Annotated in this window: 58 protein-coding genes and 2 other annotated features (1 of these 60 running past the window's edge); of the genes, 9 read left to right on the top strand and 49 right to left on the bottom strand. The window is 37.5% G+C overall.

Annotated elements, in window-relative coordinates; genetic code table 11:
- The 8 genes from ACKTSC_RS06915 to rpmG form a co-directional block, all read right to left on the bottom strand.
- Positions 1-190, bottom strand: a 190-nt coding sequence (locus ACKTSC_RS06915) for a helix-turn-helix domain-containing protein (protein WP_407857206.1), incomplete at its 3' end; no start/stop codon positions are given.
- Between the two features lie 96 nt (positions 191-286).
- Positions 287-1,213, bottom strand: a complete 927-nt coding sequence (efaA, locus tag ACKTSC_RS06920; protein ID WP_407857207.1) for an Mn/Fe ABC transporter substrate-binding lipoprotein EfaA — start codon at positions 1,211-1,213, stop codon at positions 287-289.
- A complete protein-coding gene (locus ACKTSC_RS06925; protein WP_407857208.1) occupies positions 1,203-2,057 on the bottom strand; it encodes a metal ABC transporter permease in 855 nt (284 codons plus the stop codon). Before ACKTSC_RS06925 ends, efaA begins: the two co-directional genes overlap by 11 nt.
- Entirely contained in the window at positions 2,047-2,796 is a 750-nt protein-coding gene (locus tag ACKTSC_RS06930; RefSeq protein WP_407857209.1) for a metal ABC transporter ATP-binding protein, read from the bottom strand. Before ACKTSC_RS06930 ends, ACKTSC_RS06925 begins: the two co-directional genes overlap by 11 nt.
- Before the next feature lie 157 nt (positions 2,797-2,953).
- Positions 2,954-3,817, bottom strand: a complete 864-nt coding sequence (locus tag ACKTSC_RS06935) for an alpha/beta fold hydrolase (RefSeq protein ID WP_407857210.1) — start codon at positions 3,815-3,817, stop codon at positions 2,954-2,956.
- Positions 3,818-3,906: 89 nt separating this feature from the next.
- Complete coding sequence (gene nusG, locus ACKTSC_RS06940) at positions 3,907-4,449, bottom strand: transcription termination/antitermination protein NusG (RefSeq protein ID WP_071857663.1); 543 nt, start codon at positions 4,447-4,449, stop codon at positions 3,907-3,909.
- Between the two features lie 96 nt (positions 4,450-4,545).
- A complete protein-coding gene (gene secE, locus ACKTSC_RS06945) occupies positions 4,546-4,716 on the bottom strand; it encodes a preprotein translocase subunit SecE (RefSeq protein ID WP_071857662.1) in 171 nt (56 codons plus the stop codon).
- A 73-nt stretch (positions 4,717-4,789) separates the two neighbouring features.
- Positions 4,790-4,942 (bottom strand): 50S ribosomal protein L33, encoded by a 153-nt coding sequence (rpmG, locus tag ACKTSC_RS06950; RefSeq protein WP_332654334.1) that lies wholly within the window; start codon positions 4,940-4,942, stop codon positions 4,790-4,792.
- Between the two features lie 192 nt (positions 4,943-5,134).
- On the opposite strand from rpmG, the gene cbpA reads away from it, so the two are divergent.
- Entirely contained in the window at positions 5,135-5,776 is a 642-nt protein-coding gene (cbpA, locus tag ACKTSC_RS06955) for a cyclic di-AMP binding protein CbpA (RefSeq protein WP_332654336.1), read from the top strand.
- Positions 5,777-5,818: 42 nt separating this feature from the next.
- On the opposite strand, the gene ACKTSC_RS06960 is transcribed toward cbpA, so the two are convergent.
- Entirely contained in the window at positions 5,819-6,319 is a 501-nt protein-coding gene (locus ACKTSC_RS06960; protein WP_407855404.1) for a QueT transporter family protein, read from the bottom strand.
- A 203-nt stretch (positions 6,320-6,522) separates the two neighbouring features.
- Here ACKTSC_RS06960 and ACKTSC_RS06965 point away from each other — a divergent pair, with 203 nt between their 5' ends.
- Together ACKTSC_RS06965 and ACKTSC_RS06970 are read left to right on the top strand one after the other, a co-directional pair.
- Entirely contained in the window at positions 6,523-6,828 is a 306-nt protein-coding gene (locus ACKTSC_RS06965; protein ID WP_332654340.1) for a hypothetical protein, read from the top strand.
- Between the two features lie 145 nt (positions 6,829-6,973).
- The gene (locus ACKTSC_RS06970; RefSeq protein ID WP_407855405.1) at positions 6,974-7,969 is read left to right on the top strand and encodes a diacylglycerol/lipid kinase family protein; all 996 of its coding nucleotides are present in this window, start codon (positions 6,974-6,976) and stop codon (positions 7,967-7,969) included.
- Between the two features lie 23 nt (positions 7,970-7,992).
- On the opposite strand, the gene recD2 is transcribed toward ACKTSC_RS06970, so the two are convergent.
- From recD2 to ACKTSC_RS06990, 4 genes are all read right to left on the bottom strand, one after another.
- Positions 7,993-10,410, bottom strand: coding sequence for an SF1B family DNA helicase RecD2 (gene recD2, locus ACKTSC_RS06975; protein WP_407857211.1), 2,418 nt, complete (start codon positions 10,408-10,410; stop codon positions 7,993-7,995).
- 27 nt (positions 10,411-10,437) lie between these two features.
- Positions 10,438-11,094 carry a histidine phosphatase family protein gene (locus ACKTSC_RS06980; RefSeq protein ID WP_332581621.1) on the bottom strand — a complete coding sequence of 219 codons (657 nt, stop codon included), beginning with the start codon at positions 11,092-11,094 and terminating at the stop codon, positions 10,438-10,440.
- 27 nt (positions 11,095-11,121) lie between these two features.
- Positions 11,122-11,628 carry a tRNA (uridine(34)/cytosine(34)/5-carboxymethylaminomethyluridine(34)-2'-O)-methyltransferase TrmL gene (gene trmL, locus ACKTSC_RS06985; protein ID WP_407857212.1) on the bottom strand — a complete coding sequence of 169 codons (507 nt, stop codon included), beginning with the start codon at positions 11,626-11,628 and terminating at the stop codon, positions 11,122-11,124.
- Between the two features lie 322 nt (positions 11,629-11,950).
- A complete protein-coding gene (locus tag ACKTSC_RS06990; protein ID WP_407855408.1) occupies positions 11,951-12,778 on the bottom strand; it encodes a methyltransferase domain-containing protein in 828 nt (275 codons plus the stop codon).
- Positions 12,779-12,941: 163 nt separating this feature from the next.
- Between ACKTSC_RS06990 and ACKTSC_RS06995 the strand changes: the two genes are divergently transcribed.
- A complete protein-coding gene (locus tag ACKTSC_RS06995) occupies positions 12,942-13,577 on the top strand; it encodes a copper homeostasis protein CutC (RefSeq protein ID WP_332581618.1) in 636 nt (211 codons plus the stop codon).
- A 23-nt stretch (positions 13,578-13,600) separates the two neighbouring features.
- Here the strand turns inward: ACKTSC_RS06995 and ACKTSC_RS07000 are convergent, their stop codons facing one another.
- From ACKTSC_RS07000 to yjbM, 5 genes are read right to left on the bottom strand one after another with little or no spacing between them, the layout of a single operon-like run.
- Positions 13,601-14,053 carry an NUDIX domain-containing protein gene (locus ACKTSC_RS07000; RefSeq protein WP_407857213.1) on the bottom strand — a complete coding sequence of 151 codons (453 nt, stop codon included), beginning with the start codon at positions 14,051-14,053 and terminating at the stop codon, positions 13,601-13,603.
- Positions 14,054-14,094: 41 nt separating this feature from the next.
- Positions 14,095-15,465 carry a magnesium transporter gene (mgtE, locus tag ACKTSC_RS07005; protein WP_332581616.1) on the bottom strand — a complete coding sequence of 457 codons (1,371 nt, stop codon included), beginning with the start codon at positions 15,463-15,465 and terminating at the stop codon, positions 14,095-14,097.
- 37 nt (positions 15,466-15,502) lie between these two features.
- Positions 15,503-16,396: an RluA family pseudouridine synthase gene (locus ACKTSC_RS07010; RefSeq protein ID WP_407855410.1), complete on the bottom strand. Its 894-nt coding sequence runs from the start codon at positions 16,394-16,396 to the stop codon at positions 15,503-15,505.
- A gap of 4 nt (positions 16,397-16,400) precedes the next feature.
- Complete coding sequence (locus ACKTSC_RS07015; RefSeq protein WP_332581402.1) at positions 16,401-17,204, bottom strand: NAD kinase; 804 nt, start codon at positions 17,202-17,204, stop codon at positions 16,401-16,403.
- On the bottom strand, positions 17,176-17,841 hold the full coding sequence (yjbM, locus tag ACKTSC_RS07020; RefSeq protein ID WP_332581401.1) for a GTP diphosphokinase: 666 nt from the start codon (positions 17,839-17,841) through the stop codon (positions 17,176-17,178). The genes ACKTSC_RS07015 and yjbM overlap by 29 nt, the downstream gene beginning before the upstream one ends.
- 203 nt (positions 17,842-18,044) lie before the next feature.
- Between yjbM and ACKTSC_RS07025 the strand changes: the two genes are divergently transcribed.
- Together ACKTSC_RS07025 and ACKTSC_RS07030 are read left to right on the top strand one after the other, a co-directional pair.
- Positions 18,045-18,653, top strand: coding sequence for a CYTH domain-containing protein (locus tag ACKTSC_RS07025; RefSeq protein ID WP_407857214.1), 609 nt, complete (start codon positions 18,045-18,047; stop codon positions 18,651-18,653).
- Positions 18,650-19,297, top strand: coding sequence for a DsbA family protein (locus ACKTSC_RS07030; protein WP_332581399.1), 648 nt, complete (start codon positions 18,650-18,652; stop codon positions 19,295-19,297). Before ACKTSC_RS07025 ends, ACKTSC_RS07030 begins: the two co-directional genes overlap by 4 nt.
- A 95-nt stretch (positions 19,298-19,392) precedes the next feature.
- On the opposite strand, the gene ACKTSC_RS07035 is transcribed toward ACKTSC_RS07030, so the two are convergent.
- The 6 genes from ACKTSC_RS07035 to spxA all read right to left on the bottom strand — a co-directional run bounded on the left by ACKTSC_RS07035 (position 19,393) and on the right by spxA (position 26,085).
- Positions 19,393-20,565: a class C sortase gene (locus tag ACKTSC_RS07035; RefSeq protein ID WP_407857215.1), complete on the bottom strand. Its 1,173-nt coding sequence runs from the start codon at positions 20,563-20,565 to the stop codon at positions 19,393-19,395.
- A 1-nt stretch (position 20,566) separates the two neighbouring features.
- Positions 20,567-21,751 (bottom strand): class C sortase, encoded by a 1,185-nt coding sequence (locus tag ACKTSC_RS07040; RefSeq protein ID WP_407857216.1) that lies wholly within the window; start codon positions 21,749-21,751, stop codon positions 20,567-20,569.
- A 164-nt stretch (positions 21,752-21,915) separates the two neighbouring features.
- Positions 21,916-23,730, bottom strand: coding sequence for an oligoendopeptidase F (pepF, locus tag ACKTSC_RS07045; RefSeq protein WP_407857217.1), 1,815 nt, complete (start codon positions 23,728-23,730; stop codon positions 21,916-21,918).
- 70 nt (positions 23,731-23,800) lie between these two features.
- Positions 23,801-24,802: a competence protein CoiA gene (locus ACKTSC_RS07050; RefSeq protein ID WP_407857218.1), complete on the bottom strand. Its 1,002-nt coding sequence runs from the start codon at positions 24,800-24,802 to the stop codon at positions 23,801-23,803.
- 69 nt (positions 24,803-24,871) lie between these two features.
- Positions 24,872-25,516, bottom strand: coding sequence for an adaptor protein MecA (locus ACKTSC_RS07055; RefSeq protein ID WP_407857219.1), 645 nt, complete (start codon positions 25,514-25,516; stop codon positions 24,872-24,874).
- A gap of 170 nt (positions 25,517-25,686) precedes the next feature.
- Positions 25,687-26,085 carry a transcriptional regulator SpxA gene (gene spxA, locus ACKTSC_RS07060; protein WP_010739854.1) on the bottom strand — a complete coding sequence of 133 codons (399 nt, stop codon included), beginning with the start codon at positions 26,083-26,085 and terminating at the stop codon, positions 25,687-25,689.
- 780 nt (positions 26,086-26,865) lie between these two features.
- On the opposite strand from spxA, the gene ACKTSC_RS07065 reads away from it, so the two are divergent.
- A complete protein-coding gene (locus ACKTSC_RS07065; RefSeq protein ID WP_407857220.1) occupies positions 26,866-27,585 on the top strand; it encodes an HAD family hydrolase in 720 nt (239 codons plus the stop codon).
- A gap of 16 nt (positions 27,586-27,601) precedes the next feature.
- Here ACKTSC_RS07065 and ACKTSC_RS07070 read toward each other — a convergent pair whose 3' ends face one another.
- The 4 genes from ACKTSC_RS07070 to ACKTSC_RS07085 form a co-directional block, all read right to left on the bottom strand.
- Positions 27,602-30,781, bottom strand: coding sequence for an SNF2 helicase associated domain-containing protein (locus tag ACKTSC_RS07070; RefSeq protein WP_332581392.1), 3,180 nt, complete (start codon positions 30,779-30,781; stop codon positions 27,602-27,604).
- The gene (locus ACKTSC_RS07075) at positions 30,782-33,904 is read right to left on the bottom strand and encodes an AAA family ATPase (protein ID WP_407857221.1); all 3,123 of its coding nucleotides are present in this window, start codon (positions 33,902-33,904) and stop codon (positions 30,782-30,784) included.
- Entirely contained in the window at positions 33,904-35,037 is a 1,134-nt protein-coding gene (locus ACKTSC_RS07080) for an exonuclease SbcCD subunit D (protein ID WP_407855417.1), read from the bottom strand. The genes ACKTSC_RS07075 and ACKTSC_RS07080 overlap by 1 nt, the downstream gene beginning before the upstream one ends.
- Positions 35,038-35,182: 145 nt before the next feature.
- Positions 35,183-35,812, bottom strand: a complete 630-nt coding sequence (locus tag ACKTSC_RS07085; protein ID WP_407857222.1) for a lysophospholipid acyltransferase family protein — start codon at positions 35,810-35,812, stop codon at positions 35,183-35,185.
- A 75-nt stretch (positions 35,813-35,887) separates the two neighbouring features.
- Between ACKTSC_RS07085 and ACKTSC_RS07090 the strand changes: the two genes are divergently transcribed.
- The gene (locus tag ACKTSC_RS07090; RefSeq protein WP_332581388.1) at positions 35,888-36,622 is read left to right on the top strand and encodes a tRNA1(Val) (adenine(37)-N6)-methyltransferase; all 735 of its coding nucleotides are present in this window, start codon (positions 35,888-35,890) and stop codon (positions 36,620-36,622) included.
- Complete coding sequence (locus ACKTSC_RS07095; protein WP_407855418.1) at positions 36,612-36,887, top strand: GIY-YIG nuclease family protein; 276 nt, start codon at positions 36,612-36,614, stop codon at positions 36,885-36,887. Before ACKTSC_RS07090 ends, ACKTSC_RS07095 begins: the two co-directional genes overlap by 11 nt.
- A gap of 22 nt (positions 36,888-36,909) precedes the next feature.
- Here ACKTSC_RS07095 and ACKTSC_RS07100 read toward each other — a convergent pair whose 3' ends face one another.
- The 21 genes from ACKTSC_RS07100 to ACKTSC_RS07200 all read right to left on the bottom strand — a co-directional run.
- Positions 36,910-38,787, bottom strand: coding sequence for an acyltransferase family protein (locus ACKTSC_RS07100; protein ID WP_407857223.1), 1,878 nt, complete (start codon positions 38,785-38,787; stop codon positions 36,910-36,912).
- 184 nt (positions 38,788-38,971) lie between these two features.
- On the bottom strand, positions 38,972-39,850 hold the full coding sequence (locus tag ACKTSC_RS07105) for a YitT family protein (RefSeq protein WP_407857259.1): 879 nt from the start codon (positions 39,848-39,850) through the stop codon (positions 38,972-38,974).
- Positions 39,851-39,954: 104 nt separating this feature from the next.
- A complete protein-coding gene (gene aspS, locus ACKTSC_RS07110) occupies positions 39,955-41,727 on the bottom strand; it encodes an aspartate--tRNA ligase (protein WP_332580850.1) in 1,773 nt (590 codons plus the stop codon).
- A gap of 79 nt (positions 41,728-41,806) precedes the next feature.
- On the bottom strand, positions 41,807-43,105 hold the full coding sequence (hisS, locus tag ACKTSC_RS07115) for a histidine--tRNA ligase (RefSeq protein ID WP_407857224.1): 1,299 nt from the start codon (positions 43,103-43,105) through the stop codon (positions 41,807-41,809).
- A 56-nt stretch (positions 43,106-43,161) separates the two neighbouring features.
- Positions 43,162-43,369 (bottom strand) — a binding site (T-box leader).
- 263 nt (positions 43,370-43,632) lie between these two features.
- Complete coding sequence (locus ACKTSC_RS07120; RefSeq protein ID WP_407857225.1) at positions 43,633-44,592, bottom strand: D-2-hydroxyacid dehydrogenase; 960 nt, start codon at positions 44,590-44,592, stop codon at positions 43,633-43,635.
- A gap of 241 nt (positions 44,593-44,833) precedes the next feature.
- On the bottom strand, positions 44,834-46,273 hold the full coding sequence (gene proS / locus ACKTSC_RS07125) for a proline--tRNA ligase (protein WP_332580853.1): 1,440 nt from the start codon (positions 46,271-46,273) through the stop codon (positions 44,834-44,836).
- A 49-nt stretch (positions 46,274-46,322) separates the two neighbouring features.
- Positions 46,323-46,540 (bottom strand) — a binding site (T-box leader).
- Between the two features lie 47 nt (positions 46,541-46,587).
- Complete coding sequence (locus ACKTSC_RS07130) at positions 46,588-47,439, bottom strand: DUF368 domain-containing protein (RefSeq protein WP_407857226.1); 852 nt, start codon at positions 47,437-47,439, stop codon at positions 46,588-46,590.
- Between the two features lie 160 nt (positions 47,440-47,599).
- Positions 47,600-48,166 (bottom strand): NAD(P)H-dependent oxidoreductase, encoded by a 567-nt coding sequence (locus ACKTSC_RS07135; RefSeq protein WP_407857227.1) that lies wholly within the window; start codon positions 48,164-48,166, stop codon positions 47,600-47,602.
- Between the two features lie 153 nt (positions 48,167-48,319).
- Positions 48,320-49,516: an acetate kinase gene (locus tag ACKTSC_RS07140; RefSeq protein WP_407857228.1), complete on the bottom strand. Its 1,197-nt coding sequence runs from the start codon at positions 49,514-49,516 to the stop codon at positions 48,320-48,322.
- Between the two features lie 45 nt (positions 49,517-49,561).
- A complete protein-coding gene (locus ACKTSC_RS07145; RefSeq protein ID WP_407857229.1) occupies positions 49,562-50,569 on the bottom strand; it encodes a class I SAM-dependent methyltransferase in 1,008 nt (335 codons plus the stop codon).
- 162 nt (positions 50,570-50,731) lie between these two features.
- Positions 50,732-51,052 (bottom strand): competence type IV pilus minor pilin ComGG, encoded by a 321-nt coding sequence (comGG, locus tag ACKTSC_RS07150; protein ID WP_332580858.1) that lies wholly within the window; start codon positions 51,050-51,052, stop codon positions 50,732-50,734.
- The gene (gene comGF / locus ACKTSC_RS07155) at positions 51,045-51,467 is read right to left on the bottom strand and encodes a competence type IV pilus minor pilin ComGF (protein ID WP_332580859.1); all 423 of its coding nucleotides are present in this window, start codon (positions 51,465-51,467) and stop codon (positions 51,045-51,047) included. Before comGF ends, comGG begins: the two co-directional genes overlap by 8 nt.
- Positions 51,454-51,735, bottom strand: coding sequence for a competence type IV pilus minor pilin ComGE (gene comGE / locus ACKTSC_RS07160; protein WP_407857230.1), 282 nt, complete (start codon positions 51,733-51,735; stop codon positions 51,454-51,456). Before comGE ends, comGF begins: the two co-directional genes overlap by 14 nt.
- Entirely contained in the window at positions 51,713-52,204 is a 492-nt protein-coding gene (gene comGD, locus ACKTSC_RS07165) for a competence type IV pilus minor pilin ComGD (RefSeq protein WP_332580860.1), read from the bottom strand. The genes comGE and comGD overlap by 23 nt, the downstream gene beginning before the upstream one ends.
- Positions 52,161-52,436: a competence type IV pilus major pilin ComGC gene (gene comGC, locus ACKTSC_RS07170; RefSeq protein WP_332580861.1), complete on the bottom strand. Its 276-nt coding sequence runs from the start codon at positions 52,434-52,436 to the stop codon at positions 52,161-52,163. Before comGC ends, comGD begins: the two co-directional genes overlap by 44 nt.
- Positions 52,433-53,446, bottom strand: coding sequence for a competence type IV pilus assembly protein ComGB (comGB, locus tag ACKTSC_RS07175; RefSeq protein ID WP_332580862.1), 1,014 nt, complete (start codon positions 53,444-53,446; stop codon positions 52,433-52,435). The genes comGC and comGB overlap by 4 nt, the downstream gene beginning before the upstream one ends.
- Positions 53,430-54,359: a competence type IV pilus ATPase ComGA gene (gene comGA / locus ACKTSC_RS07180; protein ID WP_332580863.1), complete on the bottom strand. Its 930-nt coding sequence runs from the start codon at positions 54,357-54,359 to the stop codon at positions 53,430-53,432. Before comGA ends, comGB begins: the two co-directional genes overlap by 17 nt.
- Positions 54,360-54,466: 107 nt before the next feature.
- A complete protein-coding gene (gene trmB / locus ACKTSC_RS07185) occupies positions 54,467-55,120 on the bottom strand; it encodes a tRNA (guanosine(46)-N7)-methyltransferase TrmB (RefSeq protein ID WP_332580864.1) in 654 nt (217 codons plus the stop codon).
- Between the two features lie 94 nt (positions 55,121-55,214).
- A complete protein-coding gene (locus tag ACKTSC_RS07190) occupies positions 55,215-55,997 on the bottom strand; it encodes a phosphotransferase family protein (protein ID WP_332580865.1) in 783 nt (260 codons plus the stop codon).
- Between the two features lie 89 nt (positions 55,998-56,086).
- A complete protein-coding gene (gene dat / locus ACKTSC_RS07195) occupies positions 56,087-56,956 on the bottom strand; it encodes a D-amino-acid transaminase (RefSeq protein ID WP_407857231.1) in 870 nt (289 codons plus the stop codon).
- A 3-nt stretch (positions 56,957-56,959) separates the two neighbouring features.
- Positions 56,960-57,671, bottom strand: partial view of an ABC transporter permease gene (locus tag ACKTSC_RS07200; RefSeq protein WP_407857232.1) — the 3' portion only. It continues 497 nt past the right edge of the window; 712 of the gene's 1,209 nt are visible here — the last part of the coding sequence; its start codon lies beyond the right edge, outside the window; its stop codon occupies positions 56,960-56,962.

Below are 57,671 nucleotides of genomic sequence, written 5' to 3' on the forward strand. Positions count from 1 at the left end.
CTAAAGGACGACCTGAAGAAGTTTTTAAACGGTGAATTTCTCCTTTCATGTACCACTGTTTCCACCTATATATTGTTCCTCTACTTGGGATATTAAATTCTTCCCGAAGGGAGGAACCTGATTCTCCTGCTAATAATCTCTCAACGATTTGAATTTTTAATTTCTCCGGATAATAATTATGTTTTGCCATTAGAAAAACACCTCCAAATTTATTTTACTAAATTTGAGGTGCTCTTTTTTAATTGTATCTAATTATAGTGTCAGTTCCAAGTTCAGCGTTCTTTTTTTATTTTGTTAAACCTGCATGGATTTTTTCTAGATTCCATTTCATCATTTTATAGTAGCTGTCACCGGAATCACCTTTTTTAGCAAGTGAATCCGTATAAAGCTCACTATCAATCGGAATGTTGACTTCTTTGGATAGACGTTCCATACTACGTTTATCAACACTCGTTTCAACAAATAATGATGGTACTTTTGAAGCGCGAACAGTTTCAACAATTTGTTTCATTTGCTCGGGTGTGCCCTGACTTTCTGTATTAATTTCCCAAATATAAGCCGCCGTTAAATCATAGGCCTTTGAAAAATACTTAAAGGCGCCTTCGCTCGTCACTAATAATTTTTTCTCCGCTGGAATATCTTTAAATTCTGCTTTAGCTGTTTGATCCAATTCCGTTAATTTTTCAATATATGCATCGGCATTTTTTTGATAGCTTGTTTGATTATCAGGGTCTTTTTCACTTAAAACAGCTTGAATCTGTTTAACATATAAAATGCCGTTTGCAATATCCAACCAAGCATGTGGATCTTCTTGATCACTATTGGTCAAGTGGATTGCTTCTACATCTTTACTTACTGCAAAATAATCTTGATCCTCTTTTTTCTTGGCAGTTGTCATTAATTTTTCAAACCAACCATTTCCTGTTTCTAGATTTAATCCGTTGTAAAAAATGATTTGAGCCTTGCTAGCTTGTTTGATATCTTCTGGTAACGGCTCATATTCATGAGGATCTGTTCCTTCAGGGACAATGCTATGTACACTGACCTGATCTTTCCCAACTTCTTTTACCATATCTGCAATAATTGAATTGGTCGCTACTACTGCTACCTTCTCTTGATCATCTGCCGTGGCCTTTTCAGAACTTTTAGTTCCGCATCCGGCTAAAAATAAGACTGCTAAAATACTAGCTATAACGAATCCTTTATACTTCATCTACTCGCTCCTTTTTGATTTGTTGAAACAATCCCTTCGTTGGTGAAAATAAAAACACTAGTACAAAAAATACTGCTGCTGTCATTACGATCGTTGCACCTGAAGGCAAATTGTAACTATAGCTAAAATACAAGCCGATCACTGCGCTCAGTACTCCAAAAAGTGTCGATAGGCCAATCATTATCGACAATCGATTGGTCAATAGATACGCTGTAGCCGCCGGTGTGATCAGCATCGCAATCACGAGGATCGTACCGACAGTCTGAAGAGAGGTCACTGCTACTAAAGTCAGTAAAAACATCAAACCATAATTGATTAATCCTGTATTCCAACCATAAGATTGTGCCATCGTCGGAGCAAATGAACTTAATTTTAATTGCTTATAAAACAGTCCCACAACAATGATCACGATGACCATTACGATTGCAGTCAGATACATGTCTGAGTCCCGCACTGCTAGGACATTTCCGAATAGAATATGGTATAAATCAGTCGCACTGCGAGCAAAGGAAATCAAAATGATCCCTAAAGCGAAAAAGGAACTAAAAACGATTCCGATCGCCGTATCATTCTTTAAGCGACTATGTTTTCCAATAAAACCGATCAATGCAGCCGAAAAAACACCAAAGAATGTTGCTCCAATAATATAGCTACTGCCTAACATATATGATAGTGCTACTCCAGGCAGCACCGCATGAGAAATCGCGTCCCCCATCAATGACATTCCGCGTAAAATAATAAATGAGCCGATGACCCCGGCAGATATTCCAACCATCACAGAAGTGATCAATGCATTTTGTAAAAACTGATAGTCAGCCAAGCCTTGAAAAAAATCATAAAGCAAATCCAGCACCTCCATTGTTCAACATTTGAGTGATTTCATTTCCGTAGGTCTTTTCCATATTTTTTATTGTATAGGTTTGCTCCACAGGTCCAGCCGCGATCAACTCTTTATTTAATAAAATGATCTCATCAAAATATTCATTCACTTTATGTAAATCATGATGGACGATTACGATCGATTTTCCTTCATTCCGTAAATTTTTCAATAACTGAATAATAATTTTTTCACTTGTTGCATCAATACCAGCAAACGGCTCGTCCAATAAAATCCACTCGGCTTTTTGCGCTAATGCTCGTGCAATAAAGACTCGCTGTAATTGACCACCGGATAATTCACTGATTTGCCGATCCGCAAATTCACTTAAACCAACTTTTTCTAAACATTCCGCGGCAAATTGCTTCTCTTTTTTTCCTGGTCGTTGAAATATTTTTAAATGTGGATAAGTGCCAAATAATACCACACCGAAAACATCGATTGGAAAACTTAGATCAATATCTTGTCGTTGTTCGACATAAGCAATTTTTTTTCGCTCTTTTATTAAAGGTCTTTTACCATAAATTATTTCACCAGATTGAAGTTTGACTAATTCTAATATGCCTTTCATCAAAGTTGATTTTCCTGCGCCATTAGGCCCAATGATCCCGGTCAGTTTTCCAGGTGATAAAGTCAAATTTATTTTTTTTAACGCTAACTTTCCTCGGTAAGCAACGGATAAATCTTCAACAAAAATATTTTCCATAGTTTCCCTCTTCCCAAAAGTTAGGTTAACCTAACTTTATTATTAATAATAAGCTAAAAAGAAAACGTACGCAATAAATTAACGCAAAAAACACCGAAAAAAATAAATTTTTCAGTGTTTTTTGCTTTTTATGGATTGGGAACTATTATAGGGATTTCTATTGCCACAGAAATTTGGCAACTGCTTTATCAACAGCAGAATTTTCGTGTAACTGACTATGCTGTGCGTTTTGACCTGTAAATATTTGTTCAGCTACTTGATTTCCATGAGCTTTCAATAAAGCATATGTTGCTAAAGCGCTGGTCAATGGAACCGTACCATCTGATGTCGCCTGCTCTTCAGATTTTCCGGCAAGCAATAAAAAGTTGGTCATTTTAGGAACATTGGCAATGCCTGAACTATAATCCGTGTAACGGCTAGATTGTTGGCTTGGCCCATTTTGTAATAGCTCATCTATCGTTTGGTCATCTGCTGTATCTGTAAAATCATTAAATGGAGCACCAATCGCAATCAATTTTTGAATTTTTGGTGCATCTTCAGGCTGACCATACGTCGTTAAGTAGCGTAAAGAACTCACACCACCCATTGAATGCCCTACTATATTGACTTGATCCACTCCTGACTGTTTTAAATATTTTAAGACAGCGTAGATCCATTCTGTTTGGTTCCACTCGTTGTCTTTATTCGCTGCAAATAAAACTTGAATACTTGGATTTACTTTTTTTTGACTCAATTGGCCGTCTACCTGTAGGCTACTATCTGCTTCAACTGTGATCACTAATTCTTTTTTTGTCTCTCCCTTTTTTTCCAACCGCTGGATCATACCGCCGAAAGAATTAACTGTTCCACCATATCCATGGATAAAAACCGTTGGTATGGCTGTTTTGGAAGAAGCGTCTTTTTTTAATTGGGTACTAGACGTCTTATCAACAGGATTTTTTGTTTTTGTTTGGCTTGTTCCACATCCGGCTAATATTAAAATGGCCAGCATTGCGATGAACCTAGCAATCCATTTCTTCATTTTCCACCCTCTCTTCTATCTGAATAAAGTTTATCCCTATTATAACTCAGCAATAAAAAAAGCCGAGACACTTGTCTCAGCTTTAATTCTTAAATTTTATCGATTTGATCAAAATCTAATTCAGTACTTGTTTCACGACCGAACATATCAATATTGGCTTTGATTTTATCACGTTCGTCATCGATTTCAGTAATTACACCTTCCAGACCTGCGAAAGCACCTTCGATAATTTTAACAGTTTCGCCAACTTCAACATCGATATCATGTTGACGAGTACTCATACCTAATGAACGTAAGATATGATTGATTTCTTCTGGCATCAATGGTGCTGGTTTACTTCCGGCTCCATGTGATCCAACAAATCCAGTTACACCTGGAGTATTACGAACTACGTACCAAGAATCATCTGTCATAACCATTTCAACTAAAACGTATCCAGGGAAAGTTTTATGGACGATTTCTTTTTCTTTACCGCCTTTGACTTCTGTCTCGGTCTCTTCAGGAACAACCACACGGAAAATATAATCTTCCATGCGCATGCTTTGGGCACGTGACTCAATATTTGCTTTTACTTTGTTTTCATAGCCGGAATAAGTATGCAAGACATACCATTGTTTTTCAAAAGTTTCCATTCTCGTAATCGGCTCCTCGTTCTAAAATAAAAAAACCTCAGCATCCCCAAGGTTTTTTCTCACAAGTAGTATAACATGCTTTTTTTGAATTGGCTACTAGCGAATCACTAAATTAATCAGTGCTTGGATCGCCGTATCCATGATGAAAAACATCAATGCAAAGATGATCGCTGTTTCGATAACAACCAATGAATCATGGCGCAATTGTTTTTTTGAAGGCCATGAAACTAATTTCATTTCTTCTTTTACGCTGCGTAAAAAATTCAATCGAATATCCTCCTACTATTATATTTAGTAATAAATCGCTTCTAGATGACTTAGACAACTCTTAGTCTGATATTTACTTCGTTTCTTTATGTATCGTATATTGATTACAATGTTTACAAAATTTATTAATCTCTAAACGCTCACCGCGTTTGCCTTCACTAATTGATTTTGTGTAATTTCTTGAACCACACACAGTGCAGGCTAGAGCCGCTTTCTTTGATGCCATAGCGATCCCTCCTCACAAAGTTACAAGATAACAGTATCATCAATTATTTTTTCTGTCAATCCACCATTAAAAGAATATGTGCTTATTTATGATGAAATAGCACTTAATAAATCTTTTCAAAATAAATTTCTTTCTTTAAGATAATATGATAATATGATGAAAGAATGAATTGTTTTATTGGAGGGCTATTGGATGTTATTAAAAAGTCTCGTTTATCCTAAAGAGAATTTGACTACTATCAATGAATCAACCACATTGCAAGAAGCGCTAGATATCTTAGAAGGTACGGGTTTTCGCTGTGTGCCGATCCTTGATGAGAGCGATCAAATTTTCCGAGGCAATATTTATAAAATGCACATTTATCGTCACAAAGCTAACGGTGGTGACATGACTTTGCCAGTCACACATTTGCTTAAAAATGCGACAAAATTTATTTCATTAGATACATCTTTCTTCAAAATCTTCTTTACGATCAAAGAATTACCTTACATAACTGTTTTAGATGAAAACCATCATTTTTACGGTATCCTTACGCACAGCACATTGTTAAACATGCTTTCTCAATCTTGGAATATCCAAACAGGTAGCTATGTTCTGACTGTTGTTTCTGAAGGCAAACGTGGTGATCTAGCAATGATGGCGAAATGTATTTCAAAATTCACCCCAGTTGCCAGTTGTATCACTTTAGATGTCGGAAAAGATTTCAAAGGCCGCCGGACATTATTTACCTTACCTGCGGGTGTCGATGAAAATAAATTGAATCAGATCATTGATTATCTTGAACGAAAACATTTTGAGATTCAAGATGTTGAAGCTCTTTCAATGCATGATTAATCAATGAAAAAAGACAGTCCCTATAATTAGGGCTGTCTTTTCTTATACTCGTTTTGCAAAATCCAAACGTTTATCGATATAATACATGATCGGTGCTGAAACAGTCATAATGATCGCTTCGCTTAATGCCGTCCAACCATACGTTGGCCAAAATGGCAATCGTAAGGTCAAGTTCAACATCAACGCAATCAAGAACATACTAGCACTAAAGAAAATCACATTCAGCGCTAAACGTACTTTTGTATTTTTTACGATATTTTGTAAAGCTGCGGTTAAGGCCAAAGCTAATAATGTTTGTCCTCCACCGAAGACCACATCCAACCAGCCCATACCAAAAAATGCATTATAGATAACGACACCACCAAATATTCCCCATAAGTACTTCCGATTGAATACAACTAAATGATTCAAACTTTCCGAAATACGGAATTGGATAGCACCTGAGGCAACCGGTGATACCAAAATTGTTAGTGCCAAATAAAGTGCCATAATAATTCCATTAACGACAACCACATTCACACGTCTTTTTTCTACCACATTCATGAATAATCCTTCTTTCTCCGAGTTTTTTTAAAGCGGGATGGTTGATGAACCGCTTCGGGTATTATAACACATTCTTATAGCAGTGCAATTCACTCTTATTTATTTGTTTGTTTATTATAAGTTAGAAAAATTGGGCTTAACTCTTAGTCGGTGATACAATCGATATAATAATATACGTCTTAACTGAAGGCTGGTGAAAAAAGATGTTAGGAATCGATCCTGAATTAGAAGAATTATATCAGCAAGCTAAGTCTAATAGTCAAGCAGTAATCAAAGGACGTTGGACAACTACCAATTATAATTGCTGTAGTACAAGAGCCCCCTTAATCGATAAATATAAAATTGAAAATACTGATTTAGAAACTTCACTATTCATTTGGCATATACTTGCCGTAAAAATCCAATATTCACCAAAAAAAATCGACGTTTATGAAGATGATATCTTTACGAATTACGATAAAAGAGTCATTGACTGGTTTATTCAAAAAAATCAAACCCTTGTCGATTGATTTGACTTTAGTCATAAAAAAGTGACTATTTCATATCTTTCTATTTATTTTGGTTATTCTAACAATCTACAGATAAAAAATAATCCAATTTTATACAGTTCCTCTCACTACTCTGTTATAATCAGTTTTTGAAAGGATCGAGGTCATGAATTTTCATTATCATATATTAATCAATCCCGCTGCTGGTAGTGGCAATGGGGCAAAAAAAGCTGAAAAAATCATCCAATTAATGGATGCTGGAAACTATACTTATACACCTTACTATACTGAAAAGCCTGGGGATGAACGGGAAATTGTTGCACGTTTGTCAGAATTATTAAGCGTTTGGTCACCGACGTGTGAACAAGATCATGTGGATACTTCTTTTCATCTGCTAGTCGTAATCGGTGGTGACGGCACGCTTCACGAAGTCGTTAATCAATTCTATCTTTTAGGAATCGAACGGCCAGTGAGCTATGTCCCTGCTGGTTCTGGAAATGATTTTGCCAGAGGAATCGGACTATCTCGTGATCCTCAAAAAACGTTTGAACAAATTGTTTCAGCCACTCAGCCGCAGCCAATCAATGTTTTTCACTACGATGAAAAAATCCGAGATGAACAAGGAATTGTCTTAAATAATATCGGTATTGGTTTAGATGCATTGATCGTCGCAACAACAAATGCGTCTACTTCCAAAAAATTATTGAACAAATATCATTTGGGTTCAGCTTCTTATGCGCTGTACCTTTTAAAAGCAATTTTTACGCAAAAGACATTTCCGATTTTAGTTGAGTTAAATGGGCAAAGTTTAGATTTCGAACGGACATTTTTATGTACAACGACTAATATTCCTTATTTCGGCGGCGGTATCGCTATTGCGCCAATGGCCGATCCTAGGAAAGATCTAATTGATTTAGTTGTTGTCGAAAAACCGAATTTGCCAGCCATTTTACGCTTTTTGATTCAGTTGGTTCGAAAGAAACATACGAGTAATAAACATTATCAACATTTCACCAGCAGCCGTTTGCGCATCGTCTCAGTAAGCCCTGAACACGGACAGGCCGATGGTGAAACAATGGGTGAACGCTCATTTGATCTAAACTTCTCAACCGCTACTCAATACATTTGGTATACAGAAAAAAGGACAGAAAATAAATCGTGAGATTTATTTTCTGTCCTTTTAAACTACATAAATAAGGCTGGAGTGACGCCTTCCATTCCAATCATTGGATCAATTGTTTGAGCAGCTACTAAACTTGATGTCAGCACAGTAGTCCCTTTGATCGGATCAGAAGATTCTGCTAAATCTTTTCCCCGTTCTTCAGCTTTGAAAGGTTCTGTTTTTGGTTTTTCAGGGGCCGCTTCTGTCCCGCTTAGAATTCGTTCGATCAACGTTGTCTTTCGAACGGCAGATTCTCTTGTTACACATGATTGAAAGGCTTCTTCTTCACCTAATAAAATCAATAAATCTTTACTTCGAGTCACAGCTGTATACAATAAATTACGTTGCAGCATCCGCGAATATTGTTTGACCATCGGCAAAAGTACCATTTTGAATTCGCTACCTTGCGACTTATGGATCGAACAACAATAAGACAATTTGATTTTATTCCACTCTGAGCGTTTATAGCTGACTTCGTTGCTATCAAATTGAATCACTAGTTCATCTACCTTGTCGTCTGATTCTTTGGCAGGAATGATCCCCACGATCATTCCCATATCACCATTGAAAACATTCAACTCAGGATTATTAACTAATTGTAAGACTTTATCGCCGATTCGATAAACGACATCGTTCCACTGAACTTCTTTTTTGCGGCCATCATTGGGATTAAAAATTTCTTGCATCATTTTATTGATTGCATCAATTCCAGCCGGTCCACGATACATGGGTGCAAGAACTTGAACATCTTGAGCAGTGTAACCTTTTTTCTTGGCCCGTTCAACAATTTGACGGATAGCAGCCTCCATTTGAAATGCGTGACACGCAATAAACGAGCGATCAGTTTGATTTTTCCTAAAGTCACTTGGTAACTTTCCATCCTTGATCTCATGTGCCAAAGGAATGATCGAAGAACCATCTCCTTGCCGATAAATATCGGTCAATTCCATTTTAGGGATTGCTTCAATTTGCAACAAATCATGAAAAACTTGTCCTGGTCCAACCGATGGCAGCTGATCTTTATCCCCAACAAAAATAACTTGCATATTATCAGGAATCGATTTTAATAAGGTGTTCGCCAGCCAAGTATCGACCATTGACATTTCATCTACAATCAGTAGACCGCCATCTAATTCTTTAGCTTCGATATCGGGCGTATCATCATGACCATTTAATCCCAATAATCGATGGATCGTGCTTGCCGGCAGTCCGGTCGTCTCATTCATCCGTTTGGCTGCTCGACCAGTCGGCGCAGCTAAAAGAATCGGAAAGATCGCATTAGTATAATCTTTAGGGTCCAAAGATAAACCATTTAATTCAGCAAACAATTTAACGATTCCATTGATTACAGTTGTTTTTCCTGTTCCTGGTCCGCCAGTCAAAATAAATAATGGAGAGCGAATCGCTTCCTTGATCGCTTCATCTTGGGAGTCACCATAAGTGATTTTTAATTGCTTCTCAATGATCCGTAATTTTTTTTCAATCGTTGTTTTAGGATAGTTAATTTCTTTTTTACGTGCCAATAGACGCTCGATTGAAGCCGCGATGCCCCACTCGCTATAATATAGCGTATTCTCATAAATTTTGGTTGCTTCTTGTTGGATCTTTTCTTCTTCAACTAATTGGATGATCGTTGTTGCGATCCGGTCTGGAGCTATTTCTACCGGACGGGCTGTTTCTAAAAGCTGCAAAACTTCCGAAAGTAATTGCTGCGCTTCGACATACGTATCACCGCTTTGATTTGCATTTTCAGCGACCTGATGTAAAATCGCCGCACGAATCCGTTGTGTACTATCCGCAGCAATGCCAAGCTGCTCTGCGATAGCATCAGCTTTTTTAAACCCTACGCCTTCGATGTCCTCGACTAATTGGTAAGGATTTTCAGTAATTACTTCTAAGGCTTCATTTCGATATTTTTGAAAAATCGCAAAAGAAAGCTGACTCCCAAAACCGTAACGGCTCAACCCTACAATGATTTTTTCCATTCCATGATTCTGTTTGATCGTATCCACGATGATTTTTTGTTTTTTGATATTCAAATTAGGGATTCTAGCTAAAACCGCCGGATTATCCATAATTTGATCAATCGCTTCTTCGCCTAAAATCTCAATAATTTTTTCAGCGGTTTTCTTTCCGATACCAGGAAACTTATCACTAGACAGATAACTAATCAAGCCGTTTGCCGATGTTGGTTGTGCTTGTTCATAGCTTTCAACTAAAAATTGTTTGCCATATCGAGGATGATCGACAAAATGTCCAAAGAAACGATATTCTTCATCTTCTTGCACATCCCCAAAACTACCAGTGACTACGATTTCCTTCTCTAAATAATCACTATTAGTATCTTGAACATTGATCAATAAGACTTTGTAGAAATTACTCGCATTTTGGAAAAAAATTACTTTTAGCGTCCCTACGATATATAGTTGTTCTTCTGACATTTTGCTCCTCCTTTCTATGCTTGATCGTTAAAGCAAGGCATCTGGTTTCGATCCAATGCCTTCTAAAAAGCGAACATCATTCCATTGAATCATTTTATAAGGTGGTCGGCTCGTGTCAGTTTCTAAAATCGTCAAACTATTATTGTATAAACCACCCATATCACGAAGTTCTGCTAAAGGTTTTCCTGTCAACGCTTGAATCGCTGCAGTCAAAGCGGCTCCGTGACCAACAAAAAGTAACGGCCCTTCTGTTGCTTCAGCAACAGCTTTTTCAACGAATTGATTGATACGCTGTAACATATCTTCAATTGGTTCACCATCAAATGGTGTTGGATCATATAAATCCAAATGTTGGCGTAGATTGACCATATCTGTTGGATAACGTTCTTCAATTACAGGGATCAACTGACCTTCCAATGTCCCTAAACCTAATTCTCTTAGATCATCTGTACGAATGATTTCAACCGGTTCAGCTAATTGCTTGTTGATTCCTTCTGCAGTTAGATACGCACGTTTCAGACTACTCGTATAAATCTTTTCAAAAGGGATATCTTTCAATTCTTTCCCTAACGCGTCGATTGCGGTTAGACTTTCAGGTAATAATGGCGAATCCCCCATCATACCTTGAAAACGTTTTTCATCATTCCAACGTGTTTTGCCGTGTCGTGTAAAATAAATTTTCATCTAAACGTCCCTTCTCGATTCCTCGTGTTAGTCTAATTTGTCATGGTCGTAATGATGTGCTAATTCCAAATTAGGAAATGCTTGTTGGCGCAATGCTTCATAGACAACTAGCGCCACCGTGTTCGACAAGTTCAATGAGCGAACATGTTCGTCATTCATAGGGATACGCAAACATTTTTCCGCATTTTCTCGCATGAATTCCTCTGGCAGACCCGTTGTCTCTTTTCCAAACATGAAGAAGTGATCCGCATCATCTGTATAATCGATTTCAGAATAGGTCGCATTCGCAAATTTGGTGATCAAGTGTAGCTGACGATCGCCCAAAAATTCTAAAAAGGCTGCTAAGTCTTTATGGTAAGTAATATTTACATCATTCCAATAATCTAACCCTGCACGTTTCAGATGTTTATCATCTGTAGAAAAACCTAGCGGCTCAATCAAATGTAATGGTGAATTTGTCGCTGCACACGTACGTGCGATATTCCCCGTGTTCGCTGGAATTTGTGGTTCGAATAAAACGATATGATTTGTCATGGTGACTTTCCTCATTCCTTAGATTAAATTTTTAATGTTGATTTTTATCCACAGTGGCTTTCATTAGCAATGATTGCTATTTAACTCCACGTTATTATACCTCTAATGTAATCAATAGGCAGTTGATTTTGACCAAAAAAAAAAACGTACCAACTCGGTGTCTAGCACGGCGAGTCACTACGTTAGTGAAGCACTTTTCACTAACTTTTATCAGAACAGGAACCTGATAAAAACCAATGAAAAACAACTTGTTTGTACTATAACATCACGAAGTAACAAATGCAACCTTCTATTTTCAGAATTTTTAATGAAAGCGATTTCTCTAATGCCCTTTTAATACTTCTACGTCGATTGTTATTTTCTTTAAAGGATCCGCAGCTAACTTCGCCTTGACCTCATCTGAAACCTTCCATTCTAACGGCGACATTTCCAAAAGATCTAAGCGACGTTCCTCAGGAATCTCAAATTCATAAGTCACACGTTCTCGTTGATCGATTGTTAACTCCTCTGAAAAACGCTGAATTACTGCTTCGTTTGAATACGCAGTTCCATCTGGATGATAGATTGCACGTAACTCTTGGAGATACCCTGATTGGGGAACGACTTTTACTACACAGCCATCTGGTTTCAGTACACGCTTGAACTCACGATACTGAGATGGGGAGAATATATTTAAAATCGTATCAAAAGATTGATCGGCAAAAGGTAGATTGGTTAGATCAGCTACACACCAAAATGCATCTAGCGGTTGATTGCTTGCCAGATAGATTCCTTCCTTTGCGATGTCAAAACCAATCGTAACTGGATTCTCTTTTAATTGATTGATCTGTTGAAGAAAGCTCCCTTCTCCACAGCCTACATCAAGTAAATTACCCGTTTGAATAAAATCAGCTATTTTTTCGATTACTGGTTGATACATGCCTGAACGAATCATTCGACCACGTGGATCGAACATCTCATGATCATACTCTGTTTTGATTTGATGTGCTAAAAAATAGAGCGTTCCTTTTTTTGAAAGATCAAAACGATGACCTTTTTCACAAACTAAGCTCTTATCTTTTTGAGTCATTTTTCCATGACAATTCGGGCAGCGAAAAAGCTGTTGCTGATCAGCTAAAAATAACGCACCTTTATCGATTTTTTTTAACATCTTTCCACTTCCTTTTTTGTTATCATAGCATAGTTCTATTATTCCTACTATCCTCCAGATATGCTACACTATACTGGAGATGTTCGTCAGCGTCCTTTAGTCTTGTTACTAAGTAAAGAACGTTCTTATCGAAATCAATAGTTAAAATCCGGAGGAAATATGAATGATCAAAGAATTTTGTGCTGAAAATTATACAGATATCCCTAAAGCCATCCAAGCTGGGGTAAATCGCATCGAACTTTGCGATAACTTAGCTGCTGGTGGAACGACACCAAGCATGGGTGTCATTGAAGAAGTTTTAGCTTATGCAGGAGAAAAACACATTCCAGTCATGACAATGATCCGACCAAGAGGCGGAAACTTCGTATATAATGATATTGAATTAAAGATCATGGAAAATGATTTGATCCATGCAAAAAATGCTGGTACAGATGGCGTTGTTTTTGGCTGTCTTACTGAAGAAAATGAAGTCGATGAAGAAGCTTTAGAAATGTTGCTTGGCAACAGTGAAGGATTAATGAAGACCTTTCACATGGCCTTTGATGAGCTTACTAAAGAGGAACAGTTCAAAACGATCGATTGGTTCGCACGATTAGGAATCGATCGTATCTTGACTCACGGCGGCCCCTTGGATAAGTCGATTGAAGAAAACCTACCTCATTTGAAAGAATTAGTTGATTATGCAGCAGGACGCATCATCATCTTACCTGGCGGTGGAATCAATAAGGATAATGCTGAAAAAATTGCCGCTGAATTAGGTGTCAATGAAGTTCATGGCACAAAAATCGTCACGTTTTAAATAAAAAGGAAACAACGTTTGCTTTAACGTTGTTTCCTTTTTTTTCTTTCTGCTAAAAAACTTGCTGCTTTTGCCAACCAAGGATTTTTACGAAAGCGTAAGCGCACCGGATAACGACCGGTTAGATAATCTTTGATTTGTCGTTGGCGTTCGGGATACAGATTAAGCGGAAGCGTATGGAGATCAAAAAAACTGAATGCTATATATTCATTAGATTCCATCTGACTTTGTGAGATCGCCTCTTCGACTTTGTATACGTAGGTGGTACCCTCTTGGTATTCTTTCGTATAGATTCCCACTAAATCATTGACCTTACTATCGAAAGAAAGAACTTCTTTGATTAAACGCCGCAAACCATCCCGCTCATTTTCGTTGGGGAACAAATCGCCGCCAGGTAAATCCCAAATTGGTAATCCTGGACGTCGGACTAATAAAATCAGCCCATTACGAATAATAATGCCATAAGCTTTTTTCAAAATTTTCTCACTACTTTCAGCATACGTCTTCTAACTTCCTATTAATGACCGATAAACCGTTCCATAAAGAGACTTGCAATATTAAAATAAATCAATACACTGGTCAAATCACTTAACGTAGTAATAAATGGCCCGCTTGCTACTGCTGGGTCAAAGCCTAATTTCTCCATCACCATCGGAATCAAACTACCCGCTAGAGTCGCTACTGTAATTGCCGCCATCATCGCTGTTCCAATTACAAACCCTAGAATGAAATTATGTTTCCAAATACCTACAATAATAAAAATCGTTATCCCTGTCACAAAACCTGTTACTAAGCCCGTCAATACTTCACCAATAATCAATTTTTTGAAATTTTTATCGCTGTCATCCGAAATCGCTAAACGTCGGACGGCGACGGCTAATGATTGGGTCCCCGCGTTTCCCGCGGTCCCTGTTATCAGTGAAATAAAGACTGCTAGAATACTCGCTTTACTCACTAGTTCTTCATAGTGATTAATTAGCGTAGCTGTTGTCATTCCTAAAAATAATAATGTCACTAACCACGGCAACCGCCGTGAGGCTGCTTTAACTGGATTTTCATCGACTTCTTCAACGTTGACCCCAGCTAACCCCGAGTAGTCACTGGCCGCTTCATCATCAATTACGTCAATGATATCATCAACGGTCACGATCCCTAATAGATGATCCTCATAATCAGTGATCGGCAATGCTAGAAAATCATAATCCCGAAACGTTTGTGCGACATCTTCTTGGTCATCTCCGACATGGACTGCGATCACTCGCTCGCTCATCACATCAGAAACCATCGTGTCATCTTCATTAACGATCAAATCTCTTAAGGAAATAACACCAACAAGTTGATTGTCATCATTGACTACGTAGGTGTAATAAATAGTTTCAGCAATTTGAGCTTCTCTTTTCAACACGTACATCGCAGAACGAACAGTCTGATTGGCAACGATCGAGACAAATTCAGTCGTCATCAAGGAACCGGCAGTATCATCTTCATAATGAAGTAAATCGCGGACTTCATTGGCGTGTTCGGAATCCATCAAACTTAAAAATTTAGCTACGGCTTTCTTATCGATCTCATTCAATAAATCGACCGCATTATCGGTATACATTTCTGATAACATATCAGCTGCATACTGAGGACGCATCTCGTTTAAGTATTCATCCATGTTCTCATCATCTTCTTCGATCACGTCAAACATATCGGCCAATTCTTTGGGTGATAAATAGGAATAAACAAGTTGTCGTTCTTCTTGATCTAAAGATTGATAAAATTGACCTTGATCATAAAAATGCATCTCCAGAAAATCATCTCGAAATCCCTGCAGATCGTTTTGATCCAGCTTCTCTCGTAATTGTTGGAAATGTATTTCTAGTTCTTCTTGGTTCTCATCCATCAATCTCACCTCACTCGTAATATTAGTTCTTACTTTTTTATATTTGTTGGGCTACTTGAGCCATATCTGAAGCTAAAGGTAGCTCAAAAAATAGTCGTTCACCACTAAACGGATGGTAAAAAGACAACGAATAGCAATGCAACGCTTGACGTTGAATGCCTAGCTCCATCGCTCCGCCATATAAATCATCGCCTAGTAACGGACAACCGATCGCTGAAAAATGGACACGAATCTGATGTGTTCGCCCAGTATGCAGTTGGATATCAACTAGAGCAAATGGTGTCTTTCTTTTTTTCAGCCAATACTCTGTTTGAGCTTTTTGACCTGTTTCGATCACTTGACGTTTCAATAAAGAAGATAGATCTCGCCCAATTGGTAAATCGATTAAGGCATGCTCATTTAGTGTATCGATCGAACCTGAAACCAACGCTTGATATTTTTTGATAAATTGTTTTTGTTGTAATCCTTGATCCAATTTAGAATGCGCAAAACCATGTTTAGCAAACAACATCAACCCCGATGTATCACGATCCAAACGCGTGACTACATGTACGACTTGATTAGGATAACCTTGCTTAACATAATAGGCTTTGACACGATTCGCCATTGTTCCTCGCGGATGATATTGTGCCGGGATCGAAGCGATACCGGCTGGTTTATTGACCAATAAAATATGCTCATCCTCAAAAACGATATCCAGAGGAACCGCATCCGCCAACAAGGTCTCATGAGGAGCTTCATCAGGAATCACAACAGTTACAATATCATGGGTATTTAAAGAAAACAAGACGTTTTGCTCTGTCCCATTCACTAAAATTTGACCGCCTTGAAATTTTATTTTTGCCAATAATTTTTTTGAGATGCCTTGTCTTTTTAAAAAGCTGCGTACCAGCGAACTTGCTTCGCCTTGATAAGTCCAGTTAAATTCCACGTAGTTAATCCTCTCGAATAAAGGCATCTTTTACACGATGCCAAAAATGCATATGTCGATATGAAGCAAAATGAATTCGCTCATCAGCGATTTTATATTTGATCGAGCTTACTTCTTGGCTCACGATGTCGAGCTGATCGATCGTGACCAAATGTTGTCCTTCTCCAGATAAGCGGACATCGACCCATTCGTGGGAACCAATGATACTCGGTGAGCCCAAGGTCCGAAATACTCGATTATTTAGTGAAGCGATCTCAGCTAGCTGCATCGCGTTGATACTGGGATGAACGACCGCACCACCGACACTTTTGTTATAAGCAGTTGATCCCGTTGGTGTTGAAATCGCTAAACCATCTCCACGAAAACGTTCAAATAATTCTTCTTTAATATATACATCCGCTACCATCGTTCGACTGCCCTTACGAATCGTCGACTCATTCAACGCAAGAAAGTGCTTCTGATTACCGTCTCTATAAGAAACAACAATATCAAGCAATGGATAACTGACACTTTTACTCGGCTCATCACACAAGCTTTTTACTAATTCAGGCAGCTCATAATCACGCCAATCAGTATAAAAACCTAAATGCCCAGTATGTACTCCTAAAAATCGGACTTGATCTAAGCGATGGCTATAACGATGAAATGCAGATAGCAAGGTGCCATCCCCACCAATTGTAATGACCAATTCTGGATTCTGCTTGACGATTTCTAGACCTTCTTTATCTGCGAGCAAACCGCGTAAACGCTGTAAGATCCGAATTGATTTTTCTTCTTGGTTATGGATGATTCCGATCCTTAATACCATGCCGATTCACTTCCTTTTTCTGTTTCTTGCGATTGAAGACATGTTGTGCTTCTTGGATTTCTCCACGAATACTAGACATTTCTTCATCTAGTTGATAGGCTGCTTCTGCTGCCCGGAAAAGCCGTTTTTGAATATCTTCTGGGATTTGTCCTTCATATTTATAATTCATTGAGTGTTCGATCGTTGCCCAAAAATTCATTGATAACGTTCGAATTTGGATTTCAGCTAAGAGTTTTTTCTCCCCTTCAAGCATTTGAACTGGATATTCAATGACTAAATGGTATGAACGATACCCGCTCGCTTTCCGATTGGTAATATAATCGCGTTCTTGAATGATTTTCATATCGTTTCGACGGCGTAAAATATCCACCATTAAAGGAATATCTTCTACAAATTGACACATGATCCGAACGCCCGCCATATCTGACATCTCTTCTTCTAAACGATCTAGCGCTATCCCCCGTAACTCGGCTTTATTTATAATACTTTCAACCGGCTTAACTCGACCAGTAACAAACTCGATCGGTATATGATCGCCGCCTGTTCGATATTGTTTACGTAAACCTCGTAGTTTTATCTTTAACTCAGCTACCGCTAATTCATAGGGAGCAAGAAATGTATCCCAATCTCTCTCCATCGTAAATCCCTCGCTTCTTTTTCCATTCTTCCCTATCTTATCACAAAGTATCGATAGAAAAAATTATCATATTTTCAGTATTTAACAATTGTTACAATCCGGTAACATTTTTAAAATTTCCTTTCTAAACATTTGACTAAAACCTTTGTTATATGTGAGGATAAAGTAGACAAATAACGGGTTAGAAATAGGAGTATACGAATTTGAGTAAATCACTTGAAATTGAATACAAAAGCATGTTGACAGCAGACGAATACAAACGTCTTTTACACTTGTACCAAATCGAGGAGCATCAATTTGTCCAACAAACAAATATTTATTTTGATACCCCTGATTTTTTATTAAAAAAACAGGGAATGGGTCTTAGGATCCGACGTTTTGAAACAAAAGCCGAAGCGACATTGAAGGTTCCACAAAGTATAGGTCTGTTAGAAATTACGGATGCATTGACCCTTGAGGAAGTGAATCCTAAAGTCCGATCTGCACGATTTGTCCCTGAAGCGAAAGAAGTTTTAGCCCATTTAAGTGCCTTACATATTTCCATCGAGGATCTACAGTTGATCGCACAATTAACGACGAAGCGAGCTGAATTTATGATTCCTGAAGGAAAATTAGCATTAGACGAGAGTTGGTATAGTCGCCAACATGACTTTGAATTAGAGCTGGAAGTTCCTGATGGTTCTTTTAGCGAAGTCGATTTCAAAGATTTTTTACAATACTTTGACTTACCTTTTCGCAAGACCCAAAATAAAATTGCTCGCGCTGTCTACGCTCAACAAAAATTACATAAAGATATGGAGGGAAATCAGTGATTGAGATTTACTTATTTGTTAATCCCATCGGCAAAAGATGCCTATCGATTGAGCGACGAATGATTGAATTGATCAACAGTTACGATCTTAAAATCCAATTACGCTTGATTCCTATCATGAATCTCAATACTATTTCAGAATTCATGAACCGCATCGGTGCCTCAGAAAAAGATATTCACTTACGCAATGACCTATCTCAAGAAATCCACTCAGCCGCTTTAGATGTAAAAGCTGCTCAGCTTCAAGGTAAAAAACGTGGCCGGGACTTCTTAATAGAACTTCAAGAAGCTGTTGGTGAACAAAAACAAACGTATTCAAAGAAGCTGGCCCTGCAACTATTTACTAAAATCGGCGGTGATGTCGAAATGTTTTTAGAAGATCGCCATTCAGCCTTTGTTAAAGAAGCTTTTTTAGCTGATCAGCAAATTGCAAATGAAATGAAGATCACCTCTCATCCTTCTGCAGTCATTTATAATTATAATGATGATTGCGAGGCAGGAATTCGCATCGAGGGCTGTGAAACAATCCATCATATTTTAGATACTTGTACCACTAAAGAATCATTGATGACTTTGCTAAAATTACAGAATAAAAATATCCCGTTTGATAATCTGGCAGCGAATTGCCATCTCTCACTTATTTAAGCATTCATGCACTTATTTTAAGCAAAATAAACCAAGTGAAGGTGTTCATCCTAGTGATGAACGCTTCCACTTGGTTATTTTTGTCTTTCTGTTAATCATTTTTTGATAATGATCATGTTCTCATGAGTAAAAATGAATTTTTTTTGTTTTTTAGTCAAATAGAGGCTCACTTTTCGATCACGTAATTTCTTGATGCCCAGCTTGAACCCAAAATCTTCTGCTACTTTCAGACAATAAACACCGCCGGCTATTTTTTCAAAATGAGCCAAACCATTACTATCTGTTACAACAACAACTGGTAATCCTGATTGTTGGATCGGTACTTTGCCGTTTTTAGAATATAAGGCTAATTTTTCATTGGCTAATGGTTTTCCAGTTACATCTAAACGTTTGAGTGTCACATTAAACGAATGGTTTTTCAAAAAATAGCGATGAAAATTTGCAAAGACCATCAACAACAGTACTAAGATACTTAATACTACTCCTAATAAAGTAAGTCTTTGTTTAAAATTACGAGTATCATCAGCTTTTTTGATTGCCTCGGCGATTTCTTCAGTATACGGAACCCGATGACCAGTCACTAACAAACGATGACTATTGACCATGTAGGGTGTACAAGTCAAAAGTGTCACGATGTCTCGACCTGGCTCAATATCGATTACAGAAGTATCCGAAGGCTTGACGACTTCGATCTTGTCTACTTTATAAGCCAATTTTTCATCAAACAAACTGATCGCAAAAATAGCGCCTTTTTTTACTTCTTCCAAATCAGTAAATAATTTTTTTTCAGGCAGCCCACTATGCGCTGAAATCACTGAATGCGTATCGATTCCACCAGTCGGATAAGAAGTTCCTTGTAAAACCGTCGCACCTTCTTGTAATAATTTCTCATTCGTTGTATCAAAAAGCGGCAAAGTGATCTCGATCGATGGAACGCTGATTGCTCCGATCAAATGTGAGTGAAGGTATTCGTCCGTTACGATTTTTTGTTCTTCACTATGGGTAAATGGCGGTGCTTTTGGCACTAGACCATTTGTTTTTAATTCCTTATTGCGTGCTTCCATTCGTTCCTTTGTTTGTCGGATCTGTTCACTCGTTCGCTTTTCATTTTCCATTTGTACTTCTTCCATTCGCTTTTGATCAATAAAATTATTGATCGCATTGATGTAAAAAGGATAGGCCAATACCAATACCCCAATCAGAAAAATCAAAATCATTATGACTTTACTGACCAACTGTTTTTTTAAGTTGTTCGAACTACTTTCCATGTCACTTCCCTTTACTTTCTATGATGTAATGTTTCACCAATCGTTTGATTCGCTTATATCCTCGGCAGCGATGACCGACAATCGTAAAGATAGAATCTTTTAATCGCCAAATTTTGCCCTTGATCCGCAATCCATTTTCAGTCTCTACGTGATAAATACCTCCCGGAACATTCGCAAATCTGATTTCTCCTCTCTCATCACTTGTCGCATAGACAAGTCTGCCTGCTACACGAACGACCTCTCGTTTATAAATTAACAATGCTCGCACACCTGATAACGGTTGACCATTTTGATACAAATAAAAGACAAAATCGTAGCTTCTTTTTTTAGACTGATAGAGAACAATTTTACGCCAAACAAAGTATAGAAAAATCAACATAAAAAAAAGACATCCCAATATCAGATAAATGACTCGGCGACGATGATAATTCTCAGTGGCTTTTATTTTTTTGGCCGCTTGGACTGGATAGCTGATCCGATGACCGGACACTAATAATCGATGACTGTTCACACCGTAGGGAGTACAAGTCAAAAGTGTGATCAAATCACGGCCCGCTTCTATTTTTAAGGCGCTGAAATCTTCCGGCTTCACTACTCGGATCCGATCAATTTGATAAGCTAATTTTTTCCCTTCGATATGTACAAAAAACTTGTCTTGCTTTTTTAATTGATCAAGATCAGTAAATAATTTCTTATCTGTCAAACCCGTATGACCCGTGATCACTGAGTGGGTACTTTTGCCACCGACTGGATAGGACGTTCCTTGCATCACTGTGGCTCCTTGATCCAACAAAAAATCATTCGTTAAATCATATACTGGCAAACTGACCTTGATTTTAGGAATATAGATAGCACCGATCATGTGTTTTTCATAATACTCTTTTTTAGGACTTTCCATTCCTTCCAAGGAAGTATGAAATGGATCATCTAAACTACCTGAACCAGGAATAATCGTCCGTAATTTTTTATTTTCTGCTGCTAATTTTTTTAATCGCTTCTGCTTCTCAGCTTCTGAGCGGGCGGCAGTTTGTTCTTCGACTGCTTCAAGCCTACGCTGATCTACAAAATTATTGATTGAGTCCACCACAAAGGGATACATAAAAACCAAAAAACCTGCAATAAACATCATAGCAATCGATAATTTTAGAAACAAATCAAGTTTGTCTCTTCTATTTGGTTTGCTCACAATGGATCCCTCCTACTCAAAATAATTTTCCCATACCATCAAACAAAAGAGAAATTCCATTTATATAAATTCTATTAATTATTTGGATTTTGATTACCTTTTATGCTGGTACAAAAAAAATCACTCCTAAAATTTTAGGAGTGATTTTACCTGATTAAAATAAGCTATCTTAATTCTTCAACTAACTGTTCCAATTCATCCAAACGTAATGCAAAAATTTCCATCGCATCTTCAATGTACGCTGGTTGTGTCATATCGACTCCGGCTTTTTTCATTACTTCGATTGGATAGTCACTACTGCCTGATTTTAAGTAAGTCAAATAATTTTCTAATGCTTGTTCATCACCTTCAGCAATATGTTTTGCTAAGGCACTGGCAGCAGAAAAACCAGTCGCATATTGATACACATAATAATTGTAATAGAAATGCGGAATCCGTGACCATTCATCTTTGATTTCTTCATCATTCACAACAATCGGTCCATAATATTTCGCATTTAACTCTCCATAGAAGCGGCTTAAATAATCACTAGTTAACGGATTTCCTTTCGCATCTTCGGTATGGATAAAATGTTCAAATTCTGCAAATTGTGTTTGACGGAAGATCGTTCCTTTAAATCCATCTAGATAATGATTGATGATGTAAGCACGAATCTTAGGATCCGTTTCTGTTTCTAATAAATAGCTAGTTAGTAGATTTTCATTCGTCGTGGAAGCAATCTCAGCTAAAAAGATCGAATAATCACCGTAAACATATGGTTGAGTATGACGAGTAAAGTAACTGTGTACACTGTGCCCCATTTCATGGACCAATGTATACAATTCGTCCAAACGATCATGCCAATTCAATAAAATATATGGTTGAGTGTCATAAGCGCCAGAAGAATAGGCACCACTGCGTTTTCCCTGATTTTCTACGACATCGATCCAACGCTCATCGAAGGCTTGTTTGACGATCTCTAAATATTCCTCACCTAATGGTTTTAAAGCTTCCAATGCTTTGGCTTTCGCTTCTTCATAAGTAAATTTGATTGGAGCTTCAGCTAGCAATGGCGTGTATAGGTCATACATATGCAACTGCTCTAAACCTAATAATTCTTTACGTAATTCTACATAACGATGAAGCAACGGCAAATACTGATTTACAACTAAAACTAAAGTATCGTATACATCTTCTGGAATATGATTGCTGCTTAATGACGCTGCCCGAGCAGAATCATACCCGCGAACTTTTGCTTTAAAATTATGGCCTTTGACATGTGTACTCAACGTTGATGCAAAAGTATTTCTAAACTGATGATACACAGAGTACAATGCTTTAAATGCTTTTTCACGTACTGTACGGTCAGTACTTTCTAATAATTGACCATAGACACCATGCGTTAATTGAACGTCTTCGCCAGCTTCGTTTTTTACGATTGGGAATTTTAAATCAGCATTGTTCATCACGGCAAAGGTATCTGCAGAGCTGCCAAAAATTTCACTAGCACCGGCTAAGAGTGCCTCTTGTTCTGCTGGTAATACATGTGCTCGTTCTGAGATTATTTGTTCGATGAAATGACGGTATAATTGCAATTTAGGTTCTTCATCAAAATAAGCTGCGATTTGTTCATCAGAAAGTTGTAATAATTCTGGTTCAAACCAGCTGACTGCTTCACTGACTTTAGCGATCAAACTTGAAGCTCGCGCATAAAGAGCCTGATTTGTTGTATTCGCAGTATCTTCATCATTTTTAAGATGTGCATAAACATAGATGACTTCCGCTTTACGATAAATATCTAAAACGTAGTCGACTGCTTTTAAAAGTTCAGAAGCGCCTTGTCCTAAACTTCCTTTTATTTGCTCTACAGCAGCTAGTTCTTCTGTTAGAGCTGTAAATTTTGCTTCAAAAGCAGCGTCATTCACAAAAATTTTAGTTAAGTCCCATGTTAATTCAACAGGAACTTCCTGACGCGTTGGTAATTGTTTTGCTTCACTCATAAAAACACTCCCATCTCTATTATCATCCCCAATCTTATCACAATTTTGAAAAAAGTAATTTTTTAATGAGTCAAGCCTGTAAAATTTTAGCCTTTCTTTGACAAAAAATGGCTTCTAAATACAACCGTTCAAGTATTTCCCGCTCCTCTATTCGATAAAATATCCATTTTCGTTGCATCGTTTCTCGATAGTGTAAAAATTTTTTGAATATCGTATCCGCATTTTTAGCTTCTTGCTGGAACAGCAGTCGGAAAATCAAAAGATCCTCCTGATAAAAAAAGCTGTACCGGCTGGGAAAATATATCCATTCTGATAAATAAAGTAGGTGGCGGCGCTGACGATATAGATAAGTTTGGACTTTCATGACTTTAGGTTCTGAACATGATAATCGTTTAGCTAGTCGTCGTTTTTCTGCTAACACACTTTGTTTTGACAGAATGATTTTAGGCGGTAGTTCAGACAAATTGGTATTTAAGATCGTCGTGATAGGGACAGAATAACTTGGCCAGATTTTTTTTGAATATTGATAGTGTTGGTCTTGCTGGTAAATATGGTAAAACAAAGAAATTTCATCTTTTTTAATTCCCCACACGTGGACTCCTTTGTCTTTAGAAAAAGAACAAAATTGCTTTTGCAAGGACGTGAATTTTTTATTAGGTCTTAATTTTGCTCCTAACAGCCACCAATCTTGATAGCCATTTTGACGATAGCCCTTTATACGTTCTACTAAACGAGTAGATTTTAATGAAGAACATTGGATCTCGACTGCAAGTTTTCGGTTTAATAGATCCGGTCTTTGCGCTAGATCCTTTAATGGTGTTTCTAGCTGCCATTGTTGGTCAGTTTGTTGGCCCCACTGGTAAAACATTTGCTTCAAATTCAAATGCTCGATCGTTTCTCCTTCGCTCATCCCATGACATATTTCTTTCGCTGAATGGGCAAAATGAGGAATCAATAAAGATCCCGCTTTACGAATCAATAAAGAGCCGCAATCTGGACAATAATACTGCGTACCCGTCGTCGCATTCCTTGCATTGACCAACTGTTTTTCTGTGGTATAAGCAAACAACATTCTCATCACCTCAAAAAAAGGTACAAAAAAAAGACCGATATTCATTTGAATACCAGTCTTTTCTCTCTTTTAGTTGAAATAGCTGCGAGTGATTTCAATTGCATCACGACGCATCAAAAGTTTTCCGTACTCTTCTAACATTTCTGTCGAAACAGATACGTCTTGCGTATATTCTAAAATTTCAGCAGTAACATCTGCTAAAGCATAATCTCCATAAACTTCAGGATCAAAAGCAACTTGAAGATAATACTTTTCATTGAGCAGATACAAATCGCACCAAGCCTCATCTAAAAAGTGATAACTTGCTAACTCGATCATATCTTCAAAGCTATTCAGCTGGAAGACACGCACTCGATTATTAACCGGCTCTTCTTCAAGCGTTTCAGAATTCGCTAAAATTTGTTGGCGAATCAATTGATCGAAATCATCGGTCTCGAATTCAGTAGAATTATTCATTTTACTGATATCTTCAGGCGATAGGTTTTTGCTGATAAACAACTCTAAGCCATCATTTTTGGGCAGAACTTGGAAAGTTACTGCTTCACTGCTTTTGAATTCATCTTCGATATCGACTTCTTCTAAGATACTATAAAAAAAAGATTCAATTTCGCGGTGATTACCTAGTAGGTCTAAAAAAGTAATCCCACGTTCTGCTAGATCTTCATTCTCAATAATAACTCGAATCGTATTCTCATTGATGTGTTCCATTTCCATCTTGGCACACCTCACTTTAATAGTAGATTATATGTTCATTGTAACTGATTCCGTTTAAAAGTAAAGAAAGCCAGCAAAATTTATTAAATTCCCCTAAACAAAGCCTTGCACTGATCAACGCTCTAATTTCTACAAACAAAAAAACACCCCGCAGCTGCGAGGCATCTATTTTATAATCCAGCCATTAACTGGGCTTGACGTAATTCATATTGGCGAACATCACGAGGTAAGAAACGACGAATTTCATCTTCATTGAAGCCAACTTGTAAACGTTTCTCGTCGATCATAATCGGACGACGTAACAATCCTGGATTCTCTTTAACAAGATCTAATAATTCTTTTAGTGACAATTCATCTAAATCCATGTTCAATTTTTGGAAAACTTTCGAACGAGTAGAAATGATCTCTTCAGTTCCGTCTTCAGTCATCTGTAAGATGGCTTTCAACTCATCGATATTCAATGGTTCAGAAAAGATATTCCGCTCAACATAAGGGATCTCATGTTCCTGCAGCCAAGCACGTGCTTTCCGACATGATGTGCAACTAGGGGAAGTATATAATGTTAACATACATATCACTCCTTTTCTTAACTCTCAAATTTTGTAACAGGATATATTCATTTCCTGCTATCTGTTTCTATTATACAAAAAAAATGTAACAAAAAAAAGGTTTGGTTCACTTTTTCTTTTTTAATATTAACGTTATTTAATTTTTAACACCGCTACAAAAGCTGTCAGGACACATTCGTTGTTTTAGATGAGAAAATAATGGCGTAACTCTAATTTATAAAAATAGTATAACAACATTATAAACTGTATTAAAAAAATAGAATTTTTCTTATTTTTCTTTATTATTAGATTTGTAAAAAATTTTTTTATTAGTATAAAAATAAAAATATTATTCTAACAAATGAGATAAAGTCTCTCATGATGACGCTAATTCAGCGTTTTTTACAATTATTATAAACTAGCAAAATGCATAAATTATCAATACCCTTATTTTACAGTTATTTTATTTTATACTTAAAATTATAACTCTGTATCAAATTTTTTACTAAAAGTAATCTTTTGAAATAGATACAGTTTTCAAGCGTTCAAAAAAATTCACTTTTTTTTTTGTTGTTTAGCAAGAGTGAAGCGAATAATTTTTCGCTTGTTTTTAAGACCATCAATCATTATTTTTTTTATCAGGAATATTTTTGATTGATTATTTTGAATGTTTTTTTCCAATTATTGTTGAACAGATAACATAACAAAAAATAATTTGAAATACTATTTTTTTATTTATCTAAAAAAAGAACAATTGTTTTTTGGTATAATAGATTCATCCAAATGATTAGGAGTGACTAAATGATTAATGGAATCGTATTTGATTTAGATGATACTTTATATGAACAACGAGCACCTTTCGCTGATGCTATTACTGCACTATTCCCTACTTTTCCGATCAACAAATTATCCTCACTATTTCTTCAATTTCGTCACTTCAGCGATCTACACTACATGAAAACGATCCGCGGGGAATGGACGTTAGAAAAAATGCGATATGAACGAATCCGTCTGGCATTACAAGCCGAAGATTTCTACGCTGAAGATAAAGATCTATCGAAGTTTCAAACCATGTATGATCAAGCTTTAGAACGAATCACTCTTCCAAAAGAAATCCAACAGATCCTAGACTTTCTAACTACACAAAACATTCCCATCGGAATAATTACCAATGGACCTGTTGAGCGTCAAACCAATAAAATAAATGCTTTGCAATTAAAAAATTGGTTTGCTCCAAATACGATTATGATTTCAGATGGTGTAAAAATTCAAAAACCCGATCCTAAAATTTTTAAACTAATGGAAGAGCGTCTCGGATTGTCTGCAGATATGCTCCTATATATTGGTGATAGTTTTGAAAATGATGTCATAGGTGCAAAATCAGCAAATTGGAATGTGTGGTGGTTCAATCATCAGCATCGCCCACTACCGGATAATCAATCCATACTTTTTGATCAAGAAATCACCAGTTTTGAAGCATTGAAACAAGCAGTCATAACCGAAAAAAACTTGCAGCGTTAATACGCTGCAAGTTTTTTTATTCTCCTAAACTCAAAATCATTCGAATATCTTCTTCAGTAAGTTTATTCGTTTGTTCTTCATTGCCTTGGATTACTTTTTGGAATAATTCACGTTTTTCCTGTTGAAGTTGGTTCATTCGTTCTTCGATCGTACCTTCAGCAATCATACGCCATACTTCTACGACTTTTTTCTGTCCGATACGGTGTGCACGACCAGCTGCTTGTTCCTCAACTGCTGGATTCCACCATAAATCATACAAGATCACAGTATCTGCGCCAGTTAAATTCAGACCAGTACCACCAGCTTTTAATGAGATCAAGAAAACATCTTTTTCACCTGCATTGAAGGCATCGACCATTTTCAAACGATCTGGAACTTTCGTGCTCCCTCGTAAATAAAAACTAGAGATGCCTTCTTCAGCAAATTCTTGTTCAATGATCGACAACATACTCGTAAATTGCGAGAATAACAATACTCGACGACCATTTTCTTTAGCCGCACGAATCAGATCTTTTACTTGATCTAATTTACCAGATCCGCCTTCATAGCCTTCCATGAATAAACGCGGGTCATCACAGATTTGGCGTAAGCGAGTCAAACCAGCTAAAATACTTACTCGTTGTTTACGGAAAGTTGCCGAATCCATTTGATCGACTTCTTGACGCATGCGTTTTAAATAAGCCAGATAAACTGTTTTTTGTTCTTCAGTCAAACTACTTAAAACATTAGATTCAATTCGTTCTGGTAACTCTTGTAACACCGTATCTTTATCACGACGGAGAACAAATGGTTGGATCATCTTAGCGATTTCAGGTACGGGCATTTGACGGAAACGGCCAATACTTGGGAAAAAGCCGGGCATGACTGTTTGGAACAATGACCATAACTCTTCTAAATTATTTTCAATCGGCGTGCCACTTAATGCAAAGCGATGCGGAATCGATAAATTGCGCAATGCACTCGCTGTTTTTGTTGATGAATTTTTGACCATTTGAGCTTCATCCAATACTAGATATTGATAGCCTGCTTGTTCATGAAGATCAATATCTTGGCGCATACTTGCGTAAGAAGTGATCACGATCTCATTTGAATCAGCAAATAATTGTTCTCGCTCGCTGCGGCTGCCTGAAATGACTTGCGAATGCAAACTAGGAGCAAATTTTTTGATTTCTGCTTGCCAGTTATAGACCAAACTAGCGGGTGTAACAATCAAAGCTTTGATTGGTTGTTGGGCTTTTTCTGCCAACAAAAAGGTGATAACTTGGATCGTTTTACCAAGGCCCATCTCATCGGCTAAAATACCGCCAAAACCATAATCGCTTAGCATTTTCAACCAGCGGAAACCCGCTTCTTGATACGGTCTAAGCTGTGCTTGTAGTGTATCAGGCAAGGCCACTTGATAATCTTCTGGATGTGTTAAGTCTTGGACCATTGCAGTAAAGCTTTCGCTGAATTGAGCATTTGGATTATTTTTCAATTGCTCTTCCAGCATGATTCCTTGACTCTTAGGTAAACGGATCAACCCATCTTTTGCATTGATTTTTTCTCTTAGTTGTCCGATCATCTCGCTTGTTTGTTGGAAAGCTTCAGAATCAAATGATAAAACTTCTCCATTATCCAATGTGTAGAAACGATCTTTACGTAATAAGCTATTCAACACATGATCGATTTCATTGTCTTGAATACCTGTTACATCAAATTTGATATCTAACCAAGAGCCATGTTGATCGATTTCGATCGTTGGTTGGAACTCTTCTCCATCTAAGAATAATTGACGCAACTTCTTGCCCATTCGAACTTCAGCAAAACGACGAAATTCTTCGACTTCAACTTTGAAAAAGTAATACAAATTATCCTTCACAGGAATTTTTTTCTCAAATCCTGTATCGATTTTTTGGTAACGATACGTATCAAAAAGATCCAAAATTTGTTTTTCTTTCCGTCGATCACGTAAAATCTCTACATTGTTTGGTAATTTCGGTTGATGAGCATCATTCGTAGAGAAATACGCATTTCCGTAATGAAACTCGGCTTCTGCCTTGATCATTCCTTTGATTTTTCGAAAAATCACGACCGCTCTTAACGGTTCTTCTTTCATGATTTCGGAAACATCACTAGAGATTTGGACTCGACCGATTTTACGTAAGTAAGGCAGGACTTCTGTGAATAATTGTGACAGTTGTCGTTGTTCATACGTAATTACCGGTTCCTTCAAACGTTTCATCAATTGCTTTAATGTGATATACGTATCTTGCTGTTCCCGAGTCATCAAGTAATAAGAATTTTCAATGAAACCTAAGAAATAATTACTATAATAGTTTGTAAAATTATCTGCCACCGTCAAACTAAAATCATTTTCACTACGTTTTTCGATTTGGAATGATAATGGTAATTCTTGTCCTTCATGAACTTCTGAATAATTTTTTTCACCGATCACAATACTTAAGTTGCCTGTTTTTTCCATCCCATTTAATAATTCTTGCATCCGGTGAACAGGTAATAATAGATAGCGTTTATCTAATTTTCCTTTGACTTGTAAGCCTGCTTTACCTAATAATTGATAGGTTTCGCTGATTCCGACTAGATCTTCAATCAAATCACGACAATCCGGCTCAAAAGCGCCTGCCTCAATTTGAAAACGATATTGTTTATTGACTGTATAAGCAGAATCCATTTGATACGCGTGTAAAAAGTCATACAGATTTTTAACGATATAACTTCTTTTTCCAGCTTTAGTCCCGATTCGCAATGAGACTGCTAAAACGTCTAATTCTGGATGATATGGATTTGTCGGGATCGCTTCGACCACAAACTCAACAAATAAAGGTTGCAAAGGTTCTGCTTCTTTTTCTAAACGAGCAAATCCTTGATTCAGTAAATCAGCAAAAGAGACGCTGCTTTCCATTTTTTTAGGTAAAACTGTTTCAGGATTGATGACACGTGATAATCCTTTTTCACGCAAGTACAACTCTACCGATACAGTATGTTTACAATATCCGTGTTCTTCCCAATAAGGACATGAACAAATATCATTTTCTTTTCCGCTGCCGTCTAAGTCGACTAAATAAAGTTCACTGCCTAATACTTCACCATGCCACACACGGCGTGCTGCGTCTGCTTCAACGGATAAGACCCGTCCTTCTTTCAAGTAAGTTCTGCCGCGCTCAATTACTTTTTCCGGAATACTCCATCTCATTTACGCTTCACTCCATCCTTCTAGCTGATAGCGAATGCTACTTCGCCCCGTTCCGCTAGTCTCCACAATAATTTGTTGTGGGATCCGTTCTTTTAGCTCTCTTACATGACTTATGATCCCAATCATCCGTCCAGCATTTTCGATACCTTCTAATGCTTCCATCGCCATCTCCAGTGCTTCCTCATCCAAAGACCCAAAACCTTCATCAATAAATAAAGCTTCGATGGCAACACCACCAGATTGGCTTTGAATCACTTCTGCTAAACCTAATGCTAATGATAACGCAGCTATAAAACTTTCACCACCTGATAAAGTATGAGAACTTCGCGTGGCTCCAGCATTGTCATCATAGACATTGATTTCTAAACCAGTATTTCCTTTTGAGCGTCCAGTTTCTTGATTCAATTCGAAACGATAACGTCCTTTTGTCAGCTGGTTCAGTTGTTGGTTGGCGCTTTGTAAAACTTCGGTTAAATACCATTGTAAAACATAGCGTTCCAAACTGATTTTTTGAGGATTGTCACCATTCATCGTTTGATACAGTTGAACCATCTGACCGAGTTCATCTAACTGCTTTTTGCTTTGACCATGTAATTCTTCGATCGTTTTGATTATCTCACGTTGTTGTTGCAGTTGACTTTCTCGTGCGTAGTATTGTTGTTGTAATTGGGACACTTGCGTTTCTCGTTCTGCTAACGATGCCTGCAACACTTCGAGTTCTGGTCTTGCTCGATCATCGATTTGTTCAACTAAGCGCTGATACCGATCGTTTAAAATCCCTTGGTGTTTATCAAAATCTGTAATCGCTGATTCCAATACTTCAAGATCTATTTTTTCCATCATTAATTGTTCTTCAGTAATTGACGCTTCTGTCATTTTTTCTTGCACCAATTTTTGCTGTTTCGACAGATTTTGAGTAGTCTCTTGTATTTGCCGAGTCAATGCCTGGTGCTGCTCTTGCAGACGAATCTGATTTTGTTCCAGTGAATTTATTGAATCTTGATGCCTTCTCACGGCTTCTTCATGTTCTTTGATTGCTTGTGCAATTTCTTTTATTTGTTGCTCTAATTCTTCTAACTGCCAGTCTGCCGTTTGCTCTTCAATACTTGAGATTCGACCGCGTAATAATTGTTGTTCGCTGGTTATATCAGCTAGTGTCATCTCAAAAAGTTTTTTTTCTTCTAAACAACTAGCTATTTTTTCAGTTATTACTGATATTTGTTGATTGGCCTGCGTGATTTCTGCCAACATTTGATCCGTTTCGGTTTGCTTTTCAGCCAAAATCACTATGAGCTGATCTAACACTGATGGTAAATCTGCTTGATAATAGTCCATCAATTGTTGATGGCACTCCTTAATTTTTTTAGCTAAATCTTTTTGAGCTACTACGCGATCAGTTTGCGTTTTTTCAAAGGTTTGTTCCGCAACTTCATACCTAACCGTTTGCTGCTCATGCAAAAGTTCTAATTGCTTGATTCGAGCTTCTTGCTTTTCCAATTCACTTTGCAATTCGGCTAAGTTATCTAGGATAATTCCTTCATGAGAAGCAGGTTCAGGATGCTCTTTCGATCCACAAACGGGACAAGGCTCTCCTGGTAATAAGTCTAGACTCAAGCGCGCGATTTCAGCAGCAGCCCACTGACTTTTCAATTTTTTATAGTCACCGGTGACCGCCATCAATTGATTGCTAGTTTGGCTTTTTTCTTCGATCAGTTGAGCTAAATGTATCTGTTGTTCTTCTTCTACTTCTTGCTGAGCTATGATTTTTCCAGCTAGATCTTCCAACTGGTTTAGTTGCTGTTGGAATTGTAGTTCTTGATAACGGCGGTTTTGCCAGTCTTTTTCATCATTTTGCTTTGCTTGAAGTATTTTTTGTTCTTGCTCCAAAGCAGCTAATTGTTGATTTAGTGCCATTAACTGTGTTTGCTGATCCGCCTGTTTTGCTTCTAACTCAGTTGCTTGTTGTCTTAGCGTTGCTTTTTGTTTGACCAAAGGCAAAGATGCTTCCATTTTTTGCAACACTTGTTTTTTTTCTTGCCATATTCCTGCTTCTTTTTCAAAAACAATTGTTTGTTGTTTTGCTGCAACAAACTGTTGATCCAAAGCTGCTAGCTGAAACTTATTTTCAGCAATTTCTTCCTGATACTTTTTGAGAAATATCGCCAATTCTTGTGCTCGTTCATAGATAGGACGAACTTTTTCTAACATTTTAGCTTGCTTTAGTTGCTGTTTACGTTGTTCTTGGATCGGCTTTGCCTCTTCAAGTTCAGCTAATTCTTGAAACGTCTCATCTTTTTGCTGCAACCACGTTGTCAATTCTTGTGCTTTTTGGACTTGCTGTTGCAACATTTTGTAATCGGTTTGTTGCATCTCAAGTTCAGTTCGACTTTGTAACAATTCTTGTGCTTCTTTTGTTAGGTACTGATTCGCAAGATTCAATGATTCTTGATAAGTATCTCCTTGTTCACAGAGGACTTGTTGAAACAATTGATCCATGCGAGTGGTCAATTCACTGACGGATTTCTCCATCGCTATTTTTTTAAATTTTAGATTTTCAGTAAACCCGCGATAAGCACTTGTACCAAAAAGATTGCGTAAAACGGCTTCCTTCTCAGTGCTGTTCGCATTTAGAAATGTTCGAAACTCGCCTTGTGGTAACATCACGATTTGACGAAACTGCTCTTTTTGCAGATGTAGGATTTGATAGATCACTTCGTTGACCGCATCGATTTTTGTGTAGGCTTCTGCTTCTTGACCCAAATCATTAAAGACACTTAGCTGGACTTTTTGATTTTTAGTCGTTTCACCTTTACCGTTTTTTTTAGCCAAGGTCTGCTTTGGCCAGCGTTCGATTGAATATTGTCGACCCTGATGCTCAAAAATAAATTGGACCCGCGTTTCTTCAGTCGGTTCTGCAAAAGAAGAACGGATCTCATTCGAAGAACGGACCCCGCCAGAAGCATCACCATATAAAGCAAAAGTAATGGCATCAAAAATCGTGGTTTTTCCGGCACCCGTTTTTCCGCTGATTAAAAATAATGGGGTTTCTGACATTTGTTCAAAATCGACTGCTTCATGTAAAAAAGGGCCGAAATTTTCCATAATGATTTTCTTTGGAAGCATTAATTTGACCCTCCTTGCTTAAGAAGTGTGTGTAAGCCGTCTTCAATCCACTTCTTTTGTCGACTCGTCAATTCACTTTGAGCGACTTCAGTAAAAAATTCTTCGGTCAACGCTATGGGAGACTTTTCAGTCAGTTGTTTTTGGCTTAAACGACTGATGTTTTCGGCTTCATACCCATTGATCCGTTCTACTTGAATGATTCGTGGATAGACTTGGCGTAATTGATTCATCAAATTTGGGATCACCGCCTGATCTTCTAATAAAATCGAAAGATAATTTTCGCGTTCAATCGTCAAATAAAAATCAGGATCCAATAATTTTTCAAATGTCGCTTGAATTTCTTCGATTTCATGTAGTGGAGCGACTGTTCGAAACGAAAATTCAGACGTTTCTGTATCAATGATCCAAACACCTTTAACCTGATTTTTTTCCGATAAAGAATACTTTAAAGGCGAACCGCTATAACGGGCATTTTCCATTTTCAACGCATCTTTTCCATGTAAATGGCCTAGAGCCACGTAGTCAAAATTAACTAATAGCTGACCATTGATCCCATCTAAACCACCGACTTCTATTTTAGTCTCTGAATCGGTTTTGCTGCTGCCAGCTACAAAGAAATGACTGACCAACACGTGCTTTTTATTTTTATCAAAACTAGCTTCAAGCTTTTCGATCACCTTAGGCATTGCCGCTTGAATCGTTCGAATCTCAGGATCTGCAAAATAAATCCGTGCATCAACTGGTTCAAAATAAGGCAATAAATAAAACTGTGTGTCCCCCATTTCGATAGGTTCAAATGCTTCTTCTAAGCGTGTATGCAAATGAAAATTCGATTGATTGAACCATGGAGCACCAGTTGCCAAACGGGTCGCACTATCGTGATTGCCTGAGATTGCTAACAGCGGAATATTTTCAGTTAGATTCCATTTCGCAATCGTTTGATTCAATAACCGGACACTATCCTCAGAAGGAATCGAGCGATCATATAGATCCCCGGCGATTATGATTGCATCGACGGACTCTGCTTGTGCGATTTTCAGTATTTGATCAAGAATATACGCTTGGTCTGATAGCAATTCATAGCCATGTAATTTCTTCCCGATATGCCAGTCAGCCGTATGTAAAACTTTCATTGATCCACCCTTTTCTCATTTTAGTCCTTCCTTAAATTATAACACGATTTAATGTATATTTCTGCTCAACAAGTAGATGTTCTCAGATATAGGCGCTTGATAAAAAAATTTTTCTTATTTTTAGCAAAAGAAAAAAAGATGCTAATTAGTCAGCATCTTTTTCTTTGGCAATATATTTATACGTGGGATCAATCTCGTAATCTAATTGGTCAAAAGCATTTTGAACACGAGATTCTACTTCAGCTAAACCAGCTTTATCCATCTTTTTGATATCAGAGATATTGATCGGATCACCAAAACGAATGATCACAGGGGTCCGTTTGAATAATTGCGAGAACTTTGTTGGACCTTGATAAACACAAGGGACGATCGGTTTCTTTGATAGACGGGCAATCAATGACATCCCACCTTTTAGCTCAGTCGAGTGACGGGTTCCGCTTGGAAACATGATCAAACTTTTATCAGAATCTTTCAACATTTTGACCGGACGTTTTACGACACTCGGCCCTGGTTTTTCACGATCGACTGGAAATGCATTCAGATGAACTAAAATGTACCGTAACACAGGATTTTTGAATAATTCTTCTTTTGCCATGAAACAAAATTGTTTTGGTGATGCACCTAATGCCATATAGACTGGATCCCACCACGTACGGTGCGGCGCAACTAAAATATAATTTCCTTCAGGCAATTTCTCTTTATTTTGATATTTGGCATTGCCATTAACGACAGCTAAAATACTGCGGGCAATTACACGGATAAATTTAAAAAACATTTTTTCTTCCTTTCAGTTACCTAACTAAACGTAGTATAATACATCGGTATGATTTTTTTAAGGGGGCAAAAGAAATTGTTAAGAAAAGGTGAACGAATCGATCAGCTTTATGCTGAAGATATCCAAATCATCCAAAGCGCAGAAGTTTTTTCTTTTTCTATCGATGCGGTTCTTTTGGCTAATTTCGCTAGAGTCCCAAAACGTGGGAAAATTATTGACCTTTGTGCCGGCAATGGCGCAGTTGGTCTCTTTCTCAGCCGAAAAACCACTGCACAAATCGATCAAATCGAACTACAACCGCGACTCGCGGATATGGGACAGCGAAGCATCGAACTCAATCATTTAGAAAATCAAATGACCATGCATGAATTAGATTTAAAAAATACATTTGATGTATTTAGAGGCGACTCTGCTGACCTTGTCGTTTGCAATCCACCATATTTTAAAGAACTACCTACTAGCATCAAAAATCCAAACCCTCATTTAGCGATTGCGCGTCATGAGATCCACGCGACACTAGAAGACGTCGTAAATGTTTCTGCCCGCTTATTAAAGATGAACGGCCGTTTTACGATGGTCCATCGACCAGACCGCTTTTTAGAAATTATTGATGCGTTAAGAGCCAATCGAATCGCGCCTAAAAGAATTCAATTCGTCTATCCCAAACAAGGTAAAGAAGCAAATACCTTATTGATTGAAGGAATCAAAGACGGAAAAAATGAAGGCTTACGTTTCCTCCCACCATTATATACATATGACCAGACTGGAAACTACTCCGAGGACTTACGAGGGATGCTTTATGGCAAATGACCACTATTTTTATGTCTTGTTGTGTAAAGATCAAACCTTTTATGGCGGTTATACGACTGATCCAAAACGACGCCTAGTAGAACATAATTCTGGCACTGGAGCAAAATATACCCACCCTGCTAGTCGCAGACCACTGCAGATGATCCATGCTGAACGATTTGAAACAAGAAGTGAAGCTACAAAAGCTGAGGCTGCCTTTAAAAAATTACCTCGTAAAAAGAAAGAAATTTATTTATTAGAAAATAAACAAAAAAACGTTTTGTGATTGTTCACAAAACGTTTTTTTGTTATTCACCTTTAACAATTTCCTTCGTGATCAAATGACAATAATAAATCGAGCCAACTTCATTTGGATGGACCTGATCATCATAGAACCAGTCTGTATGAGCAGTACTATAATTGTACCAATCTATCAAATGAACATTTTTGTATTGTTTTGCTATTGTTTCTAATGTAGCATTTACATCATTTTGCCAACGACGAGTCGGTACATGAGTATTGATGACAAAAACTCTCCGTTTTTCACCAACGATGCTCATGATTTGCGCGAATTCATCTTGCGTGATCGGTCCATTCGTTCCAAGACTTATCAAAATCGTATCATTCAATTCTTTTTTATCTTTTAGACTTTGGAAAATTGCGGGGCTATCTTTCATTTGCCGTCCAACTTCACCATCGATGACCATCTTAGGGAAAAGCTCGGTCAATCCTTGTGAACCGGCCAATAAGACTGAATCTCCAACAGCCGTAACTTTTAAGTTTTTGGCTTTAGTTACTTCACGTTGACTCAGATCATATTTCTCAGCTAAAGTAACTGGTTTATCCGAACTTGTTGTTGATTGTTCAGTCTCACTAGAATCTGTTGCTGATTCAGTTGTACTTGTTTCAGTTTTCTCAGCTGCTTTTTTATTTTGTTCGATTTGTTTTTGCAGTGCTTGTTGATTAGCATCGACTTGACCACTAGGGGAAATAATGATACCAACTACAGCAATCAGCGTGACAATCCCAGTCAAAATAAATCCGATTTTACGACGACTTCTGATAGGTGCCCAAAACGATTGTTTCAAGGTCGCAAAAGTTTTTCCATAATCAAAGCGACGTAATGGTGCTTCCACAAAACGATAAGACAGCTCAGTCACAAATAAAATCAAAATGATTTCCATGATCGTATGAAGCAACGTGTGATTAGCAACATTGATCTTTGCTTCGTAAAAAATCATGACTGGAAATTGATACAAATAAATCCCATAACTGCGTTTACCGATCCAATCAAAGACCGGATTCGTCAACCAGCGATTCCAGCTAGCACCAGGATGAGCCGTAATAGCTACTAAGACCACGCTTAACAGACTGATTAGGAACATGCCGCCATAATAAACAAATGTCAAATCATCCCTCAAGAAGAACAAGGATAGAATCAATACTAGTAGTGAGAAAAATCCGATACTATTTAAGATTCGTTTAGCTTGCGTAGGAATTTCTGCTTTCAATCGTGTGCTTGGCCAAACAAAGGCTAGTCCACTGCCAAGTAAAATTGAAAACAAACGAGTGTCTGTTCCATAATAAACCCGCGTCGGATCTTGCCCGGGCGTGTAAAGGACTGCCATTAAAATCATCGAAACAAGTGCTGCTCCAATAATGCCCAGAAAAATCTTGCCTCTATTTTTAACTAATTTAATCAATAAAACAAAGACGATCGGCCAGATCAAATAATTCTGGGATTCTACTGCCAAGGACCAAATATGGGTAAATGGCGATTCACTTGAAAAGCGATCAAAATACGACATCCCATGATTGATTTGCCACCAGTTATTGACATACAATAAACTGCTGATAACATTGCCTTTTAAATCATTCAACAGGTTCCGCTGAAACAAGGTGATGTAAGCCGAAGAACCTATCAGCATCGCAACCAATGCTGGATATAGCCTTTTCATTCGCCGATAATAAAATTGTTTGATGTCGATCCGACCAGTCTGTTTCAATTCTTGAAACAACAAATCCGTAATCAAATAACCTGAGACTACGAAAAAGACTGGAACACCTAAGTATCCCCCGCGCATCCGAGTCGGCATTAAATGATATAAAATGACGCCAATCACGGCTATGGAACGAATCCCATCAAAACCATTGATGTAACGACTGTGTTTTAGTCTTTTTTTCATATTTTTCTTTTCCAACTTCACTCCAACTTTACTATAGAATACCAAATTAACTATACGGATAAATCTGGGAAACTGCAACATTTTCTCATTAAAAAAAGTTTTTCCTAAAGATTTCGATTTTACTTTGCAAAAATAGAATGAGAAAAAAATTCAATAAAAAAGCTGGGACAAAATGTCCCAACTTTTAATCCATCGATTCTTCGTAAAAACGCCCCATGATTCGAACATTTTCAGAAATACTCACAAAGGCAGCCGGATCGTTTTCCTTCATGACTGATTCTAATAATGGTAATTCAAAATGCGTAACTACGGTAAACAATACTGTTTGCTTATCATGTTTGTAGGCACCTTCTGCCTCATTGATGATCGTGATCCCACGACGCATATGTTCTTGGATTCCCGTGATGACTTTCTCTGGACATTTAGTTACGATCATCACTTGCATCTTACGCTGTTTCGTAAAGAGCGCATCCGTCAATTTACCACTCATAAAAATAGCGAGTGCTGAATAAAACATATATTGCCAGCTAAACAACACACCGGCCATAAACATGATGATAACATTGAAAATAATAGAGATCGAACCGACTGATTTGCCTGTTCGTTTACGAATCGTGATACTTAAAATATCTAATCCTCCTGAAGAAAGTCCATTCTTCAAAGCAAAACCAATCCCAACACCCATAATCGCTCCACCAAAGATGGCACAAATGATCGGATCATCTGTTAATGTTGTCTCTGGAATTATATGGATAAAAAATGACGTCAAAAATACGGTAATAAAAGTAAAAATCGTAAATTTGTGACCGATCTTAAACCAAGATAATACAAATAGTGGCACGTTGATCAAAAATAATGTGATTGAAACAGGTACCGTATAGCCTAACGCATTTTTAGATAATGTCGTCAAGATTTGAGCAAACCCAGTGGCTCCACTAGAATAAATGTGTCCTGGTTGGTAAAAAAAGTTCACGGCAATCGCCGCTAAAAATGCATATACAACTGCGACAGATAAGCGAGTGGCATAATCGTGGTGTGGCCAATCCTCTATCTTCTTTTTCATCATGTAATTTCCGCCTCATTTCAAAAATTCACTCACATTATACGTATTTTCATGAAAAAAAGAAAGCACCTACCATAAAGGAAGGCGCTTCTCTTAGTATTTTCTTATTCTTCTACGTTCGTCACATCAATACTTAGTTCATAAAGTTGTAATGGTGAAACGGTACTTGGTGCATCTGACATTGGATCTGCTGCTTTACCATTTTTAGGGAAGGCAATGACTTCACGGATATTATCTTCTCCAGCAAGCAACATTGCAAAACGGTCTAATCCAAGAGCGATACCGCCGATTGGAGGGAAACCATAGTCTAAGGCTTCTAATAAGAAACCAAATTGTTCATTCGCACTTTCACGTGTAAAGCCTAGTGTTTCAAATACTTGTTCTTGTAATTCACGTGTATTGATACGTAGTGAACCACCACCAAGTTCATAACCGTTTAAAACAATATCGTAGGCTTGAGCATAAACTTTTTCAGGATGTTCTTTTAAGTTTGGAATATCTTTTTCCATTGGCATCGTAAATGGATGGTGAGCAGAAACATAACGACCTAATTCTTGATCGTATTCGAATTGAGGCCAGTCAACGATCCATAAGTAATCGAAACGATCTTCGTCGATCAAACCAAGTTCTTTTCCGACTTTCGAACGAACGGCACCCAAAGCTGTTACAGCCGTTAAGAATTGATCCGCTGCAAACATCAAGACATCTCCAGCTTCAGCATTCATTGCTTTTTTCAATTCATCACTGACGCCGCCCATAAATTTAGCGATTGGTCCAGTTAATTCCCCATTTTCATCCACTTTGATCCAAGCTAATCCTTTGGCACCAAATTGACCAACAAATTGACCTAAGCGATCCAATTCTTTACGAGAATATTTATCCGCTGCACCTTTTGCATTCAACGCTTTGACCACGCCGCCGTTATCCGATGCCATACGGAAAACTTTGAAATCTGTTGCTGCTGCAATCTCAGTTACATCGATCAATTCCATTTCAAAACGTGTATCTGGTTTGTCTGAACCATAACGTTCCATTGCATCGTCCCATGTCATTCGAGGAAATGGTAATGTCACTTCAACACCGCGAACATCTTTCATTACTTGTGCGATCATTTGTTCAGTGTAATCTTGGATTTCTTCCGCTGTTAAGAAACTTGTTTCGATATCGATTTGTGTGAATTCTGGTTGACGGTCGCCACGTAAATCTTCGTCACGGAAACAACGAACGATTTGATAGTAACGGTCAAACCCAGCAGTCATCAATAATTGTTTTAAAATTTGTGGTGATTGTGGCAATGCATAAAAATGCCCTGCATGGACACGTGAAGGAACTAGATAGTCACGCGCACCTTCTGGCGTTGATTTTGCTAAGTAAGGTGTTTCGATATCCAAGAAGTCATTATCGTCTAAGAAACGACGAACAGATTGAGTCAAACGGTGACGCATGATCAAATTTTTCGCCATTTTAGGACGACGTAAATCCATGTAACGATATTTCAGACGTACTTCATCACTGATGTTTTGTTCATCTTCGATTGAGAATGGTGGTGTTTTAGCACTATTCAAAATAGTGATATCTTCGCCTTTAATTTCAAATTCACCAGTTGACATTTTTTTATTGACAGAACCAGCATCTCGACGAATCACTGTTCCGGTAATTTCGACAACATATTCACTACGGCATTGGTCTGCTACTTCCCAAGCTGTTTTTGATTCTTCGGGATTGAAGACCACTTGTACGATTCCTTCACGGTCACGTAAATCAATAAAAATTAATCCGCCTAGGTCACGACGTTTTTGCACCCATCCTTTTAATGTTACTTTTTGATCTAAATATTCTTCGGACACACGTCCACAGTAAATCGTACGTTTTGCCATTACTTCTATTCCTCCATTTTTATCTATCTAACAAATTCTTTAAAAGAAATTGATTTGTTTCATTATAAGCGCAATTTGATTAATCAATAACAGGCATTGTCATTTCATCATAAATGCTTGCAAAATCATTATAAATATCGGTCAAGGCAAATGTTTTTTCATTCCGTGTAGCAGAATCTTTCACATTGATCTGACCATTTGCCAATTCGTCCTCGCCTAAAGTCAAGACTAATTTAGCCCCTTCTTTATCAGCTGTTTTGAATTGTGCTTTTGCTTTGCGGTTCATAAAGTCACGATCGGCAGAAAAACCAAAACCGCGAATAGCTTGAACAACTTTTAATACTTCCATATTTGTTGCATCACCTAAACCAACAACATAAGCATCAAGATTAGCAGCATCTGGAATCATCACTTCTTCTTGATCTAACGTTAATAAAATACGTTCGATTCCCATCGCAAAACCAATCCCCGGCGTTTCTGGCCCGCCAAGTTCTTCAACTAATCCATTATAACGACCGCCGCCGCAGATCGTTGATTGCGCGCCCATGCCAGCAGCATCACTCATGATTTCAAAAATCGTATGATTATAATAATCCAATCCACGAACCATTCGATGATCAACTTCGTAAGCAATTCCTAAATAATCCAATGTTTTAGTCACATTTTCGAAATACTCTTTCGCGTAATCACTCAAGTAATCTAAGATGCTTGGTGCTTTAGCTACGATTGGTTGGTCTTTACGATCTTTGCTGTCTAAAACACGCAAAGGATTTTCGTGCAATCGACGACGTGAATCTTCACTCAATTCTTCTTCATGCGCTTCAAGATAACTGATCAGTGCTTCACGATAATTATCCCGTGTTTCTTTATCGCCTAATGAATTAATAACTAATCGAATTTGATTGATTCCCAATTGTTTGAAGAAATCCATCGCCATTGTCATTACTTCGACATCTAACGTTGGATTTTCACTACCAAAAGCTTCGACCCCAATTTGATGGAATTGACGTAAACGGCCTTTTTGAGGACGTTCATAACGAAACATCGGTCCTGTATAATACACTTTATATGGTTTTTTAAATTCCGGTCCAAACAATTTGTTCTCTACAAATGCACGAGCAATCGGCGCAGTGCCTTCTGGACGAAGCGTCACATGACGTTCTCCTTTATCATGAAAATCATACATTTCTTTTGAAACGATATCCGTTGTGTCTCCAACACTTCGAGCGATTACTTCATAATGCTCAAAAATCGGTGTCCGAATTTCTTGGTATTGATAGTCACTAAACACTAAACGGGCAGTTTCTTCGACAAATTGCCATTTGCTGCTTTCTCCTGGTAAAATATCATTAGTCCCTTTTGGTCTCTGATAATTCATGTTAGATCTCCTTTTCTTTGTTGGTGCGGATAAAATAAAAAGCCCTCGTTCAAATGAACAAGGACGAAAATTTCGTGGTACCACCTATTTTTAAAAAAGAGCATACTCTTTTTTCTCTAGCAATTAACGCTTGCGTAACGGAGCGGCTTTTCACGCGCTCATCTCCAGACTGTCTTTCGGTTACTTCCAACGAAATTGCTTTCAGCCAAGGCAATTTTTTCTGTACACTTCTTCGTAACTTACTCGTTCCTTCTCAGATGTTTTTTATCTTCTACTACGCTACTAAAATTTATCATGAAAGTCAAGCAAAATTGAATTATTCCACTAGGTTTTAACAAGGTTTTATCGCTTCTTATTTTTGTTTGTTATACACTTAAAATAAGCAAAACGTTTTCAACCAGTAGGACCATAAATTCTAATTCATCTCAGGAATCATAGTTGATCAATTATGAAATAAAAAAAGCTGAACAAAAGCCATTTAACTTTTGTTCAGCTTTTTTTACAAATAAATAGTCCATAAACATTTTTTAATTAACCACGTTTTTCGGTTTCCCATTCAAAAATTGGACTAAATTATCTGCCGCTATGGCCATTAAGCGTGCTCGTGTTTCTTTTGCCCCCCAAGCGATATGCGGCGTAATAAAACAGTTTTTGGCAGTGAGCAAAGGATTTTCTGAATTCATCGGTTCCTCAGCAACGACATCTACCCCGGCCGCATAGATTTTTCCTGTATTTAGAGCAGCTGCAACTGCTGACTCTTCCAACAATCCACCTCTCGCTGTATTGATCAAAATCACTCCGTCTTTCATTTTAGTGATTGCTGATTGATCGATCATATGTTGTGTTTCATTAGTTTGCGGAACATGCAAACTAATGATATCCGCTTGTTGATAAAGTTCATCTAGCAAAACTTGCTCAGCCCAATCCGGAGACTCTTTCGGACGATGATTCCAAAAAATGATTTGCATCTCAAATGCATGTGCGATTTTAGCGACCGTTTGTGCAATAGCCCCGTAACCGATCAAGCCAATCGTTTTTGCTTTTAATTCGATCAACGGTGCTTTTTGATACGTGAAATCAACACTCTTTTGCCAATCGCCTTGATGGACGGATTCATTGTGCAAACCGACTTGATTGACGATTTCTAATAATAAGGCAAACGTAAATTGTGCAACGGCCTCTGTGCCGTATGCAGGAATATTTGTCACTAGAATCCCTCTTTTTTTAGCAGCCTCGATATCAACCACATTATAGCCTGTCGCGATTACTCCAATATATTTTAGTTGTGGTACTTGAGCTAATATCGATTCATCAATAGGTGTTTTATTCGTCAATACAACTTCAGCATCACCGATCCGCTGAACGATTTCTTGCTGATCAGTAACGGATGTACGAGCATAAACAGTGATATCTCCTAATGATTCAAAAGCTGCCCAACTTAAATCTCCAGGATTTAATGCATACCCATCCAATACAACGATTTTCATCTATTTTCCTCCTAACATTTGTTTTCAGCTTATTTTACTACAGTCCCAAAGATTCAAAAATTAAATTAAAAAAACAAGCCTGAAAGAATCACCATTGATTCTCTCAGGCTCTAAGAAATTATCCGTTCAAACTCACTTTTGGGAAAGTTAATTCCCGATCGTCCTGCATACTGGTGGCTGATTGATGAAACAGTAATAGCATAACTTTATCTACTAAGTGAGTTGATTCGGTTTTCTTCAATTAATAAGCGCGAGCGATCCAAACGGTATGCTTCGCAGGTTTTCCACTAACGATATCGACTGTTTTTTCAATCGGTGGATTAAATGGAATATTTCGAGTTGTGAAACCTGTTTCTTCTTTGATTTTGGCTTCTGTTTCTTCAGTACCATCCCATCCAATCAAAACAAATCCGGGTACTTCGCCGGCCGTTTTTGATTTTTCAATATGGGCTTTCAATTCATCTAATGTATCGATATCTGTATGTTCATTAGCTTGGTAACGTTCCTTCGCACTTTCAAGCAAGCGTGTTTGCATCGTATCTAATTGATCGATGATGTATTCTTCGATCCCATCTAATGAAACAGATTCTTTATCTGCTAAATCACGCATTTTAATCACGGCTTGATTATTTTGTAAATCACGCGGACCAAATTCTACACGTAATGGAGCACCTTTAAGTTCCCATTCATTGAATTTATAGCCTGGTGTATTATCTGTTGTATCGATACGAACACGTAAACCTTTTTCTGCTAGTGATGCTTTTAATTCTTTCAAGCGATCTAAGATTTCAGGTTTCTTTTGCCAAGGACCCACTGGGACTAAAATAACTTGAGTCGGAGCAACTTTTGGTGGTAATACTAATCCTTGTTCATCTCCATGAACCATGATCAACGCACCGATCAAACGAGTTGAGATCCCCCATGAAGTTGTATAAGCAAATTCATGCTCGTTATTGCGGTTCAAGAATTTAATGTCAAATGCTTCTGCAAAGTTTTGACCCATATAATGAGACGTTCCTGCTTGGACTGCTTTACCGTCACGCATCATTGCTTCAACTGAATAAGTATCGACTGCTCCAGCAAAACGCTCAGACGGTGTTTTTTGACCACGGTATACAGGGATTGCTAAAGTATCTTCGATCAATTTTCCATAGGCTTCTAAAATAGACATTGTTCGTTCGCGCGCACTTTCTTCTGATTCATGTGCTGTATGACCTTCTTGCCATAAAAATTCAGATGTACGTAAGAAAGGCATTGTTTTTTTCTCCCAACGGAAAACGTTCGCCCATTGATTGATTTCATATGGAAGATCACGATAAGAATTGATCCAATTAGAAAAGGCATCACCGATCAATGTTTCTGATGTTGGACGTAATGCATAAGGTTCTTCTAATTTTTCAGTACCAACTTCAGTTAACCAAGGTAATTCTGGTGCAAATCCTTCAACGTGTTCTTTTTCTTTTTCTAAGAAATGTTTAGGGATCAGCATAGGAAAGTAGACATTGCGAATATCTTGAGTCCGTAGGTATTTATTGAAATCTTCTTGAATGTGCTCCCATAATTCCCAGCCATCAGCCTTAAAGATGATACAGCCGCGAACAGGTGAATAGTCCATTAAATCAGCTTTCTGAATTGTTTGTAAATACCATTTTGAAAAATCTTCTTTTTGTAAATTTGTCATACATGCTTCCTCCTAAATTAAAATAAAAAAACCGTTCCATCCCTACAAATGTAAGGACGAAACGGATAATTTCGCGGTACCACCTTGCTTGGCCAAACATTTTTGACCCAACTTTCAGCTCTAATAACGCTAGAGACGCGTGTCATTTTCACAACAATCTTGCTTGGTAGGTTCACAAATCTCAGCGGGCATGTTGATCTTTCAGCCGATGAATCAACTCTCTGAGGCCAATAAAAATTTGTTACTATTCCAAGTGCTTAACATCATCTTATAGACTTCTCATAAAAAAAGCAAGTCTTAAACTATTTATTTTTTTAACTTTCTGGAACATACCGTTCTTCTAGGCGGCTCATCCACCACCCCAAAGCTGCTCCTAATATACACAACACAGCACAACCAAGAAAGCCTAAAAGGCCAAGGCCACTATAATTTGTAGGAATAATCATGATGGTTGATGCAAAAACAATTCCTAAAATAAAATGAAACATTGGTGCATAAAAACGATTGAATACCCAGTCCATGACTTTCGATAAACTCAGTACAGTGATCAACCCACCAATGCCGATCGGAATAATGACGCTTAAATCAATCGTCTTAAATCCATCTGCCATTGCTTTATACATTCCCATATAAACTAAAAAGTTTGAGGGACTAAGTCCTGGTACGATTAAACCTAAACCAATTAATGCCCCTGCGATCATCCAAGTAAAGAAATTTTGCTCAACCGTACCAAATAAACTCGAGCCTTGCCACAAAAACCAAAAGCCCAGTACAAAACTGACTGCTAAGATAATCAGATCTTTTGTTGAACGGCCTTTTTTCCCGGCTTCTTTCCATAGCGCTGGAACTGTCCCAATAATACAGCCAACAAAAAACCATAACATGATTGTTTCAAATTGGCCGAGTAAAAAACTAACTGCAAAAGAAAGGACAAATACTCCCGCAATTCCGCCCAGACCCACAGGGATAAAAAAGCGGACATTTTCTTTAAAATTTTTGCTGATGTGGGCTAAAAATGAAATAATTCGTTCATAGATGCCAAATACGGCAGCTAAAGCGCCTCCACTAACACCCGGTAAAATAAATCCTGATCCGATGAACATGCCTTTGATGAAGCGTAAAAACCAATCGCTCTTGTTGGGCAGTGTAACTTTTTCGTTTTCCATAAAAAATAAGTTCCTCTTCTTTCTTTTATTCCTTTATTAGTGTAACCATAAAAAGACCGCGGTGCAATAGTCATCCTGATACTATTATCAAATAATCACATTTCTTTTAGCCAATCTAATAATATCTGCTTAATGTTATTTATTTTACACATCTAACTAGTTAAAGTTTGCTATAAACAGTTTCTAAATAAGAGCTTCTCTCTTCATCATTCAGTCGTTTCACATTGCCTAAATGATGCCAAGAAATATTTTTCAATCCGATATCCTCTAGCGTCGTGGTCAGTTGATGTTTGTAACTGCGCGTACAATGCTGATCCAGACTTTCTGTTGTTTGATCTGATGTTGTAAAAACAACAACTGAATCAATCGACAACAATGGTTGAATCCCGTTTCCACCATCAAAAAAAGCAAATTCATTCAACAGAACTTTATCAAGAAAGCCTTTTAAACTTGCTGGCGAACTATACCACCAAATCGGAAAAATCAATACAAGCTGTGTCGTATCACGTAACAAATTCATATAATGTAAAACCAACGAATCTAAAACTAACCCATTTTGATACCCTGCCAGCTCAGCTTCGCACATCACTGGATTGAATCCATCTTTATTTAAATCGATCACTTGGTAGATTTTTTGATCAGCCTCTAATCCTTCAATCAAACGGCCCAACACACTATGATTGAAACTTTCTTTCCAAGGATGATCGATAATCATTGTTGTAGTCATAATTAACTCCTTTTACCCTTTTCTTAAAAATAACATAGAAACATTTCATTTAGGTATCATTTTCATTTCAAACTAACGAATAAAAGAAAAGAACTATTCATTTTTTCACTAAAAAAGGACTGGATCATTATTAGATCCAGTCCATAATTCTTATTATTTACTTAAACGCTCTACATCACGAGCAATCATAACTTCTTCGTCTGTTGGAATCACATAAATTTTCACACGCGAATTTTCAGTTGATAATTCTACTTCACTTCCATGTGTTGCTTCATTGATTGTTTCATCGATTTCGATACCAAACCAAGTCATTTTTTCTAATACTAAATGACGAACTGGATCTGCATTTTCACCCACACCAGCTGTAAAGACGATCGCATCGACGCCGTTCATAACAGAAATATATTGAGCAATGTATTTACGGATACGATCGCAATAGATATTCAATGCTAAAATCGCATCTTCATTTCCATCGTCTGCTCCTTGCTCGATATCGCGTAGATCACTAGAGATACCGGTTAAACCATAAACCCCAGATTTTTTATTTAAGATATCGATCATTTCATGGATATCTTCAATTCCATCTTTTTCCATCAAATAAGGTAATAGAGACGGATCGATATCGCCAGAACGAGTGCCCATTGTCACACCAGCTAATGGTGTAAAGCCCATCGATGTGTCAATTGATTTCCCACCTTCAACAGCCGTGATCGAAACACCATTACCGATATGAGCAGTAATGATTTTTGTTTCTTCAATTGGTTTGCCTAACAAGATAGCCGCACGTTCTGAAACGTAACGATGACTTGTTCCATGAGCGCCATATTTACGCGCAGAATAATTATCATAATATTCTTTAGGGATACTGTACATATAACTTGTTGCTGGCATTGTTGTGTGGAAGGATGTATCAAACACAGCAACACTCTTGATATTTGGTAAGATATGACGGAAAGCTTTGATTCCCATCGCATTGGCTGGGTTATGAAGCGGCGCAAATTCACTCAATTCTTCAATTTTTGCTAAAACATCATCATCGATCACAATTGAATCTTTAAAGTATTCACCACCGGCAACAACACGGTGGCCAACGCCTGTAATCTCATCAAATGAAGCAATGATTTTTAAATCGATCAATTGATCTAATAACATTTGAACAGCAACTTCATGATCTTCAATATCAAGAACTTGTTCAAATTTTTGTCCTTCTCCGTACTTAATGGTAAAGATAGAATCTTTAAGACCGATTCGTTCAACGATTCCTTTTGCTATAACTGATTCTTTAGGCATTTGGTAAAGCTGCCATTTCAGACTTGAACTACCTGCATTGATTGCGATTGTTTTTGACATTTTAACTCTCCTTTATAATTGAATTACTTTGCTCTCCAGAGCCGTTTACAAATTAGAAGACTTCCAGTCCTCAAATTTTTTGAAAAATTCTGTTACATTGGTTGGATTCTTAAGCGATGGTAAATGGACAAGCAAGACTTTTTCCGCTTGTTCCGCTGTTTCTCCTTTTTTCTGTAACAATAAAATACTTTTACGTGAATGTTCTGACTTGAATAATTCATCTGGTAATTGAATGATCCCTTGTAAAAAGACTTCATCCTTCAGCCATTTTTGCAATAGTGGCCCTTGTTCCGTTTCTAGGAAATTGCTTGGCACTAAAAATAGGCCAAAGCCATCAGATTTTACATAATTCATTGCTTGTTCAATCAATAAATGATGGGCATAACTATGTTCCTTCTCGGAATGAGTCATAAATTTTTCAGCTTGTTGATCATTCGGGTAATAGCCGACAGGCAGGTCACTAACTACATAATCTACAGGATCAACTAACAAATCTTGCAAACTATCTTGGTGGAACAATTTCACTTCTTCTCCCACTAACAAACTATCCGCAGCTGCAATTGCTAAAAGGGTCTCGTCGTTATCAACACCGATACCTTTTACAGAATAGTTGGCTGCTTGCAGATTGATAATCGTTGTCAATAAAAGATTACCCATTCCGACAGTCACGTCTAAAATGCTTATCGGTTGTTCTTTTTTCAAGGTCAATTGTTCAATCAAAAAGAAAAATAAAAAGCCAATACTATCTGGCGTCAATTGATGATTTGGCTGTAAATTTTCTGACATTGATCCTTTTAATAAAATCAATTGTGTTAATTTACGCCATTCTTCCTTTTCTAACCCTAGGGCTAAAATCTCTTGATATAACGCTTCTACTTTTTCGACAGCAGCTGCATTGGGTTGTTGATCAATCACACGTACTTTCGCATTATCAACTAAGTTCTCCGTATTTTCGATGTAAGCGTCAAAAAATGAAGTTCCTAGTGATTGTTGCAATGTGATGATCGCTTCTTCCATCAAAGAAAAAGCTGTTTCTATTTTTTCCGGATTCATCTTGCACCTCACATACTATATAACACTCACGATACCTGTTCTATTTTAGCGAACATATCCAAATTAATCAATCGCTTTCTTTTTTTATTTTTGATTTCCTAATTTAGAATAATCGTCTCTTTCCCAGCCATTTAAGCTAGGACTTATTATTTTCGAGCTATATTACTCTGAAGAAATAGATGTGCTAATTTTTTCATAAAAATGATATTTTTTCTTTTTAATTTTCACTGTTACTTTCACTTCATTTGCTTCTGTTTGATACGTGATTTCGCCTTTATTAAAAGACCAATTACCCTCTTTTTCTTTTAGATTTGGGTAATCAGCTAAGAAAAGTTCTTTAGCTATCCTAGCTTCATACAAATTTTTAGTGCGAACAACTAAATCAGTCGTTTGATGATACGCCGTAAGGACATTCAGTAATAATAGACTACATAAAAAAACAGCCAATAAAACGGAAATTAGAATTCCGCCTTGGCTATTCATAGATCCAAGTACCTGCTTTTTGTTTTTCATCGGTAAAGGTAACAATGAATTCCACTCCTTGATTTTTTTCCTGACAATCAAACCGTTTTACGTTCGTTAGTAAGGGTTGATAGCCATTTGATTGACGTTTGATTATCTTTTGCTTAGAACGCTGAATCGATAGCGGAGCCGTTTCACCTTCTATTAATTTTTTTCCGATAATCTCATGTTGTGTTGTGGCTTCATAATCAAAGTCCATCAACTCATTATCTAATTGTAGTAGAAATACTTCCCATTCCAATTGATGGTAACCACTTAATGCCTGCTCAACTTTATCAACATGTCGGATCACTCCAGATAGTAATAGCAGAATACCACTTAACATTAATAACGCGACTAAACTTTCTAATAAAGTGAAACCCTTAGTCTTTGACAATCAAAATTCCTCCTTCATCATTAGTGGCGCTGCCTTTTTCAAAAGAAATCGTAATTTGATCGTTCAGTGGTTTGACTGAATGTATCCGGCATCGACGGGTTTCATTGTATAGTTCACGATAGGCACTCAAGCTTGCTAGTCGTTCCTGACTTCTATGTACGAGCTTGCTTGTTGTATTGACATAAGTTATGACTACAAGCATAAGAATGACTAAACTAATCAGACTTTCTAATAAAATATATCCTCTATTTTCTTTCAAATCGACCACTTCCTAACTGAAACTGATAAATGACTTGGTTAGGCTGTTGCTCTTGTTCATTAAAAATAATCTTTGGGATACTTCCATTGCCGGGTTGGGTGGTTGAAATGTTTCCTTTTCCGGCACTAAAAGAAATGGAATACCCACTCATTAATTTGATTGATTCAGGAACGTTTAATATCTTCCAAGGGAATTCTGTCTGCGTAGTAAAGAACACCAGCATTTGTTGATCATCTTGAAATAGACGGATCTGAGTAGTTTGATGATCTGTGATCGCTACTTGTTGCAAGTGCAAGATCGATTTTTCCAGCTGATAATAAAAATAGCGTTTCTCTAACTGTTGTTGCCACCTTTGCAAAGCTAAGGTTGGCAACAAAACAAAACTACAAACCAAAAATAAAACAATCAACGTTTCGATTAAAGTAAAACCAGGATTATTTTTGTGTCCTATTTTCATAGATGTCATACTGCTTTTCATCAACATATCCTCCAGAAAGTAAATCTTCCTTACTCGGTGTTTCCCCTGGATGTTCCAATTGATACACTTCGATTTGAGTTTCAACGACTTTTACGATTGCCTTGTCACTTTTTTTAGTCGCACTATCTTTTTGCTTAGCCAGCTGCGGAACAAATAGTAAAAGTAGTAAACTAATGATAAAAAGGACAACTAACATCTCAAGTAAAGTAAAACCGGACGCTTTCTTTTTCATAATATTCCCTCCATATTGGTCAAAGGCAACAACATCGTGACATATAAGCTCATGATCAATAGGGCGACAATCAAAAAAACAAAAGGTTGTAACCAAGAACAAAGGAATTCCAATTGATTAAAGAAGCGGCGCCACACTAATTGGCTGTATGTCAATAATTCTTTCGCTAGATTCCCTCGCGCTTCGCCTTGGAAAATAATCCGACTGAACTCTCGCGTCAAAAAGGGGTATCGCTTTAATTCTTCCGCTAATGTTCCGCCTTTAGACAAACGATTCTTCAGATCATTCGCCATTTCTTGCATCAGGGATTTTCCTTCGATCACTAATAGGCATTCAATAATTTGATGCAGTTCCAATCCCTGAGCAAATAATTTTCCCCACTCCAAAGCAAAATAGGCAGAATAGTAATTGCTAAATAGATTTCCAACTATCGGAATTTTTGCTAAATAAAAAAAGCGGATCAAATAGCTGTGACGCTTTCCTAGAAAATGCCATATAAAGACGATAAATAATAAAAAGAAAATCAAGCCTAAACCGACTATTGGAATTTTCGTGATCAATTGAACAGAAAAATCATCTGCTTGGATCATGCCGCTGGCTAATAATTGGGGCAATAAAAAGAACCGCATCCCTAATAGAATCACAATCAAGAAAAGTAATAATAGCAATGGGTATGAGATTGCTTTAATAAAATTTTCTCGCTGCTTCTGTACTAGCCGCATTTGTTGTGCGATCCCTAATAATGTTTGGGCAAGTTCACCATGAGAATCTGCTAGTTTTATTTGGAGGATCTGATCATTTGAATAAGATAAGTAAGCAAAGCTATCCGCCAATGGATGACCTTGATAGCATTCTTGTTGGATAGTAGTAACCAATGGTTTAGAAAACAGATTAGCACTAAGAAAAAAATCAAATGCTTGCTGCAAACTAAATCCATTCTCTAGAAGATCCCCTAATAAATGTGCAAAATCAATCCGTTGTTTTCGGTTTAATTTATTTTTTTGCCACACGATCCATTCCTTCCTCCCAAGTAAATAGCAGTTTTTCCTGATAAAATCGGTAACTCATTAACAAGCCCAACACGTCATCGACGGAAAATAATTCTTGATAAATAACGCCGCGCAAACATTCGTTCAACAACGATGCCTCGCCGCCTAGTTCAAAAATTCGAGCATGGGCTGATTCTAAACTAGCCGCGTGTAATGTAGCGTAAACACAATGGCCTGTTAAAGCCGCACGAATCGCTCCCTGAATTGTTTTCGAATCACGGATTTCCCCGATAATCAAAACATCTGGATGGTGGCGCAAAGATAATTTGATCAATTCTTCATAAGTTTGCTGTATTTTTTCATTGACTTGAAGTTGAAGAAAATGAGGTTCTTCAATTTCAACAGGATCTTCGATCGTAATTACTTGCCCATTATTTTTTCGAGCTAATTTGTACATTAACGTTGTTTTTCCAGAACCGACTGGTCCACAAAATAAATACAATCCTCGTTGTTTACAGTTTTGCTCAATTACAGCCAGTTGCTCCGGCAAATGATAAACTTCTGAACTCTGACCAAATTGATGCAAAAAACGAACGACTAAGCTTTCCTTATGCTGATAGTCTCCCACTGTCGAAAGACGTAAACGTTGGGTTTTCTTAGGCAATGAATAGGTAATTGCGCCTAATTGGACTTTCCTGCGTTCACTAACATCCATTTGGCCTAAATATTTAAAACGATTGATCAATTGCAGACCATCATCCGCAGCTAGTTGACCTTGGTTATCATCATCCGATTGACCATCGAACTGTTTATAGGTGTTCCCTCGCCGAAAAAAATAGTGATAGTTCTCATTTTTAGGAAGTAAATACATATCTTGCATCTGATGATCACAACCAAATTGGATCAATTGATTGGAAAATTCTTCAATCTCCATCTTTTCACCTCGAAAACAATATACGTAAATTTAAAATAATTCATTAAAAAAAGAGATTGAAACAAAAGTAATGATACTTTTGTTTCAATCTCTTTAAGTAGAAAGTTCTATTTTTTAGTTTTATCTTGGAAGCGTGCTTCGACTCGATAGATACGTTGACCTTTGTTTGAAAATTTTTCTTCATACTCTGTCATGATATTTCCTTCGAATGTGCTTTCATGCAAGTCTAACCATACTTGTTCTAATATCATCCCGTATTTTGAAAAACTACTTAATGAATATTCAAACAACCCTTGATTATCGGTCTTAAAATGAATCTCTCCTGCTGGACGTAAAATCGTTTCATCAACTGCCAAGAAACTCGGAGAAGTTAAGCGACGTTTTTCATGTTTTGTCTTAGGCCATGGATCTGAAAAGTTCAAATAGATTTGATCAACTTCACTATCTGCAAAATAATTCGTTAAATCAGAACCATCGACATGCAATAATTGTAAATTCGGCAACTCTAATTCAACTAATTTATCTAATGCTAATGAAAGCACACTGACTTGCATCTCGATTCCGATATAATTGATTTCAGGATGAGCTGCTGCCATTCCTGTAATGAATTGACCTTTCCCCATTCCGATTTCAATGTGAATTGGATGTTCATTACCAAAACGTTCTGACCAACGTCCTTTAAAGGCTTCCGGATCTTGTACTACATATTCAGGACGCGCAGCTAACATTTCAGCTGCACCTGGACGATTTCTTACGCGCATATTTTTCCTCCAAAAATTTTTATTATTATTTTTATGTATTTGTTTTCAACTTATAAAGGTAAGAAAAAAACTAACAAAAAGCTGAACAGAACGTTCAGCTTCCAGCGAAGATTCTTTTCAATTGTACAATTGATTGATTCATATGATGGAACTCTTTACGTTTATATTGACGAGAGATCTCTAACAATAAGCTCATCAATCCATACCAGTAAATCCGTTCCATATTTTCATCGGTAGGCCGAATACCATAACGCACCAACCATTTGCTCCAACTTGATAAAGGAACATAATTTCCTAAAATCGTTCCGATATCTAGCGCAGGATCAGCAAACATGACCGAATCCCAATCGACTAAATAAAGATAGTTGGAACAAACCAACCAATTGCGATGATTCACATCGCCATGAACCACAGTATAATTTTTCTTAGCATACGTGGGAATATTTTTTTTCAAATAATTATAGACTAATTCAATAAAACCATTTTGTTCGATCATCGTAGGCAAATTGGCTTCATAATTGGCTAAAAGTTGTTGCGGCGTTACTTGGCGACCGCCCATTCTTTTCAACATCGTCTGCAAAGAAGGTGAATGATGCAAATGGTACAAAACATCCACGACATCATTTCGTCGAGCGATTTCTTCTGGCTCTAAGATTCGGCCATCGAGCCACTCTTGTGCAGTTAACGTATCACCATTTCCAGTCCGCTTGATCCACACAAGTTTTGGTGCGATCCCTTCACGAGACAAAGCAGCCAACATCGGGGTGGTATTTCGTTTGATGAAAACGCGATCTTCATCACGATAACCGATATAGGTTTTTCCCGTATCACCCTTGATCGGTTGCACGCGCCAGTCACTATCCAACTGAAATTCCATTCCCAAGGCCCTCCCCTAGCATTTTAAACGTATTTCCTATTTTAGTCGGGGAAGGTCGCTTCGTCAAGAGCATGTATGTTCTTATTAGATTATTTTTCATTAAGATGCGACTGGACAGTTAATTGAATCGCTTCAATATAGGCGTCCAATAATTTTTTTGTCAACTTTCCAGGCATTCCGTCACCAATTTTTTGACTATCGATTTCTACGATCGGCATGATCTCTGCCACAGAACTGGTCTTAAAACATTCATCTGCAGCTAATAATACATCTTTTGTAAATGGTTCTTCGCATACTTCGATCCCGAATGTTTTAGCGATCTCGCGGATTTTTATTTTGGCTATGCCTGGTAATACAAGATTTCCATCAGGATGAGTGTACAATGTGTCATTTTTAACCATCCATAAATTAGAAGCTGAAGCTTCTGTCACGATACCATCACGGACTAAAACAGCTTCCTCATACCCATTTTGTTTCGCCTCATCTAAGGCGAGCAAATTACCTAATAAACTGATCGATTTGATATCACAATGCAGCCAGCGTTTATCTTCAACGAAACCCGCACGAATACCAATATTTTGTTTGGCCGCTGGGCGAGCAACTGCTTGGACATCTGCTATCAGTACTGGTGTGACTGCTTTTGAATCAGGAAAATCATGCAAACGCGGTTTGGCAACTCCTCGTGTCACTTGAAAATAGATTCGCGCATTATCTAAGCCGACTTCTCTAACTAATCGATGCAAACGTTGACTTAATTCAACACGTGTAAAAGGCAGTGTCATCCGAATTTTTTCCGCGCTGACCCATAAACGATCCAAATGCTCGTTTTCCATATACAAACAGCCATCATAGATGCGAATCACTTCATAAATCCCATCACCAAATTGATATCCGCGGTCTTCAAAATCAATCGCAACTTCTGAATCTTCGATTATTTGATCATTCCATAATACTTTCATCTATTAATCCTCCATTTTTTTTATACGTTTTGGGAGATATAGCCAGCTGAATAAACCAATCTCAACCAAGAGTACCACGAATAGAAGCAAACTTTGTTCAATCGATACTTGAACGAAACTGCACAATGCAAAAATAAATGCAGCTGCGAGTAATAAAATCCCCATTAATTTTTGTAAAGCTGCGCGTTTATATTTTGCTGCTACCGGATAAAGTTGTGTCGCGCCGATATAATCAAATTGACCATATAACGGGATCATTTGGAATCCGATCAAGTAAATAAACAACAGGGCGACCCCAACAATAAAACGAAAATCATTCAACGAAACCAATAATACCCCGCCAACAATTAATAAACGGAAAAATAAACTACCAAATTCTGCGCCGCGCAGAGCACCTCTTGCAAACAAATATAGATATGTATTTTCTTGTTTGAATGTGATGCGGGCTAAAAGTCCGTCGAGATATTTACGGCGGCGTACTTTCGCTTCGATTTCTGGCACATCAGTAAACAAATTGATAAATTGATAAATGCGATGCAAACGAGCATTTTCTCGTTCGATCATCTTGCTCCAATCAAGCAAACGCCCCTTTTCTTTGGTCAACACATAGAAAATAACGGCACTTGCCAATCCTAAAATCGTTCCAAAAATTGCTCCTAAATATAGACTGATAAAAATGACCCCGCCGCTGAGTAAAAACCAGCCAAACATTAAT

Origin of the sequence: Enterococcus hailinensis (genome assembly GCF_045862035.1) — a bacterium.
Lineage (GTDB): Bacteria > Bacillota > Bacilli > Lactobacillales > Enterococcaceae > Enterococcus_A > Enterococcus_A hailinensis.

What these genes read in the sequence shown, in the direction of transcription:
- efaA (WP_407857207.1), bottom strand. Translation starts at nt 1,213, where the DNA reads ATGAAGTATAAAGGATTCGTTATAGCTAGTATTTTAGCAGTCTTATTT.
- ACKTSC_RS06930 (WP_407857209.1), bottom strand. Translation starts at nt 2,796, where the DNA reads ATGGAAAATATTTTTGTTGAAGATTTATCCGTTGCTTACCGAGGAAAG.
- ACKTSC_RS06935 (WP_407857210.1), bottom strand. Translation starts at nt 3,817, where the DNA reads ATGAAGAAATGGATTGCTAGGTTCATCGCAATGCTGGCCATTTTAATA.
- nusG (WP_071857663.1), bottom strand. Translation starts at nt 4,449, where the DNA reads ATGGAAACTTTTGAAAAACAATGGTATGTCTTGCATACTTATTCCGGC.
- rpmG (WP_332654334.1), bottom strand. Translation starts at nt 4,942, where the DNA reads ATGGCATCAAAGAAAGCGGCTCTAGCCTGCACTGTGTGTGGTTCAAGA.
- cbpA (WP_332654336.1), top strand. Translation starts at nt 5,135, where the DNA reads ATGTTATTAAAAAGTCTCGTTTATCCTAAAGAGAATTTGACTACTATC.
- ACKTSC_RS06960 (WP_407855404.1), bottom strand. Translation starts at nt 6,319, where the DNA reads ATGAATGTGGTAGAAAAAAGACGTGTGAATGTGGTTGTCGTTAATGGA.
- ACKTSC_RS06965 (WP_332654340.1), top strand. Translation starts at nt 6,523, where the DNA reads ATGTTAGGAATCGATCCTGAATTAGAAGAATTATATCAGCAAGCTAAG.
- ACKTSC_RS06970 (WP_407855405.1), top strand. Translation starts at nt 6,974, where the DNA reads ATGAATTTTCATTATCATATATTAATCAATCCCGCTGCTGGTAGTGGC.
- recD2 (WP_407857211.1), bottom strand. Translation starts at nt 10,410, where the DNA reads ATGTCAGAAGAACAACTATATATCGTAGGGACGCTAAAAGTAATTTTT.
- ACKTSC_RS06980 (WP_332581621.1), bottom strand. Translation starts at nt 11,094, where the DNA reads ATGAAAATTTATTTTACACGACACGGCAAAACACGTTGGAATGATGAA.
- trmL (WP_407857212.1), bottom strand. Translation starts at nt 11,628, where the DNA reads ATGACAAATCATATCGTTTTATTCGAACCACAAATTCCAGCGAACACG.
- ACKTSC_RS06990 (WP_407855408.1), bottom strand. Translation starts at nt 12,778, where the DNA reads ATGTTAAAAAAAATCGATAAAGGTGCGTTATTTTTAGCTGATCAGCAA.
- ACKTSC_RS06995 (WP_332581618.1), top strand. Translation starts at nt 12,942, where the DNA reads ATGATCAAAGAATTTTGTGCTGAAAATTATACAGATATCCCTAAAGCC.
- mgtE (WP_332581616.1), bottom strand. Translation starts at nt 15,465, where the DNA reads ATGGATGAGAACCAAGAAGAACTAGAAATACATTTCCAACAATTACGA.
- ACKTSC_RS07015 (WP_332581402.1), bottom strand. Translation starts at nt 17,204, where the DNA reads ATGGTATTAAGGATCGGAATCATCCATAACCAAGAAGAAAAATCAATT.
- yjbM (WP_332581401.1), bottom strand. Translation starts at nt 17,841, where the DNA reads ATGGAGAGAGATTGGGATACATTTCTTGCTCCCTATGAATTAGCGGTA.
- ACKTSC_RS07035 (WP_407857215.1), bottom strand. Translation starts at nt 20,565, where the DNA reads ATGGAAAGTAGTTCGAACAACTTAAAAAAACAGTTGGTCAGTAAAGTC.
- pepF (WP_407857217.1), bottom strand. Translation starts at nt 23,730, where the DNA reads ATGAGTGAAGCAAAACAATTACCAACGCGTCAGGAAGTTCCTGTTGAA.
- ACKTSC_RS07050 (WP_407857218.1), bottom strand. Translation starts at nt 24,802, where the DNA reads ATGTTGTTTGCTTATACCACAGAAAAACAGTTGGTCAATGCAAGGAAT.
- ACKTSC_RS07055 (WP_407857219.1), bottom strand. Translation starts at nt 25,516, where the DNA reads ATGGAAATGGAACACATCAATGAGAATACGATTCGAGTTATTATTGAG.
- spxA (WP_010739854.1), bottom strand. Translation starts at nt 26,085, where the DNA reads ATGTTAACATTATATACTTCCCCTAGTTGCACATCATGTCGGAAAGCA.
- ACKTSC_RS07065 (WP_407857220.1), top strand. Translation starts at nt 26,866, where the DNA reads ATGATTAATGGAATCGTATTTGATTTAGATGATACTTTATATGAACAA.
- ACKTSC_RS07070 (WP_332581392.1), bottom strand. Translation starts at nt 30,781, where the DNA reads ATGAGATGGAGTATTCCGGAAAAAGTAATTGAGCGCGGCAGAACTTAC.
- ACKTSC_RS07075 (WP_407857221.1), bottom strand. Translation starts at nt 33,904, where the DNA reads ATGCTTCCAAAGAAAATCATTATGGAAAATTTCGGCCCTTTTTTACAT.
- ACKTSC_RS07080 (WP_407855417.1), bottom strand. Translation starts at nt 35,037, where the DNA reads ATGAAAGTTTTACATACGGCTGACTGGCATATCGGGAAGAAATTACAT.
- ACKTSC_RS07085 (WP_407857222.1), bottom strand. Translation starts at nt 35,812, where the DNA reads ATGTTTTTTAAATTTATCCGTGTAATTGCCCGCAGTATTTTAGCTGTC.
- ACKTSC_RS07095 (WP_407855418.1), top strand. Translation starts at nt 36,612, where the DNA reads ATGGCAAATGACCACTATTTTTATGTCTTGTTGTGTAAAGATCAAACC.
- ACKTSC_RS07100 (WP_407857223.1), bottom strand. Translation starts at nt 38,787, where the DNA reads ATGAAAAAAAGACTAAAACACAGTCGTTACATCAATGGTTTTGATGGG.
- ACKTSC_RS07105 (WP_407857259.1), bottom strand. Translation starts at nt 39,850, where the DNA reads ATGAAAAAGAAGATAGAGGATTGGCCACACCACGATTATGCCACTCGC.
- aspS (WP_332580850.1), bottom strand. Translation starts at nt 41,727, where the DNA reads ATGGCAAAACGTACGATTTACTGTGGACGTGTGTCCGAAGAATATTTA.
- hisS (WP_407857224.1), bottom strand. Translation starts at nt 43,105, where the DNA reads ATGAATTATCAGAGACCAAAAGGGACTAATGATATTTTACCAGGAGAA.
- ACKTSC_RS07120 (WP_407857225.1), bottom strand. Translation starts at nt 44,592, where the DNA reads ATGAAAATCGTTGTATTGGATGGGTATGCATTAAATCCTGGAGATTTA.
- proS (WP_332580853.1), bottom strand. Translation starts at nt 46,273, where the DNA reads ATGACAAATTTACAAAAAGAAGATTTTTCAAAATGGTATTTACAAACA.
- ACKTSC_RS07130 (WP_407857226.1), bottom strand. Translation starts at nt 47,439, where the DNA reads ATGGAAAACGAAAAAGTTACACTGCCCAACAAGAGCGATTGGTTTTTA.
- ACKTSC_RS07135 (WP_407857227.1), bottom strand. Translation starts at nt 48,166, where the DNA reads ATGACTACAACAATGATTATCGATCATCCTTGGAAAGAAAGTTTCAAT.
- ACKTSC_RS07140 (WP_407857228.1), bottom strand. Translation starts at nt 49,516, where the DNA reads ATGTCAAAAACAATCGCAATCAATGCAGGTAGTTCAAGTCTGAAATGG.
- ACKTSC_RS07145 (WP_407857229.1), bottom strand. Translation starts at nt 50,569, where the DNA reads ATGAATCCGGAAAAAATAGAAACAGCTTTTTCTTTGATGGAAGAAGCG.
- comGG (WP_332580858.1), bottom strand. Translation starts at nt 51,052, where the DNA reads ATGAATAGCCAAGGCGGAATTCTAATTTCCGTTTTATTGGCTGTTTTT.
- comGD (WP_332580860.1), bottom strand. Translation starts at nt 52,204, where the DNA reads ATGAAAAGCAGTATGACATCTATGAAAATAGGACACAAAAATAATCCT.
- comGC (WP_332580861.1), bottom strand. Translation starts at nt 52,436, where the DNA reads ATGAAAAAGAAAGCGTCCGGTTTTACTTTACTTGAGATGTTAGTTGTC.
- comGA (WP_332580863.1), bottom strand. Translation starts at nt 54,359, where the DNA reads ATGGAGATTGAAGAATTTTCCAATCAATTGATCCAATTTGGTTGTGAT.
- trmB (WP_332580864.1), bottom strand. Translation starts at nt 55,120, where the DNA reads ATGCGCGTAAGAAATCGTCCAGGTGCAGCTGAAATGTTAGCTGCGCGT.
- ACKTSC_RS07190 (WP_332580865.1), bottom strand. Translation starts at nt 55,997, where the DNA reads ATGGAATTTCAGTTGGATAGTGACTGGCGCGTGCAACCGATCAAGGGT.
- dat (WP_407857231.1), bottom strand. Translation starts at nt 56,956, where the DNA reads ATGAAAGTATTATGGAATGATCAAATAATCGAAGATTCAGAAGTTGCG.